The sequence below is a fragment of the Phaeobacter piscinae genome, from assembly GCF_002407245.1.
In the GTDB taxonomy this organism is placed as follows: Bacteria; Pseudomonadota; Alphaproteobacteria; order Rhodobacterales; family Rhodobacteraceae; genus Phaeobacter; species Phaeobacter piscinae.
In genome coordinates this window covers 1,026,189-1,082,308 of sequence record NZ_CP010681.1, presented here as the reverse complement: position 1 = coordinate 1,082,308, position 56,120 = coordinate 1,026,189, and the positions used below count along the sequence as shown (strand labels likewise).

Sequence of the window (56,120 nt, the reverse complement as noted above, 5' to 3'; positions counted from 1 at the left end):
GCTGGCGGGCCGTATTCTGGCCGAAGCCTCCGAGATTTCCTCGCATAAGATCCGCCAGGGCGACATGACCGAGGAAGAATTCCGTCGCTTTGTGCAGGCGGCCAAGGATCTTGAGAGCTGCCCGCTGTTCATCGATGACACCCCCGCCCTGCCGATCTCGCAGCTGGCGGCCCGCGCGCGCCGTCTGAAGCGGACCCATGGGCTGGATCTGCTGGTCATCGACTACCTGCAGCTCTGCCGCGGCATGGCCGAGAACCGGGTGAATGAAATCGCGGAGATTTCCATGGGGATGAAGGCCATCGCCAAGGAGTTGAACATCCCGGTGGTTGCCCTCTCCCAGCTGTCACGTCAGGTCGAAAGCCGCGAAGACAAACGTCCGCAGCTGTCGGATCTGCGGGAATCAGGCTCGATCGAGCAGGACGCCGACGTCGTGATGTTCGTGTTCCGCGAGGAATACTATAAGGAACGGGAAAAACCCGGCGATCACGAATTGGACAAGATGGAAGAGTGGAAGCAGGCGATGGAACGCCTGCACGCCAAGGCCGAGGTCATCGTCGGCAAACAGCGTCACGGTCCCATCGGCACGGTTGAGCTGGCCTTTGAGGCGCAGTTCACCCGCTTTGGCAACCTCGCCAAGGCGTGGCAGCAGGATCACGCGCCGGAGTATTGATCCGCGCCCCAGCACCAGGACCGCAGCGCGCCGCCGGGTCCACACGCCATTGATCCCGGCGGCTGGACCCGGCGGGGCGCCTTTAAACGCGCCCTGTCACCTTTCCTTAAATACTCAAAATTCCCGCGCTAGCCCCGCAGGCTGACGCGTGCAGGGGGCGCCCACGCCGCCCGCCGCAACCCCAGGCCTGGGCGCGAAATCCGCCAACCGCCCCCTCGCCGGGGCCGGAATGCGGTTTCCCCCTTGACCCCTGTGCCCCCCGTGTCATGAACAGCGCATGACGACTGCTAGACTGACACTCAATCTGGATGCGCTGGTGACCAACTGGCGCAACCTCGATGCGCTGACCAATTGCGAAACCGCCGCGGTGGTCAAGGCCAACGGCTATGGGCTGGACGCAGGCCGCGTCGGCAAGGCGCTGGCCAATGCCGGCGCGCGCAACTTCTTCGTGGCGATGGCAGAGGAAGGCGTGGCCCTGCGCCGCGCCATCGGCCCCGGCCCCGGCATTTCAGTGTTTGCCGGCCATATGGAGGGCGACGCAAAGCTGCTGCGCGATTTCCAGCTGACGCCGATGCTGAATTCGCTCGACCAGATGCTGCGCCATTTCGAGAGCCTGCCGGGCCATCCCTTTGGCGTGCAGCTTGATACCGGGATGAACCGTCTCGGCATGGAGGCCGCCGAATGGGCCGCTGTCCGCGACATTGCCCTGAGCCAGGGACCGGTTCTGTTGATGTCGCATCTGGCCTGCGCCGATGAGGCCTCGCACCCGATGAATGACCATCAGCTGCAGACATTTGTACAGATGACAGAAGGTCTGGATCTGCCCCGTTCTCTTGCCGCCACTGGCGGGCTGCTGCTGGGGCGCAACTACCACTTTGACCTGTGTCGTCCGGGCATCGGGCTTTATGGCGGGCAGCCTTATGGCGATGCGCTGCCCGTGGCGCAGCTGGACCTGCCGGTGATCCAGATCCGCAGCCTCGATCCGGGCGAAACCGTGGGCTATGGCAACAGCTGGACAGCGCAGCGCCCCAGCCGCATCGCCACGGTCGCAGCCGGGTATGCCGATGGTCTGCACCGCGCACTGGGCAGCGGCCAGATCCAGGTCTACGCAGGCGACACGCCCTGCCCGGTGGTCGGCCGCGTTTCCATGGATCTGATCACTGTCGATGTCAGCGACCTTGGCGACGATCCCAGCCACCTCAGCATCCTCAACGAGCGCCAGACCGTGGATACGCTGGCACAGGCTGCGGGCACCATCGGCTATGAAATCCTCACCTCTCTCGGCAGCCGCTACGCACGGAGCTATACTGGATGAGCACATCTTCGCGTCTCTCTCCCCTCAGCCTGATTGCGCGGCTGGGACAATTGGTCCTGGCCGGTCTGGGCGCTGTGGGGCGGGTGACGCTCTTTGGTCTGTCCACGTTTAGCCATATGCTGCGGCCGCCCTACTACCCGCGTGAGCTGCTGAATGCGCTGTTGCAGGTGGGCTGGCTGTCGCTGCCGGTGGTGGGCCTCACGGCGATTTTCACCGGGGCGGCGCTGGCCTTGCAGATCTATGCGGGCGGCGCGCGTTTCAACGCCGAGGCAGTCGTACCGCAGATCGTCGCCATCGGGATGGTGCGCGAACTTGGACCGGTGCTGGTTGGTCTGATGATTGCCGCGCGCGTCACCTCCTCCATCGCGGCTGAAATCGCCACGATGAAGGTGACAGAGCAGATTGACGCGCTGGTCACACTGTCCACGCATCCGATGAAATACCTGGTGGCGCCCCGCGTTCTGGCCGCGCTGATCACGGTGCCGGTGCTGGTGGGCGTTGGCGATATTATCGGCATCATGGGCGGCTATGTGGTCGCGACGCAAAACCTGGGCTTCAATCCGGCGGCTTATCTGAAGAACACCGTCGATTTCCTTGAACTGCGCGATATCGTCTCCTCGCTGGTCAAGGGGGCGGCCTTTGGCACCATCGCTGCCACCATGGGCTGCTACTATGGCATGCAATCAGGCCGCGGGGCGCAGGGCGTGGGCCGCGCCACCAAAGGGTCGGTCGAGGCCGCAGCCGTCCTGATCCTTGCTGCCAATTTTGTCCTCACAGGGATTTTCTTCTCGCTATGATCCAGATGAATGACGTCCATAAGGCCTTTGGCGACAACCGGGTCCTGCAAGGCATGACGCTTGAGATCCCCAAGGGCAGCTCCATGGTGATCATTGGTGGCTCCGGCACCGGGAAATCGGTCGCACTCAAGAGCATTCTGGGGCTGATCAAGCCGGACAGCGGTGAGATCCTGGTTGACGGCAAGCCCGCCGACAGTGGTGACCGCGATAAGTTTCTTGCGCGGTTTGGCATGTTGTTTCAGGGAGCTGCACTGTTTGACTCCCTGCCCGTCTGGCAGAACGTCGCCTTCCGCCTGCTGCGCGGCTCACTAAAGCGCCCTGTGGATGAGGCGCGCGCCATCGCCATTGAAAAACTGCGCCGGGTGGGGCTGAAGGCCGATGTGGCGGACCGCCTGCCCGCAGAACTGTCGGGCGGCATGCAGAAACGTGTCGGGCTTGCCCGCGCCATTGCCGCCGAGCCGGAGATCATCTTTTTCGATGAACCGACAACCGGCCTCGACCCGATCATGTCCGGCGTGATCAACGACCTGATCCGCGAGATCGTGGTCGAGATGGGCGCGACGGCCATGACCATCACCCACGATATGACCTCGGTGCGCGCCATTGCCGACAATGTGGCGATGCTGCATGGCGGGGTGATCCAATGGACTGGTCCGGTGGCAGATATGGACCAATCGGGCGATCCCTATATGGAGCAATTCATCCACGGCCGCGCAGAGGGGCCGATTGAAGCGGTGCGGTGACAGGCCCGATGGAAGGCTTGCTAGCGCTCCTGTTATTAGCTTCTCCCTTTGTGGCTGCAGCGGTTACAATGTGGCTAGGGATGAAGCTGCAACGAGAGACAGTGCATCAAAAAGTAGGAGTTAGGTTGGTAATTCTGCCACCGATGACGCTGCTTTGGTTGGCTGTTCTATTCTTCATACTAGCAAGCGGTTCCGATCTAAGGCGACATTTGTCGTGGCAGGTTCATTTCGTGACACTTGCCGCATTCCTAGCTGTCGAGTTTTCACTCATCCGCACGATAATAGTCGGCCCATTTCGCCTGCATGCAGCAGGTGCGGCGGCGCTATGCGGTCTAGCTGGGTTTGCCATTTTTACAGCGATCTTTCTCTAAGCTCTCGGTCATCTGGAGGTTAAACAGCGCATACTTCCTTTTTTGTCCAAGCCCCCCGCTAACCGCATTCAACACGAAGCCAGTGCCTGTTCGCGGTCGTATGCGCAGCGCCCTCCGTTTTACCGCGGCCAAATCTGTGACTTGACGGTGGCGGACGGGCGCTGGCCGGGCCGCAAGCGACCTTGCTGAAAGAAACCTATTGCTTCCCCCTTTCCAATTTAGCCTGAAACGCACAAGTGTTGACCACCGCAAGACAAAGAGCCGCCATGACCCTCCGCCTCCTCACCCTGTCGCTCCTGATCCTCTACCCCGTCGCGTGGTTCGCGCCGTTGATGCGGGCGGGGTTGTTGCCGATCTTTGGCCTCAGCGAGATTTCGGTGATCACCGGGTTGCAGAGCCTATGGGGCAGTGACGTCATTTTGGCGCTGACCGTCACGGCTTTTGCGATCTTTGCGCCGTACCTCAAAACCATCGGGCTGGCGCTGGTGCAATGGGGCCTGCTGGACATGCGGGTACAGCCAGTTCTGCATGTCTTGGGCAAGCTGGCGATGGCGGATGTGTTTCTCATCGCGCTTTATATCACGTTGGCCAAGGGGATTGGCTACGCGACGATTGAGACCGCCTGGGGGCTTTATTTGTTTACGGGCTGTATTCTGGCGTCAATTGTCCTGTCTCTTCTGACTGCGCGCCATCTGCGCCAACACGGCAACTAGAAACCGGGCGCTGCCCCCGGCTTTCGGCCTGCCCCAGGATATTTATCGCCAGAAGATGTTCTGTGCGCCCTCATCTTCTGGCCCGAAATATCCCGGAGCGCGAGGCAGACCCTCGCATGCCCGGTCTGAGGCGCCGCAGCGCTTGAACAAACCGGAAACATCTGCCACAGCTAACGCATGGCTAAAACATCCTACTCCTGCTCTGCCTGCGGAGCCTCCTTTTCAAAATGGTCCGGGCGCTGCGATGGCTGCGGCGAGTGGAATTCCATCACCGAAGACAAAGGCCTGTCCAAGGGCGGCCCTGCGTCGAAATCCCTCGGCATGCGGCGGGGCAAAACGATCCCGCTGAGCGATCTGGCAACAGAGGAAACACCGCCGCCGCGCACCTGTTGTGGTGTGGGCGAGCTGGACCGGGTTCTGGGTGGTGGGCTGGTGCCTGCCTCTGCCATTCTGGTCGGCGGGGATCCGGGGATCGGGAAATCGACGCTGTTGTTGCAGGCGGCAGCGCAGTTTGCCCGCTCGGGCCTGAAGACGATCTATGTCAGCGGCGAGGAAGCCAGCGCTCAGGTGCGGATGCGCGCGCAGCGGCTGGGGTTGGCGGAGGCACCGGTCAAGCTGGCAGCGGAAACCAACCTGCGCGATATTCTGACCACGCTGGAGGCGGAGCGGCCGCAGCTGGCCATCATCGATTCCATCCAGACCATGTGGGCCGATCATGTCGACAGCGCGCCGGGGTCCGTGAGCCAGGTGCGTGCTGCGGCGCATGAGCTGACCACATTCGCCAAAACCAACGGCATCTCCATCATCATGGTCGGCCATGTCACCAAGGAGGGGCAGATTGCTGGTCCTCGCGTGGTCGAACATATGGTCGATACTGTGCTGTATTTTGAGGGCGAACGCGGGCATCAGTTCCGCATCCTGCGCGCCGTCAAGAACCGCTTTGGCCCCGCAGATGAGATCGGCGTCTTTGAGATGACTGGCGGCGGGTTGAGCGAGGTTCGCAATCCCTCCGCACTCTTCCTGTCAGAGCGCGGCACCCCCTCGCCCGGGTCGGTGGTGTTTTCCGGTATCGAAGGCACCCGCCCGGTTCTGGTGGAGATGCAGGCGCTTGTTGCACCCTCGCCGCATTCGCAGCCGCGTCGGGCCGTGGTGGGCTGGGACTCCTCGCGCCTGGCGATGATCCTGGCCGTTCTGGAGGCCCGCTGCGGCATCCCGTTTGCGGGGCTTGATGTCTATCTTAATGTTGCCGGTGGGATGAAAATCTCGGAACCGGCGGCGGATCTTGCGGTGGCAGCGGCGCTGCTGAGCGCGCGCGAAGACACCGCGCTGCCGGCAGATACGGTGGTATTCGGAGAAATATCGCTCTCTGGTGCCCTGCGACCGGCCCCTCAGACCGAAAACCGGTTGAAAGAAGCGCAAAAACTTGGTTTCACCGCAGCCATAGCTCCAAGTGGTGGCAAATCCGTCGCGGTCCCCGGACTTGCGGTGCGACAGGCCTCTGATCTCGCCGGTTTTGTTGGCGAGTATTTTGGGGCTGGCTAAAGTCGCAAGAATTCTAATCGCAGGTTAACGGGCGAGGGACATGGAAGGTTTCACCATTATCGACGGGGTCGTGGCCCTTGTCATTGTTGTATCAGCGTTGCTGGCCTATTCGCGCGGATTCGTGCGTGAGGCGATGGCCATCGCTGGTTGGATTGCCGCCGCCATCTTGGCCTTTCTGTTTGCGCCGCAGGTCGAGCCGCTGATGGCCGAGATCCCGGTGATCGGGGAGTTCATCGCGGACAGCTGCGAATTGTCGATCATCGCCGCCTTTGCTGCGGTGTTTGCATTGGCGCTGATTGTGGTGTCGTTCTTCACACCGCTGTTTTCTTCGCTGGTGCAGCGCTCTGCGCTTGGCGGGCTGGATCAAGGCATCGGGTTCTTCTTTGGGGTGCTGCGCGGCATCCTGTTGGTGGCGATTGCCTTCTTCCTCTACAATGTCGTGATGACCGGTCAGAGCTTTACCATCGTGGATGAGAGCCGCTCTGCCGTGGTGTTTGAGCGGATGATCGGCAAGATCGAGGACCGCAACCCCGAGCAGGCGCTTGGCTGGGTCACCACGCAGTATGAGAGCCTGATTGGCGCCTGCGAGAAGTAAGCGCTTACTGCCTGATCGCGCATCTGCGACAGTGGTACATATGATCATGATTGGAACGGGGCGCCTCTGGCGCCCTTTTTCGTGGCCGGATGGGAAGGGTTGAGGTTTGGCAGGGTTGCAAGCCCCAGCATTGACCACCGGCGCCATCGCCATGTGACCGCTCGCGGCGAGGGCTAAGGCGAGGGCGGAGGTTTTGCACGGACCACTTGTCCAATGACGACATTCCCAGAGGCAGGCACGTTTACCTTTCCTAACATCAAAAACACTCATTAACACTCTGTTAACCAATTAGAATCGCTATTTTGGGGCATTGAAACGCGTGCTGACCCTCGGGTGACACCGGAACGCAGACCGACAAAAGTTAACAAATCCTGCGATCCGAGGTGTTTTCGGGCAACAATTCGGTGAATGAGGCAGGATTGACGGCCAAAAACCCCTGAGTTGTCCCAATCGGCCCGATCCTTGCCCCATTTCCGTCCAATTTCGCAGCGCACATTGGTGTCAACATGACGCCGGACAGAATGTCAGGCATATCGCTCAGAAGGACGACACCATGCTGCTGGACCACTCGACATCGTTTGCTGACTGTCAGCCCGTTGGTCTTCTGCTGGATTTCCCGGCAGCTGTCTCCCCCGCCGCTCCCAGCCGTGCCCGGCCCCGGCCGCGCACTGGTGGTCTGCTGCCGCATGTGATGGTGGAAACGGATCGCGGGTTTGTTCAGGCCCGTGATGTGAAGCCTGGTGACAAGATCTACACACTGGATGGCGGCGCGCAGGAAGTTGCCGGCGTTAAACATGCGGTGCCGCGCCTGACCTCCTTGGTGCATGTCCCCGCCGGTGCGCTGGGAAATGATAATGACCTCACCTTGCCTGCGGATCAGAAGGTTGGTCTGGAACTGGCCGCAGTGGAGCGCCTGTTCGACATCCCCACTGCGATGACCAAAGTGGTCTCGCTGATCGGCTACAACGGTATCTCTGCCGCCATGCCGGAGAAGATGGCGCGCATCTATCTCACCTTTGCCGAGGAAGAAATGATCTGGGCCGAATGTGGCATGCTTGTGCATGTGGCAGGTGAGACCGGCGCAGACGACGACGGCGCGTTTCGCATGCTGACACTGACCGAGACGCGTCAGATCCTGGCCAGCGAAGACGGCCGCGCGCTTACCGATGCTGGTAAAGGCGACGCGGATGAGCGCAATGAGGAAAGCGATGACGTGCTTTCCGCCTTTGATATGCTGCGCGGTCTGCTGGCGGCCTGAGGGCGGCCTGAGGGCGCGATCACGATCTGCTTCAGCCATGCTGAGGCCCTGCGTTTTCTAGCCCCGACCATGGCAAGACACCCGACCTGCGACCGCTCGCAGGTCTTTGTCGTTAGAGAGAGCACCAGCAGCCGGGCGGGGTTTTTCATCCCAACTGTCGTGAAACCGTGATCCTTTGGTGACATGGGCGGGCGGACCCTCTATGTGGGGGGCATCCTGACAACCGGATTCGGAGCCACACCGCCTTGCCGATGCCGCAGATGCCCCCCGCCCACCCGTTTGACGATGACAAGCTGCGCGAAGAATGCGGCATCTTTGGCGTCGTCGGCGTCCAAGACGCCTCAAATTTCGTTGCTCTTGGCCTGCACGCCCTGCAACACCGAGGACAGGAGGCCGGCGGCATTGTCACACATGATCCTGTCGAAGGGTTCCAGAGTGCCCGCCGGTTTGGCTATGTCCGCGACAACTTCACCTCGCAGGATGTGATGTCCACCCTGCCCGGTCCGATTGGGATTGGCCATGTGCGCTACTCCACCGCCGGGTCCAAAGGACAGACCGCGATCCGGGACGTGCAGCCGTTTTTTGGCGAGTTTGCCATGGGCGGTGCAGCTATTGCCCACAATGGCAACATCACCAATGCCGATGCCCTGCGCAAAGAGCTGATCGAACGTGGTTCGATCTTTCAGAGCTCATCCGATAGCGAATGTATCATCCACCTGATGGCGCGCTCCCTGCAGCGCAATATCCCGGAGCGGATGGAAGATGCGCTGCGTCGGGTCGAAGGGGCGTTTTCCGTCGTGGCGATGACCCGCACCAAACTGATCGGCGTGCGGGATCCACTGGGCGTGCGCCCGCTGGTCCTCGGCAAGATCGGCGATGGGTATGCGCTCAGCTCGGAGACCTGCGCCCTAGACATCATCGGCGCCGAGTTCATGCGCGAGATTGAACCGGGCGAAATGGTGGTGATCACCGACAAGGGCGTCGAGAGCCATTTCCCGTTCCGCCGCCAAGCGTCCAAATTCTGCATCTTTGAACATGTCTATTTCTCCCGCCCTGATTCGATCCTTGGCGGGCGTTCTGTTTATGAGACCCGCGAAGCAATTGGCCGCGAGCTGGCCAAAGAAAACCCGGTCGAGGCGGATCTGGTCTGCCCCGTTCCCGACAGCGGCACCCCGGCGGCGATTGGCTATTCGCTGCAATCGGGGATCCCCTATGCGATGGGGATCATCCGCAATCAGTACATGGGCCGGACCTTCATTGAGCCGACCGAACAGATCCGCAACATGGGTGTGCGGCTGAAGCTGAACGTGAACCGCGCTCTGATCGAAGGCAAACGCGTGATCCTGGTGGACGATTCTGTTGTGCGCGGCACAACATCGCGCAAAATCAAGGAGATGATCCTGGATGCCGGGGCCAGCGAGGTGCATTTCCGCATCGCCTCTCCGCCAACCGCCTGGCCCTGTTTCTACGGCGTGGACACCCCCGACCGTGACAAGTTGCTGGCGGCAAACATGTCCGAAGATGAGATGGCCAAGCACCTCGCCGTGGACAGTCTGAAGTTCATCTCACTGGACGGGCTTTACCGCGCCGTGGGTCAGGATCAGGGGCGTAACAGCGCCTGCCCGCAATATTGCGATGCCTGTTTCTCTGGCGAATACCCGGTTGTTCCCACCGATATGGTGGAACGGGGGTTTGAAATGAAAGCCGCAGCAGAGTAAGAGCGCAGCCGATATCAGTTCGACTCATGAGGCGCTGATCACCAGATCGGCGCCTCTTGCCGTTTTGCGACCACCACCGCCCGCCACCGAAAGGCCGACCCTTTGGATCCACATCTCGCCCGCATGCTTGGCTCGCAGCGCCAGTGCCGCTGTTGCGGGGCGACCTTTGCCCAGCTCTTAAGCCTCAGCTGTGACCGGCCCGATGTCTGCCCGGAAGATATGTTCGTGCATGACAACACCGCCATCTCTGCTCAGGCCGGTGATGTGCTGACCGAAGATTTTTGCCGCCTTGGCAAACTGCGCTTTGTGCGGGCAGTGCTGGCGGTGCCACTGGCGGATACCCGTGGCGAGGAGTTCATACTGGGCACCTGGGCGCGGCTGAGCCAAGAGGATTTCGAGGCCTATCTCGACCGGTTCGAGATGCAGGAGACCGAGGATCTGGGCAGCAAACGCGCCTGGCTGGCCAATGCCATCCCACCAGACGGCAGCGAGTCGATTGAAGCGATGCTGCATATGCGGCCTGAGGGGCAATATCCTGAGCTGCAGATCTCTGAGCCGGATCACCCGCTTTACAACTTGCAGATGGTCGGTGCGCAGCTGGAGGAGCTGCTGGGCCTGCTTTATGCCTATGGCCACGATCTGCCGTCGCTGATCTACGACGCCTGACCCCACTGAAGTTCCCCCCGCTTCCTAGCCTGCTTCCCCCCGCAAACGTTCAAGGGCCTGCGCGCAATTGCGCAGCGTCAGAACAGGCCATGCGCAAGGGCTTGCGCACCGATGGGCGGCCCACCGGCAGTCGCTTGCCACCATGCGCCGCCCCCTCTGTTCGGCGGAAAGCGAAGCTGATAGCCGACCGGCATCCGCCCTGAGCGCACTAGAGAAAGAACCAAGTTACCAGAATGGCAAATCGTGATAGCGGCAAGACCCCGGCGAATGTTGCAGGTCATGCCACCCAGAAAGACGCCTTGCGCCGCAACCGCCTCAGCCTGTTGGGACTGTTTGGCGCCAGCAACAACCTCAGCGCCATGGTGCGCATGCCCAGTGGGCGCACGCAGGTGGTGACCCGTGGCAGCCGGCTGTCCGGCGGTGAGGTCATTGCGATTGATGCCGACGGTCTGATCCTGCAGAAAAACGGCAAAGCTGCACGGATCGAGATGCCCGGCAGCTGACCCGCTTTGGCGGCTGACGGAGGGCTGACGGGGAGCTGGGACGGAGGGCTGGGATAGAGGCTGCGCCGCTTTGGCCCCTTGACCCGCGTCACGCCGCACCGCACAAGGCGCCCATGACACAGAAACTTGCTCTCATCACCGGGGCCTCTCGGGGTCTGGGCGCCGCCCTCGCAGAGGCACTGGCGCCGACGCATCACATCGTTGCCGTGGCCCGCACCACCGGCGCGCTGGAAGAGCTGGACGACCGGATCAAATCCGTCGGCGGTTCTGCCACATTGGCCCCGATGGACATCACTGTCCCCGAGGCTATGGCGACGCTCTGCCGCGGCATCCACGACCGTTGGGGGCAGCTGGATCTCTGGCTGCACACCGCGATCCACGCTGCGCCTCTAAGCCCGGCCAATTTCGTCGCTGCGAAGGATTGGCAGAAATCCATGGCGATCAATGCCACAGCGACCTCCGTACTGATCCCCTATGTGGCCCCGCTGCTGGGGCAAACCGGTCAGGCCGTGTTCTTTGAGGATCCCCGCGCGGGCGAGAAGTTCTTTGGCGCCTATGGTGCCACCAAGGCGGCCCAGATGTCGCTGGCCAACAGCTGGCAGATTGAGACCGCAAAGACCGGCCCAAAGGTACAGGTGCTGACGCCGCAGCCCATGGCTACCGCTGTCCGTGCCCGGTTTTTCCCCGGCGAGGATCGCGACGCGCTGGCCAGCCCGCAGCAGGAAGCCGCCCGGTTGTTGCCCCAGATCCTGACCGCCGCCGACTGACCAAACGCTGCCCATCGGCTGCATGACGCCCAACGGCAATGCAGACGCGCGACATTCCGCCGACCGGTGCCCAAAAGGGGCGCCGGTCGCCTTGGTTTCAGGGCCGGACAACAAACCTGTGGCCTCTGTGCCGCAGGGGCCGTCACCGGGCAGCTTGCGCGCGGTCACAGTGGGGAAACTCTTGCCCCCTTTTGCCCCACATCTTATTCAGGTCGGACATGCGGATCGGCGTGACCGCACCCAAGATACAGCCCGCCAGAGCCAGACGAGAGGCCCAGTTCATGCGAATTCTGATCACCAACGACGATGGCATCAGCGCCCCCGGTCTGGCGGTTCTGGAGCAGATCGCCCGCGACGTGGCAGGGCCCGACGGCGAGGTCTGGACCGTCGCGCCCGCGTTTGAACAGTCAGGCGTCGGCCATTGCATCAGCTACACCCGCCCCTTCATGCTCAGCCAGCTGGGCGAGCGCCGCTTTGCCGCCGAAGGATCGCCTGCGGACTGCGTGCTGGCAGGATTGCATGTGGTGATGAAGGACAAGCTGCCGGATCTGGTGTTGTCGGGCGTAAACCGGGGCAACAATTCGGCTGAGAACGCGCTCTATTCCGGCACCTTGGGTGGCGCAATGGAGGCAGCATTGCAGGGCATCCCCGCGATGGGACTTTCGCAGTACTTCGGGCCAGAAAACAACCAGCTGGACAACCCGTTTGAAGCCGCCGCCCAGCACGGCGCCGATCTCATCCGCTCAATCCTTGACACACAACCCAAGGAAGACGCGGATTACCGGTTGTTTTACAACATAAATTTCCCGCCCGTTCCTGCGGAGGATGTCAAAGGGCGACGGATCACACCGCAGGGATTTCGGCGTGGCAGCCATTTCTCCGCTGAGGAGCAGACCTCTCCCAACGGGCGGCGCTACCTGTGGATCCGGGGCGGCAATCAGCATATCGCCACCGCCGAGGGCACGGATGCAGCACAAAATCTGGCGGGCTATATCTCGGTCACACCGATGCGGGCTGATCTGACGGCGACGGACGCGCTGGAGCGCCTGAAGGGCATTGAATGAGCGAGCCGACTGCCGAAACCAAGATGCAGTTTCTGTTTGCCCTGCGCTCACGCGGGGTGACGGATGCGCAGGTGCTGGACGCGATGGAACAGATTGATCGCGGCCCCTTTGTGCGGGGGCTGTTTTCGGCGCGTGCCTATGAGGATATGCCGCTGCCGATTGCCTGCGGGCAGACCATTTCGCAGCCTTCAGTCGTAGGGCTGATGACGCAGGCTTTGCAGATTTCGCCCCGCGACACGGTTCTGGAGGTCGGCACCGGGTCCGGCTATCAGGCGGCGATCCTGAGCAAGCTGGCGCGGCGTGTCTATACCGTGGACCGTCATGCCCGGCTGGTGCGGGAGGCGCGGCAGATTTTTGACCAGCTGCATCTGTCCAATATCACCTCGCTGGTGGGGGATGGCAGCCACGGGCTGCCGGAGCAGGCGCCCTTTGATCGAATCATCGTGACCGCCGCTGCCGAGGATCCGCCCGGCCCGCTCTTGGCGCAGCTGAAGACCGGCGGTATCATGGTGGTGCCCGTGGGGCAGTCGGACACCGTACAGACCCTGATCCGTGTTCAAAAAACCGCCAGCGGTCTAGAATACGACGAATTGCGCCCGGTGCGTTTTGTTCCCCTGCTTGAGGGGATCGGCAAAGACACGTAAGGGAGAGGCAAGACCTGCCCTCGCCCAAAGTTCGGGAAGATCCCGAGCCGGATCACGTGGCTGGCCGACGGACTATTGGCAAGCCCCAGGGATAATGGGGGCCCGCAAGACGGGAACGGCGTTCTGAGGAGAGCGAAATGACAGTGACTGACCCCACCCGCCGCGATCGCGCGACAGGCCGTAAGGTGCTGATGGCGTTGCCTCTGGTGGCCGTGCTGGCCGCTTGCGAGGCGCCGCTTGACTATGATCTGCGCGGCCAGATCGGTGCATTCAACACCACCAAGGCGGCACAAACTGCCACCACCAGCCGTCCGAAACCGGATTCCAGTGGGCTGATCACCTATCCGTCCTACCAGGTGGCCGTGGCCCGGCGCGGCGATACGCTGAATGACGTGGCTGGCCGCATTGGTCTGCCCGCCAGCGAATTGGCCCGTTTCAACGGCATGAAGACGGACGATCCGCTGCGCCAGGGCGAAATCATCGCCCTGCCCCGCCGGGCACCTGGCACCGCTTCAAACAGCACAGGCGGTGTAGATATCGCCTCGCTGGCGGGGGATGCTATCGACAGTGCCCCCTCTACCACGCCAAATGCAGCAAGCACCGTCAACACCACACCGCTGGCGCCGCAGCCTCCGGCGAGCAAGCCGCAGGTGCAGAGCGGGCCGGAGCCGGTGCGCCACAAGGTGAAACGCGGCGAGACAGCCTATACCGTGTCGCGGCTGTATCAGGTGCCAGTAAAGGCACTGGCGGAATGGAACGGTCTGGGCAGCGATTTTGCCATTCGTGAAGGCCAGTTCCTGCTGATCCCGCTGAAGGACCGTCCGGCACCGCGCAAGGAGGCCTCCGCAGCAGCAGCCGTGCCTGCGGTCGCAACCGTCACGGCCCCCGGTGAGGGCACCAGCACGCCCACTCCACCCAGCGCGACCAAGCCGCTGCCGCAGGAAACCGTTGCCCCCGCCGCCGAAGCTCCCAAGGATCTGCCAAAGGTAGAAGTGCCCGCCCCCACTCGCAGCGCCAGCAGCGCGATGAGTTACCCGGTCAAGGGCAAGATCACCCGCACCTATGCCAAGGGCAAGAACGACGGCATTGATATCGCCGGGGCTGCGGGCGCGCCGGTACAGGCCGCCGATGGCGGCACCGTCGCGGCGATCACCAAGGATTCCAACAATATCCCGATCATCGTGATCCGCCATGACGCCAAGCTGCTGACGGTCTATGCCAATGTCGACAAAATCGCAGTGAACAAAGGCGACACGGTATCACGCGGCCAGACGATTGCTGCGCTGCGTGACGGGCCGTCGGCCTATGTGCATTTTGAGGTTCGCAACGGCTTCGAAAGCGTTGATCCCCTGCCCTATCTGCAGTGACGTCGCCCCCGTACACCGGACCATAAGAAACGGCGCCCGGGAGACCCCTGAGCGCCGTTTTTCCATTTGATGTCCGGTGGGGTCGTTCCAAAGCCGCGCGCGGCCTTCTCAGGTGACTTTCACACCGTGCCGACCGGCGAGATCGGTGAAGAACTGCCAGGCCACCCGCCCCGAACGTGCGCCACGTGTGGCTTGCCATTCAATTGCCTCTGCGCGCAGCTCCTGCTCCGCAACCTCTACACCGTAGGCTGCGCAATAGCCTGAAATCATGGCGAGATATTCGTCTTGATCGCAAGGGTGGAAACCGAGCCACAGCCCGAACCGATCCGAGAGCGAGACCTTTTCCTCAACCGCTTCGGAGGGGTTGATGGCGCTGGAACGCTCGTTTTCGATCATATCGCGCGGCATCAGGTGGCGACGGTTGGAGGTGGCGTAGAACAGCACATTATCCGGGCGCCCTTCGATGCCGCCATCCAGCACCGCTTTCAGGCTTTTGTAGTGCTGATCATCATGGCCAAAGGAGAGGTCATCACAGAACAGGATGAAGCGCTCAGGCGCGGCGCGCAGATGGTTCAGAAGCCGTGCCACCGAGGGCAGATCCTCGCGTTGCAATTCCACCAGTTTGAGCGCCGGAAACTCCGGTGATAACTGGCCGTGAATCGCCTTCACCAGGCTGGATTTCCCCATGCCACGGGCGCCCCATAGAAGCGCGTTGTTGGCCCCGAACCCGGCGGCAAAGCGACGGGTGTTGTCCAGCAGAGTGTCCCGTGCGCGATCAATTCCCAGGAGCAGGTCCAGATCAACTCGGTTGACGCTTCTCACAGGCTCCAGCCGGTCCGGCGCGACATGCCAGACAAAGGCCGACGCCGCAGCAAAATCCGGTGCCTTCAACGGTGCGGGCGCCATCCGCTCCAGCGCATCCGCGATGCGGGTCAGGCTTGTCTCATCCATAATCTGGGCCTCCGGTTATCTGGCTTGGGGGCGCGAACCTCTGTGGGATCAGCTGTCCTGCGGCTCAATCATATCCACGCGGGTGGCGTGGCGACCGCCTTCGAACTCAGCATTAAGGAAGGCATCAACAATCTCAATCGCCAGGCTGTCACCAACCACACGCGCCCCGATGGAGAGCATATTGGCGTTGTTGTGCTGGCGGATCATCTTGGCGGAGAAGGTTTCGGAGCAGACGCCGCAACGGATGCCCTTCACCTTGTTTGCGGCCATCATGATGCCCTGACCGGTGCCGCAAAGAATGATCCCGAGATCGCAATCGCCCGAGGCCACACGCTCCGCCGCGGCTGCGCCATGCTTGGGGTAGTGGGTGCTCTCCGGGGTCGTGGGGCCAATATCGACGACCTCCCAGCCGTTGGCGGCAATGTGGTCCGCGATGGCCTGGCGCAGCTCAATCGCGGCGTGGTCGCTGGAAAGCACAACGCGGGTCGGTTTTTTCTGGTCCATGGGAGTCTCCGTCGGTGGGTTACCGGGGTCAAAGCATGTTCAGGCTGCGCGGGCAAGAGGGCAGCCGCCAAAGCAAAAAGGCGCGCCGTTTCCAGCGCGCCTTTTGTCATCCGTTCCAGTAGGGATTACTTGGCCTTACCGTCGTCCTGATCATCATCTTCAAACTCGGCCATCAGAGGATCATCTTCGGGATGCATATCCATTTCCTCGCCGAAATCATCGTCGTCGTCATAGTAGCCTTCAGCCCGCAACTTCGCCTCGCGGGTCTTCTCAACCCGGCGCACCAGAAGGATCGACACCTCATAAAGACCATAGACCACCGAAAACAGGATCCCTTGCGTGATCACATCCGGCGGGGTCACAAGGGCTGCCAACACAAGGATGGCGACAACCGCATATTTGCGCACGCTCCCCAGCCCGTCAGCGCTGACCAGACCGGCCTTCCCCATCAGGGTCAGAAGCACCGGCAGCTGAAAGCACAGGCCAAACGCCATGATGAATTTCAGCGTGATATCCAGCGACTCGTTCACCTTGCCAAAGAAGGTGATCCGCACCCCGTCGGTGGTTTCCGGCACCACCGCGGCGTCGGCAGGCAGGCTGCTGACCGCACCAGACAGAAGGTTGGCAAAGATCGACGACACATCGGCAAAGCCAAGGAAGAAAGCCATCGCCAGCGGTGTCACCACGAAATGCGCAAAGCTCGCCCCCAAGAGGAACATCACCGGCGAGGCGATGAGGAAGGGCAAAAACGCGTTCTTCTCAGTCTTGTAGAGACCCGGCGCCACAAAGCGCCAGAGCTGAAAGCCAATGACCGGGAACGACAGTGCAAAGCCAAACACCATAGAGATGCGGAACAGCGTGAACAGGTATTCCTGTGGGCTGGTGTATTGCAGTGTCGGTGCGGGATCGCCCAGATTGCGCAGGGTTTCCTCAATCGGGCCCAGCAGGAATTGCAGGATCGGTTCTGCAACAGTGAAGGCCAGCACGATCCCCACGATGAACGCGCCCACCGCCCGGATCAGGCGGGTGCGCAATTCAGCCAGATGCTCAATCAGCGGCGCTGTGCTGTCGTCGATGTCTTCAGACGCGCTCATGTCTTGGTCTCACTTTCCGGCGTTGTCGGCGTGTCCGAAGCTGCCAAAGCCGCCTCCGCCTCAGCCGCTTTGGCCTGCGCTTCAGCGGCCTCGCGCGCCTTGCGGTCTGCCGCGGCACGGGCGGTGGCAGCCTGGATTTTCTTGGCATCTTCTGCCCGTTCAGCCGCCAGTTTCCCGGTTTCGCTGTCGGGGTCGAATTTGGTCGGGTCGATTGACTTTGCCATATCCTGTGCCGCCTGTTTGACGCCATCCATTGCGGTATTGACAGGGTTGGCCGCCGCCTTCAGCCCCTTGGCCATGTCATTGACGCCCGCCTCATCGGCAGCGTCATTCATGGCCCGGCTGAATTCGCGCGCCATGCCCTTGGCCTTACCCACGAACCGCCCGACATTGCGGAACAAAACCGGCAGGTCCTTGGGCCCGACAACAATCAGCGCTACAACGCCGATGACCATGAGTTCGGTCCACCCAAGATCAAACATCGCCGCTTAGACCTTGTCTTTTTCGGTCTCGGGGGTCACGTCGCGCGCGGCCTCTGCGGAGTTGTCTTCTTCCAGTTCCTTGGTGCTGTCGTTGACGCCTTTCTTAAAGGCGGTGATGCCTTTGCCCACTTCGCCCATCAGCGAAGAAATCTTGCCGCGACCAAACAGGACCAGCACGACAACAGCGATGAGCAGCAGGCCCGGAAGGCCGATATTGTTAAGCATGAGAGGGTCTCCTTCTGCGTGCGGACCAGGGGATGGCCCGCAGATGTCATTTGATGACGGTTTTACGCCCCCACCCCGGCGCGGCAAAGATCTGAGCCGCACGGGCGGCATCGGAAACTGACAAAAAAGCAGTTTTATACGAGGTGACGCAATCCAACTGACAGGTTTATGTCAGTTGAGGGGCGCTATTGCCAGTGTATCACACCGAAAAGGAGACAAGTGATGGACAAACATGTGGCAGAGATCGTGACCTTTCATCTGGCTGAGGGCGTCAAGACAGCGGATTTTGTGGCGCTGATGCAGCGCACCGAGGGATTTGTGCGCGCGCAATCCGGCTTTCTGCATCGTCAGCTGACCCAGGGCGCAGATGGCAGTTGGACCGACTATGTGGTCTGGCAGGATATGGCGACAGCACAGGAGGTGGCACAAAGCTTCATGACGCAGGAGTTCTCGGCAGAGGTAATGGCGGCAATCGCGCCCGATACGGCCAAGATGCGTCATGAGGAGGTCCGTTGGTCCATGGCCAGCTAGGGTCAGGCTCCTTTCAGGCTCAAGTGGCGGAGGGTGGTCTTGACCTCCTCCCCGCCCCGTATAAAGGCTAGGACATGCGCCGCACCGACCGCCTGTTCGACATTATCCAGATCCTGCGCGATGGAAAACTGCACCGCGCGCAGGACATCGCCGCACGGCTGGAGGTCTCGACCCGCACAATCTACCGCGACATGGACACGCTGGTTGCCAGCGGTGTGCCGGTCGAGGGTGCGCGCGGTGTGGGCTATATGGTGCGCGAGGCGATCACCCTGCCGCCCCTCACACTCACCAGCGAGGAGCTGGAGGCGCTGAACCTTGGCATGGCGATTGTCGCTGAGGCTGCCGATCCCGATCTGAAGGCCGCTGCCGAAAGTCTGGCCGCCAAAGTGGATGCGGTGCTGCCCGAGGGCACCATTGCCGAAGCCGATGCGTGGAAATTTGCAGTCTACCCCTTCGCCGACGCAGCGCGAGGGTTTACCCAGATGCCGACGCTGCGCGCAGCAATCAAGGCACGCCAAAAGCTGCATCTCACCTACAGACGTATTGATGACACGCTGACCGAGCGGGTCATCCGCCCGTTGCATATGGAATACTGGGGCCGGGTCTGGACCCTCACCGCTTGGTGCGAGGCACGTGAGGATTTCAGGGTGTTTCGGGTTGACCTCATCGAGGCCGCCGAGCCCCTGCCGGAGTTGTTCGTGGATGAACCGGGCAAGCGCCTGATGGATTATCAGCCCTATGCCGACACGCCCGCGCCGGACTGATCCGCCGCGTCAGCAGCCGGTGGGGAAGACGAAACAACGGTTGCGGCGCACCGTCAGCCACATCACCCGCCCGGCATCCGGCAGGAAGACATTTGGCACCGTCGCCTTCAATATGCTGCCGTCAAAATCCATACGGAACTCAACCAGGCTCTCATGTCCGAGGAAGCGGGCTCGCTTGACCACCCCGCGCGCGGCAACCCCGTCGCTGGGCGTCGGATGCGGGCCGCGCCCGTTGCGGTCAAAATCGATCCGCAGATGCTGCGGGCGGAACACGATGTCGACCTTGGTGCCATCCGGCACACCCGGCGCCAGAAACTGGCCAAAGGGGGTTTCGGCAAGCGCGCCGTTAACCTCGGAGTGCAGGACATTGGTATCGCTGAAGAACCCCACAGCCGCACGATCAACTGGCCGGGTATAGACATTGTAGGGCGCACCCTGCTGCACGATTTTTCCGGATCGCATTAGAGCGATCTCATCAGCCATCCGCATCGCCTCTTCCGGTTCATGGGTGACCAGAAGGACGGCGGCGTCCTCTTCTTTCAGCAGTGTCAGGGTCTCGTCGCGGATGCCGTCACGCAGGCGATTATCAAGCCCGGAAAACGGCTCATCCATCAGCATGATCCGTGGGCGTGGGGCCAGCGCACGGGCCAGAGCCACGCGCTGCTGTTCACCGCCGGACAGATGATGCGGGAATTCATCAATGTACTGTGAAAGAGAGACCTTTTGCAGCAGCTCTTTCACGCGGGCGCGTTTTTCATCCTTGCTGCCCTTCAGTCCGAAGGCAACATTGTCGGCGACGCTCAGATGCGGAAACAGGGCAAAGTCCTGAAACATCAAGCCAATTTCACGGCGCTCTGGCGGCACCCGAAACACGGTATCGCAGATCAGTTTGCCATCGACGTAGATTTCGCCGCTGTCCTGCATTTCCACCCCGGCGATCATCCGCAACGTCGTGGATTTGCCACATCCCGACGGGCCAAGCAGACAGGTTACCTGCCCGGCCTGGATCTGCATCGACACATCATCCACCACCGCGCGCCCATCAAAGAACCGCCGCAGATTGCGGATTTCGAGACGTGGCGCAGATATAGACGCACTGTCGGTACCAAGCATCGGGTCAGGGGGGGCAGATGTCATGCGACCTCGTTATTCGTGTCCGACCTAAATGATCGGGATTGGCCTGCAGATATCAACGCCAATGTCTCCATGCAAGGGAGCGCACCAAAGCGCGACATCAAGGGTCGTCAGTGGCAGCATGTTCACTGCGGTGGCAACAAATCAAAACTCAACTCAGCGCGCACGCGCCCGTTGACCAGCAGTTCAAGCCGATGGGGTCCCGGCACCAGAGTAAAGGTGCTCGCCCCGGCTTTCAGCGGATGGCGTTTGCTGAGACGCGTGCTACCGCCGGTCAGGACCGATTGTTTCAGCTTAAAGACCTTGGCCGACACCTTGCCACCCGGGCGTTGAAAATGCAGGCGATAGTCCACCAGCACGGGGGTGTCCGGTGCACCGTCCAGCTGGCAGTCAAATTGTAGAGCACCGCCAATATGCACAGGATCATCGCGCAGCGTGACCGTCGCGGCGAAAGGCATGTCCGGGTCATACCCCAGCATCTCCATCGCGCCGCTGTGCCCCGCCTTCACCAACCCACGCAGCGCATGGGCGGTCATCCAGGCCAGCTCCTTTGGGCGCTGCTGATCTGCCGCCTGCCAGCTGCGCAGCCGATCCAGAACCAGCTCCGGATCCTTTTTTGAGATATCATTGAGGTGATTGGCCACTGAACGTGTCACATAGCGGGTCGGGTCAGCGTGGAGCTGGTCCAGCAGGGGCAAGGGCTGCGCCAATGTGAGCGGAACCGACTGGCCCCAGGGCAGCCTTGGCCGGGTGCCTTCGCTGACCAGCCGCCGAACGTGATAGCTGTCGCTTTTCGCCCAACCCTGCATCACGGCCAATGTCTGATCGGTCCAATGGGTGAGAAACGGACGGATAGCCCATTCCATGGAAAACCGCTGGGTGATTTCGGACAGCAGCTGCAGCGACAGATCCGGGGCCGCCTCCAACCCGCGCAGCACCACAAACTCTCCCAGCGGCGCAAAGATGAAGTCGCCGAAGTCATCATCCGACAGGCTGGGATCCAGAGGCGGCGGCAGCGCCCGTCGCAGAACGGGTGCGGCGGCCTCCAGATTCGCAGGCAGATGGCGGGCCAGCACCTCTGCGATCAGGGTAATGCGCTCCTTCAGCTCCAGATCCGGCAGCCGAGCCATCACCTCAGCCTCAAACGCCGCGGCGTCAAATCCGGAATCCGCCGCCGCGAAAAGGCCCGCTAGGTAGCGGGTCTTCTCCTGATTAAACAGTTGATCCTTCAGCGAGAAACCGGATGCCATCTGCCCGCCCCGTTAAATGGTCATATTGGTGGCGCCACCGTCCAGCAGGATATTCTGGCCGATGATGAAGCCCGCGTGCTGCGAACAGAGGAAGGCGCAGGTGGCGCCGAACTCTTGCCGCGTGCCATAGCGACCGGCGGGAATGCTGGCGGCGCGCTGCTCGGCGGCCTGCTCAAGGGAGATCCCCTGCTGTTGGGCCACGCCGGTATCCAGCGAGACCGCCCGATCCGTGGCGTGGATGCCGGGCAGCAGGTTGTTGATGGTCACGCCCTTCGCGGCAACCTGACGGGAGGTGCCCGCCACATAGCCAGTCAGCCCGGTGCGCGCCGCATTCGAAAGGCCCAGAACCGGGATTGGCGCCTTCACCGATTGTGACGTGATGTTGACCACCCGGCCCCAGCCCCGTTCCATCATACCCGGCACCAGCGCCTTGATCAGCGCGATCGGGGTCAGCATGTTGGCATCCAGCGCCCTGATAAAATCCTCACGCTCCCAGTCGGACCACAGCCCCGGCGGCGGGCCGCCTGCATTGGTCACCAGAATATCGACCCCCTCGGCTGCGGCGATGACCTTGGCCTGCCCCGCCTCGGTGGTGACATCCGCGGCAATGGTCTCCACGTTGACGCCATGGGCATCCCGGATGGATTGGGCTGAGGCCAGAAGCGCCTCCGCTCCCCGCGCGTTCATCACCAGATCCACCCCGGCCTCTGCCAGGGCCTCCGCGCAGCCGAGGCCAAGCCCCTTGCTGCTGGCGCAGACCAATGCCCGCTTTCCCGCCAATCCCAAGTCCATGACATACCTCCCTGTTGCGTCGCGATATTTTGTTCCGGCCAGGCCGTTTGCAAGCCGGGATCCGACGCTGTTTCTGTCGCGGCGGAGCTTGCACCCTTGTCCCGGTATTGACCAGCCCAAACACAAACAGCAGCTGCCGATGCTGCCCGAAGACGACCCGGGCCTGCGCATGGGCGCCTTCCGGTCCTGCTGGCTTCGCAAAACCACCCCCGTCTGGTCCGCATCTCGCCACATTTCCCGCCACAATGAGAGTTCACACGCGCAGGACGCGCGCCGCTATTGGTTAGGTTATCCATGCTGACACAGCTGCATCAGACCCCCATCGCCGCCCAAACGCTACCGGTGTTCGCGGCGGCCGATTTCCGTGTCGAAATGGGGGCCAATCTGGGTGACAGCCTTGGGGTCTACGATGATCTACATTTGGACGATGTCTATCAGCTGGCCCGAAACGCTCCGCTTCGGCAAATTCGCTTGACCGCGCGCATGGACGGGCGCCTTACGCTGGATCACGCGACTGCGATCGGGACCCCAGGTGCGCGCCTGCATCTTGATTGCCTTTTGACGTTAATGCCCGATATCGGCGCCAACGTTGAGGTTCTGGTCATGGTCGAGGTGGACGACGGCGGTTTGATTGCAGCGATCTATTTGCTGCCGCTAGCACCACTGCGCCCGCAGACAGGCTATACACTGGTGCGCAAAACACGCGAGGGTACGCACCAGCAGCTTGCGCAGTTGGCCTGCGTCTCCTTCACGCGCGGCACTCATATTACCCTCGACACCGGTGCACAGCGGCCAATTGAGGATCTTGTGGCTGGCGACCGGGTACTGACGCGCGATGACGGTGCCCAAGAAGTGCGCTGGATCGGACAATGCACAAGCCGCGCGGTTGGTGAAATGGCCCCGATCCTGATCCGGGCCGGTGCGCTCAACAATGAAAATGACCTCCTGGTCAGCCCGGACCACCGTTTGTTGGTACATCCACGACGCGACATCCGACGCAGGGGTCGCCCTGAACATCTGGTCCGGGCGCGGGAACTGGTGAATGGGATTGATATCATCGTACAAAGCGGCGGATTCGTGGATTATTTCCAGCTGTTGTTTGATCGCCATCAAATCATTTTCGCTGAAGGGATCGCGGCTGAAAGCCTCCTGCTTGACCCGTTGACGCGCGCCGCGCTGCCTCAGGAGAACCTGAACCGAACACCCGGTCTCTTGCTGGGCCACCAGCGGGTGGCCTCTGGGTTGGATGTTCGACCGGCGCTGATGGACCGTGGTCAGTCGGTCTCCGGGTTGAAACGCCGCGCCATGTGACTGCTTGCGTCCGATCACGGGAGGCCGTCGGCGAAACGCCGGATCGACACAGGCAGCGCAAATTCTGAAAAAATTCGATACACCGGGGCGAGGATTACGATCTCTGATGGAAATCTCCATAATCATTTCGGCACATAGGTCCTGCACTCCGACGTGGAATTTATGGAGCTTTGCCTGACCATGACCAAGCGAGACCTTGTACAGCGCTGGTTTTCCGAAGTTTGGGAAAATCGCGACATGTCCACATTTGCCCAGATGCTGGCCCCCACACTGGAGGGTACTGAGCTGCTGGATGGGCTGACCAACCCGCGCAAGGACTATCCGGTCCTGATTGAGGTTGTTCACAAGCTTGCGGGTGAGCTGCGGGTGCAGATGCTGCACTACATGGAAGACGGCGATTGGACCTCAACGCGCTACCTGCTGACGGCGGACGGCCCGGACGGGGTCACGCCTGTTCATGCTGAGGGGATCATGATGATTCGTTTTGAAGGCGACAAGATTGCTGAACTGACGTCCCGATTTGACGCCTTCGCCTTCTTTGAACAGCTGGGGCAGCTGCCCGCAGATGCAATGCCTGCCTGTCTTGCCGGACAGGCCCTGATCTGGGATTGAAACGCCGGCCCCGATTGTCGGTAATGCGCAGGGGGCCTGCCCCCTGTTTTTCTTGCCTCGGCGCGCCATCCTGATATACGCGCGCTCATGCTCGATACCGTCCCAAACCGCCCCGACCTGCCGGCAGAAATCGCCCGGCGCCGCACCTTTGCGATCATTTCGCATCCGGATGCCGGCAAAACCACGCTGACTGAGAAGTTCCTGCTTTATGGTGGTGCTATTCAGATGGCAGGTCAGGTGCGCGCCAAGGGTGAGGCCCGAAGGACGCGCTCAGACTTCATGCAGATGGAGAAGGATCGCGGTATTTCTGTTTCGGCCTCCGCGATGTCGTTTGACTATGCCAACTACCGCTTCAACCTGGTGGACACGCCCGGTCACTCCGACTTTTCGGAAGATACCTATCGCACGCTGACCGCCGTTGATGCCGCGGTCATGGTGATTGATGGCGCAAAGGGTGTGGAAAGCCAGACCCAGAAACTGTTTGAGGTCTGCCGCCTGCGGGACCTGCCAATCCTGACCTTCTGTAACAAGATGGACCGCGAAAGCCGCGACACATTTGAGATCATTGACGAGATCCAGCAGAACCTCGCGATTGACGTGACACCGGCCAGCTGGCCGATCGGCGTCGGACGCGATTTCATCGGCTGTTACGACATGTTGCGCGACCGTCTGGAGCTGATGGACCGGGCCGACCGCAACAAGATCGCCGAGAGCATTGAGATCAACGGTCTGGACGACCCGAAACTGGCGGAGCATGTGCCAGAGCACCTGCTGGAGAAGCTGCTGGAAGAGGTCGAAATGGCGCGCGAGCTGCTGCCGACACTTGATCCGCAGTCGGTTCTGGAAGGTCACATGACCCCGATCTGGTTCGGCTCTGCGATCAACTCCTTCGGGGTGAAGGAGTTGATGGACGGCATCAGCACCTATGGGCCGGAACCGCAGCCGCAGACCGCCCAACCGCGCCAGATTGCGCCGGATGAAAAGAAAGTCGCCGGTTTTGTATTTAAGGTGCAGGCCAATATGGATCCCAAGCACCGCGACCGCGTAGCCTTCGTGCGGCTGGCGTCGGGCCATTTCAAACGCGGCATGAAGCTGACACATGTGCGGTCAAAGAAACCGATGGCGATCTCCAACCCGGTGCTGTTTCTGGCGTCGGACCGCGAATTGGCAGAGGAAGCCTGGGCCGGCGATATCATCGGTATTCCGAACCACGGCCAGCTGCGCATCGGCGATACGCTGACCGAGGGTGAAGCGCTCCGCGTGAGTGGTATTCCGTCCTTTGCACCGGAACTCTTGCAAGGCGTGCGCGCGGGCGATCCGATGAAGGCCAAGCATCTGGAAAAGGCGTTGATGCAATTCGCCGAAGAAGGTGCCGCCAAAGTGTTCAAACCCTCCATCGGATCCGGGTTCATTGTCGGCGTGGTGGGGCAGTTGCAATTTGAAGTGCTCGCCAGCCGTATCGAGATGGAATACGGCCTGCCCGTCCGGTTTGAGGCGTCGCAATTCACCTCTGCCCGCTGGGTCAGCGGCGACAAGACCGCGCTCGACAAGTTCATCAACACCAACAAGCAGCACATTGCCCATGATCATGATGGCGATGTGGTCTATCTGACGCGCCTTCAGTGGGACATTGACCGGGTTGAGCGCGACTATCCGGACTTGAAACTGACCGCGACCAAGGAGATGATGGTTTAAGACCAGCCTCCCAGATCATCGGTGACACCAGCCCGCCATGGATATCGACAACGAAAACTATCCTGGCGGGTTCTATAAACTGCTGCGGCAGCTCGAAAAGAAAGAGGTGCCGTTTGTCGAGCCGCTGTCGGCCTTGCCGGCGGCGGATGCCGATTTGGCCACTCTCTTTGGTCCGCTGACAGATCCCGGCCCTAAGCCCGCGACGCAGAAGGATCTGCCGATCCATCATATCGCGCATAAATGGCAGTCCCTGCGGGAAGAGTTTGCAGGTGATCCTGAAATCTGGGCGGTCCATGCGCTCTGTATTGCGATCTTGCGCCGCCGGGATGCGCCAGCGGATGCGCGGGCGTTGTTCCTGCGGATCTGGGCGGAGCATGGGGGCGCATTGGCGGCGGGTTTGCCGACGCGCTGGCTGATCTCAGCGGCAACCACCTTTGCGGATCATGGGGACACGATTGATCAGCGGCTTGGCGGGCAAGGGCTGCAGTTGCTGTTCCATATGATCAAACTGCACGACAGTGAACGAAGATTGTCAGGGCGACCGACCGACAGCGGCCTTCCCCGTGTAAAGGGCAAGGATCTGGATGACATCGGCCTTGGCATGACACCTTACCACCTGCCCCATGGCGATCTGGATCGACAGATGCTGGCGCGGCTGTGGCGGTATGGCGAACGGGACTTGGTGCTGCGGCCACTCGCCATCAGGATGCTGCGCATGGTGATGGAAGATCCCCGCAGCATTTTCGGACGCATTCAGCGCTACAAGACACATCGCAGGTCATGACCACGCCGAGCAAACCGAAATGGGGTCTTGTCAGCACCATCAAGGCCGACGCCAAATCTATCCTGGATTTTGCCGCCTACCACCTGGATCTGGGTGCCCACCGGTTACATCTGTATCTTGATGCAGAAAATCCCGACGTCTACCCACATCTAAAGGCGCATCCGAAAATTCGGGTGATCACCTGCGACGACCGCTATTGGAAGCAGCACAAGGCGCCGCGTCCAAAGATGCACCAGCCCCGCCAGACGATGAACGCGACCCACGCCTACGAGCGGATCCAGACCGACTGGGTCGCCCATATCGATGTGGATGAGTTTCTCTGGCCTCATGTTGCAGCCCATGACCAAAGCCGGGCGATCACGGAAACGCTCGCCGCGCTGCCTGCTGAGACGGATGTGCTGCGGATGCGCCCGCTGGAGGCGCTGGCCGGGCATGCGGATCACTACAAGGCCATGGTCCCCTCTGGTGCTGAACGCGAGCATGAGGTCAGAGCGATCTATCCCGAATTCGGCGTTTTTCTCAAAGGCGGCTTTCTCAGCCACACGGCAGGTAAGCTGTTTGCCCGCACCGGCCTCCCCGATATTCAGTACCGAATCCATAACTTGTTCCAGCATGGTGAGAAAAACACCCGCGAGACCGAGCAGGAGGAATTGCAGATCTGTCATCGCCACGCCGCCAGCTGGGATGACTGGCAAGGCAGCTACCGATTCCGACTGGCGCGCGGCTCCTACCGGCCGGGTCTGGGTGCAGGATTTCCGGCGCGTTTCGGCGGATTAAACAAGCATGAGCTGCTGACCATGATTGAACAGGACTACGGTATAGACGGATTGCGACGCTTCTTCGGCGAAATCAATGCGGAGCTGCCTGAGGTCTATGATGCGCTACGCCTGCGGGGTATGATCCATCATTGCCCGCTGGATTTGGCGACCAAGCGACGTCAACATTTCCCGCAATTTGACTAAACTGTTTCGGGTTTACCCGTTACAGGATCAATAACCTTCGAAAACCCGGCTTCGTTTGACGATTGCAGCGGATTTTGCTATGCCCCGCCGCAAGCCGATCAAGACAGGACGCAAGACCATGCGGAATCGGCCCTGACATACACGCGCGGGCCAGGTCAGTGTCCGCAAAAACGGACGCATATGACAAAATTTTCAGATCTGAACCTGAACCCCAAAGTTCTCAAAGCGATTGAGGAAGCGGGTTACGAATCCCCCACTCCCATTCAGGCAGGGGCAATTCCGCCTGCTTTGGAGGGGCGTGATGTATTGGGAATCGCACAGACCGGCACCGGCAAGACGGCATCGTTCACCCTGCCGATGATCACCCTGCTGGCGCGCGGTCGCGCCCGGGCGCGCATGCCGCGCAGCCTGGTGCTCTGCCCCACGCGCGAGCTGGCAGCCCAGGTGGCGGAGAATTTCGACACCTACACCAAACACCTGAAACTGACGAAGGCGCTGCTGATTGGCGGTGTTTCGTTCAAGGAGCAGGACACGCTGATCGACAAAGGGGTGGACGTGCTGATCGCCACGCCTGGTCGTCTTCTCGACCATTTCGAGCGTGGCAAACTGATCCTCTCTGACGTTAAGGTTATGGTGGTGGACGAAGCCGACCGGATGCTCGACATGGGGTTCATTCCCGATATCGAACGCATCTTCGGCCTGACGCCTTTTACCCGTCAGACACTGTTCTTCTCCGCCACTATGGCGCCTGAGATTGAGCGGATCACCAATACGTTCCTCTCCGCGCCTGAGCGTGTGGAAGTGGCCCGTCAGGCAACGACGTCTGAGAACATCACCCAAGGCGTGGTGCTGTTCAAAGCCTCCCGCCGGGACCGTGAGGGCAGCGAGAAACGCAAGTTGCTGCGTCACCTGATTGATCAGGAAGGCGAGAAATGCACCAATGCGATCATCTTCTGCAATCGTAAAACGGATGTGGATATCGTCGCCAAATCGCTAAAGAAATACGGCTATGACGCGGCCCCGATCCACGGTGACCTGGATCAGAGCCAGCGCACCAAAACGCTGGAAGGATTCCGCGAAGGCTCGTTGCGGTTCCTCGTCGCATCCGATGTGGCCGCACGCGGCCTTGATGTGCCCAGCGTCAGCCATGTGTTCAACTTCGACGTGCCGAGCCATGCAGAGGACTATGTCCATCGCATCGGTCGGACTGGTCGTGCGGGACGCGACGGCACCGCGATGATGATCTGCGTGCCCAAGGACGAGAAGAACCTCGAAGACATCGAACGTCTGGTCCAGAACGAGATCCCGCGCATCGAGAACCCGCTGAAGAAAGCCAAGGCCGAGCCAAAGGCGAAAGACAGCAAGGACGATGCAAGCGGCGAGGTGCCTGAGCGCAAGACCCGCAGTCGTCGCTCCTCTTCCCGCAGCTCTGCTGCCAAGGATGTGAACGAGGCGGCAGACGCCCAGCAGGCAAACGACGCTGCGACCGCTGAGGTCGATGCAACAGCACAGGAGCAGAAGGCCCCTGAGCAGGAAAAGCGCGCGTCTGGCCGTGGCAAATCTGCCGAGACCAAATCTTCCGGGCAGAAATCCGGGCAGAAGGGCAACCAGAAATCCGGTCGTGGCCGTGGCGGCAACGACCGTGGCAATGATCGCAATGTGGTTGGCATGGGCGACCACATGCCCAGCTTTATCGCCCTCAGCTTTGCCGAGCGCCGCGCCGGGTAATATTCTCGGCGATTGCTAAAATCATCAGGGCTGCCTCTTGGGGCGGCCCTTTTTCATTGCGCCGGGTCACCGGACCAACAAGAGCTATGCGCCAGTTGCCGGCCAAACGCCTCTGAGCTTTGCACTTGCAGCATGGCGGGATTGCCCATTTTTGCGGATGTCGCCCGACCCCGAAAAGCCTATCTGAGGGTCAACAAGACATAAGACACCCAAGAGGCCTGCCATGAACAATCTGGAGTTTCCAACCGTGACCGCCGACGAAATCCGCGCCATCGAAGCCCGCGCGCATGAGCTGCGTGCCGAGGCAATGGCCGCTTTCCTGCGCAGCCTTGGCCGGGGCATTGCCAGCCTGCCGAGGAAGTTGGCCGCGCTGATTTCGCACCCCCGTCACGCCTGATCCGACGCCTGCGCGCAGGCAGCTGAGAGCAAACGGTAAGGTCAATCCCCTACCACAGATGAAAGCCCCGGCACGCTGCCGGGGCTTTTTCGTTACAGCCCATCAACTATGGGCATACGACCGAAACAGCGGATCAAAAAAGGCCCGCCACATCAGGTGCAGCGGGCCCTTAATTCAGGTCAAAACGGTCTGGCTCAGCGCATCCGGCTGACCACCACGGTCACCTCGGGTTTCTTGCCAATCTCGTTCTGGGCGGTCTGGCGGGCGACACGGCGAAGGTTCTCTTCCAGCTTGTCATCGTCGCGCAGGGTCTTCGCACCGGCACGCATGATAAACTGGTTCAGATCCTCTTCCATTACCTCAACCAGCGCGGCATTGGATCGACCGGTTTCCGCCAGCCCCTTGATATCGCACCAGGGTTCGCCGAGTGGTTCATCTTCTTCATCCAGAATAACGGTGACGACCACATGACCGTTGAGCGCCATGCGGATCCGATCGCGGACAACACCATCCAGCGCGCCATATTTGACAGACCCATCCAGATAGGTGCGCCCGGTGTCGACGTAATCCACCACCTTCGGCGCGTCACCTGTCAGATCAATCATCATGCCGTTCACGGCCACGGCGCTGGCGATGCCCTTCGCCTCGCCCAGACGGGCGTGCTGGCGCAGATGGCGGTGTTCGCCATGCATCGGGATCAGCATCTGCGGCTTGATGATGTCATGCATCCGCTCCAGATCGGGGCGGTTGGCATGGCCGGACACATGATAAAGACCGGAGCTGTCATCCACCACATCCACGCCTTTTTCGGAGAACTGGTTGATGATGCGAATGACGCCGCGTTCGTTGCCAGGGATCGTCTTGGAGGAGAACAGGAACAGATCGCCCTCTTTCACCTCAACGCCGCGATATTTGCCGCGTGCCAATTGGGCAGACGCCGCGCGGCGTTCCCCCTGGCTGCCGGTCACCACCAACATCAGGTTTTCGCGCGGCAGCTCCTGCGCCGCCTCAACGCTGACCACCTTTGGGAAGTTCTTCAGAACGCCTGTTTCGGTCGCAGCCTCGACCATGCGCTGCATCGCCCGGCCAAGGAGGACAACGGAACGGCCCGCGGCATGGCCTGCCTCCGCCAGGGTTTTTACCCGCGCCACGTTAGAGGCAAATGTGGTTGCAACAACCATGCCCTCAGCCTCGCCCACCAGACGGGTGATCTCCGGGCCAACTTCGACCTCGGACCGGCCCGGGTTCAGCGAAAAAACATTCGTGGAATCGCAGACCAGCGCCTTGACGCCATCCTTGGCGATCTCCGCCCACATTTCCGGGTCGAACGCCTCACCCACGATGGGAGTCGGGTCAGTTTTGAAATCGCCGGTGTGGACGATACGGCCCGCAGGTGTATCGATCACCAGACCGCCACTTTCCGGGATGGAATGCGAGATCGGAGCGACGCCGACGGTGAAGGGACCAAGTTTTGTCACCTCGGGCCACGCGGAAACGGTTTTCACCTCTTCACTGTCGAGACCAGCCTCATCCATCTTGCGGCGTGCCAGATTGGCGGTGAAGGCACGGGCATAGATCGGCACGTTCAGATCGCGGTAAAGATGCGCAACCGCGCCGATGTGGTCCTCATGCGCGTGGGTGATGAACACCCCTTCCAGCTGGTCGGCCCGCTCTTTCAGCCAGCGGATGTCCGGCATGATCAGATCCACGCCGGGGCTGCTGTCCATATCCGGGAAAGTGACGCCCAGATCCACCAGGATCAGGCGTTCCTTACCCGGTTTGCCGTAGCCGTAGATATAGGCGTTCATGCCAATTTCGCCCGCCCCACCCAGGGGCAGGTAGATTAAACGTTCAGTGCTCATCCTTGAGACCGTTATCCTTGTTGTATTTGTGTATGATCTGTAGCCCGTGCATCGTGAGATCATCCTCAAATGCGTCAAACAGATCGGCTGTCTGCTGGAACAAAGGCGCCAGCCCGCCTGTCGAGATTACTTTCATCGGCACGTCACGCTCCGCCTTGATGCGGGCGCAGATTTCACGCACCAGTCCTACGTACCCCCAGAACACACCTGACTGCATACATGCAACCGTATTGGTGCCGATGACGGACTGGGGTTTGGAGATATCCACATGGGGCAAAGCGGCGGCGGCCTGATGCAGCGCCTCAAGGCTGAGATTCACGCCCGGCGCAATGACACCGCCGATATAGGCGCCATCCTCGGCCACCACATCGAAGGTTGTTGCTGTGCCAAAATCGACCACGATCAGATTGCCACCATATTGATCAAACCCGGAAACCGTATTGACCAAACGATCGGGGCCCACATTCGTTCCCTGATCCACCCGCACCGAAACCGGCAGAAGGCAATCCGGCTTGCCAACCACAAGGGGGCGCGTGTTGTAGTAGCGATCCGCCAGAACCCGCAGGTTGAATACCACACGTGGCACCGTGGAGGAGATGATCATATCGGTGATATCTGCCTCGATCCCCTGCAGCCGAATCAGCGTGTTGAGCCAGACATAATACTGATCTGCCGTGCGCCGCCAATCGGTGGCAGTCCGCCAGGTACCGATGAAATTCGCCCCGTCCCAGATTGAAAACACCGTGTTGGTATTGCCGCAATCAACTGCCAGAAGCATGACCTGCCCTGCTCCTCTTCCTAGAAAAAGATATCCGCCGCAGGGATGCTGACGCGGCCCTTGGCGGTCTTGAGGACAAGGTTACCGCTGCCGTCCACCGTCTCAAACGTGCCCTCGGTTTCGGAATTGGAGGTTCGCGCGATGATCACCTCACCCAGACGGGCTGCACGGGCCAGCCAGGCGGTGCGGATCGGTTCGAAGCCAAAGGTGACAAACTGCTGTTCGCAGCGGGCATAGGCGGCCGCCAGCTCGGTCAGGAAAACCTCAGGCGTGATGTGGATACCCGTCTCCGACAGCAGTGACACGGGCCAGACTGCGCCCGGCTCCAACCATTCCTGCATCGGCGTCTCAATCAGATTGACCCCGATCCCAATCGACAGATGAGTGACGCCGCCCGCGGCCCCTGCGCTCTCCAGAAGGATGCCCGCCAGCTTACCACCATTCAAAAGCACATCATTGGGCCACTTCAACGCCAGTCCCGCGGTCTCCCCGCAAAGTGCGACGCAAGCCTCATGCAGGGCAAGGGCCGCCACGAAGCTGCGCAGCGCCACCTGCTCTGGCGCACCATCTGGCCGCATCACCAGAGTTGCTGCAAAATTGCCCTTCGGTTCCTTCCAGGCCCGCCCTCTGCGGCCGCGCCCCTTGGTCTGGCGCTTGGCCATGATCCATTCCGGGCCGGTCAGCGTCGGCGCGCGGCGCGCGGCCTCATCCAGTGTGCTGTCCACTTCCTCTAGCAGGCTGCGCCCGTATCCCTCTGGCCACTCACTCATGATCCTGTCCCTTCAAGGCAAAAAGGCCCGGTCCGCAGACCAGGCCTTTGTGTGTTCTGTGTCAGAGCGGTCAGTTGACCAACGTGGCAGCCGCTGATGCCGCTGCACCCTCGATGCCGAACATGTTGATAATACCCAGAAGCATCACCGCAGCCGACGCCATCAGGAACCCCCAGAGGATTGGCGAACGATTGGTTTCCAGCTCCTCGCCCTCTTCACCGAAGTACATGTAGTAGACGATGCGCAGGTAATAGAAGGCCCCGATGACAGAGGCAATCACACCAGCAACCGCCAGCCACGCCAAGCCGGCCTGATAGGCCGCGTTCAGCACGTATAGCTTGCCGAAGAACCCCAGCATCGGCGGCACGCCTGCCAGCGAGAACAACAGGATCAGCATTGCCAGCGCCTTGCCCGGCTCACGACGTGAATAGAGGTTCAGCGCGCGGATATCGGTGATTGGCTTGCCGTCTTTCTCCATCATCAGGATGAAGGCAAAGGTGCCGATGTTCATGGAGACGTAAATCGCCATGTAGACCAGCAACGCCTGCACACCATAGGCCGTACCTGCTGCAAGCCCCATCAACGCGTAGCCCATGTGGGCAATGGAGGAATAGGCCATCAGACGCTTGATATCGCGCTGACCAATCGCGGCGACAGCGCCGACAAACATGGAGAGCAGCGACAGCAGCGCGATGACCTGGCTCCAGTCCTGCACCGCATGTCCAAAGGCATCATGCAGCACGCGCGCAAACAGACCCATGGCCGCGACCTTCGGTGCCGAGGCAAAGAAGGCTGTGACCGGTGTCGGCGCACCTTCGTAGACGTCCGGGGTCCACATGTGGAACGGAACTGCCGAGACTTTGAACGCCATGCCGGAGATCAGAAAGACCAGACCAAACAGCAGGCCGACAGACACGTCGCCGTGCTTGGCAACGGCGTAGATGCCCGCAAAATCGGTCGTACCGGCAAAGCCATAGACCAACGATGCGCCATACAGAAGCAAACCGGAGGACAGCGCGCCAAGCACGAAATACTTCAGGCCGGCTTCGGTCGATTTCACGCTGTCACGACGCAGCGATGCCACGACATAAAGCGCCAGCGACTGCAGTTCGAGGCCCATGTAAAGCGACATCAGGTTGCCGGCGGAGACCATCACCATCATGCCCACCGCGCTGAGCGCGACAAGGATGGGATACTCAAACCGCAGCATGCCCCGGCGCGACATGTAGTCCTGGCCCATGACCAGAACCGCCGAAGCCGATAGCAGAATGGCAACCTTGGCAAAGCGGGCGAACCCGTCATCGACAAACATGCCGTTGAACGCCTCGCGGCTGCCCGACGCGCCTGTCCCTATCCAGATCGCCAGCGCCGACATCAGCCCGGCCATCAGCCAGATCAGAGCCGGGGCCAGTTTGTCCTTGCCCGTGTAGACACCCACGAGGAGCGCCGCCATTGCGCTGAGCGCCAGAACAATCTCTGGCAGGATAACGGTGAGATCAGCTGGGATCATCGCCCACGCCCCCTTAGTGCGAAGCCATCTGGGTCGCCGGGGACAGATCCGCAGCGGCCAGAGATTGGTTGAAGTTAGCAATCAGCGCCTCGGTCGACGGGCTGATGATGTCGGTGACAACTGCCGGATAGACGCCCAGCAGGATGGTCATCACAACAAGCGGTGCAAAGATAAACCGTTCACGCGCAGTCATATCCTTGATGGTCTTGAGGCTGCCTTTGATGAGGTCGCCAAACACCACGCGGCGGTACAGCCACAGCGCATATCCCGCCGAGAAGATGACGCCGGTTGCAGCAACGGCTGCCACCCAGGTGTTTTTCTGGAAGGTCCCCATCAGGGTCAGGAATTCACCGATAAAGCCAGACGTGCCCGGCAGGCCGACATTGCCCATAGTGAAGAACATAAAGACCAGCGCATAAGCAGGCATACGGATGACAAGGCCGCCGTAGGCGTCGATGTCACGGGTGTGCATCCGGTCATAGATCACACCCACGCAGAGAAACAGCGCCGCCGAGATGAAGCCATGGCTCAGCATCTGGAAAATCGCGCCGTCAATACCCTGCTGGTTCGCGGCAAAGATCCCCATCGTCACAAAGCCCATATGCGCTACGGAGGAATAAGCGATCAGCTTTTTCATGTCCGACTGCACCAGCGCCACAAGCGAGGTGTAGACCACCGCGATGGCAGACATCCACAGGATCACGTCGGTCATTACATCGGCACCAACCGGGAACATCGGCAGACTGAAGCGCAGGAAGCCATAGCCGCCCATCTTCAACAGGATCGCTGCCAGCACCACAGATCCCGCAGTTGGTGCCTGAACGTGCGCATCCGGCAGCCAGGTGTGAACCGGCCACATCGGCATCTTCACCGCGAACGACGCAAAGAAGGCCAGGAACAGCAAGGTCTGCATGCCGCCAACTACGTGGATGCCCAGGAGATCAAAGCTGCCCGCAGAGAAGCTATGCGTCAGCAGTTGCGCAATATCCGTGGTGCCTGCATCCGCATACATCGCGACCATCGCCACCAGCATCAGCACCGAGCCGAAGAAGGTATAGAGGAAGAATTTGAACGAGGCGTAGATCCGCTCCTTGCCACCCCAGATTCCGATAATCAGGAACATCGGGATCAGGCCTGCCTCAAAGAACAGGTAGAACAGCACCAGATCCAGCGCCATGAAGACGCCAAGCATCAGCGTCTCCAGCATCAGGAAGGCGATCATATATTCCTTCACACGGGTGCTGACGCCCCAGCTGGCCAGAATGGTCAGTGGCATCACAAATGTGGTGAGCATCACGAAGAGCACCGAAATGCCATCCACGCCCATCTTGTATTTCAGGCCAAAAATCCACTCCGCCTCTTCGACGAACTGAAAGCCCGTGTCAGAGGGGTCGAACTGAAAATAGATGCCAAGGCTGACCAGGAAGGTGATCGTGGTGGCAAAAAGCGCAACAGATTTGGCGTTGCGCTGCGCCGCCTCATCCTCGCCGCGCAGGAACAGGGCCAGAATGGCTGCCGCAAGCGCCGGGATAAAGGTGACGATAGAAAGGAGATTGTCCATCAGTGCGTTCCTCCGCCGATCGACATCCAGGTAACCAGAGCAGCAATGCCCAGCACCATCCAGAAAGCATAAGTGAAGATGTAACCCGACTGTGCGCGACCGGCGAGGCGGGTGAAGAAGGGAATGATGCCCATGGCGATACCGTTCAGGGCACCGTCAATGGTTTTGCCGTCACCGCGCTTCCAGAAGAAGCGGCCAATCATCAGCGTTGGTTTGACAAAAATCGCATCATAAAGCTCATCGAAGTACCACTTGTTCTTGAGAAACAGATACAAAGGCTGCTGCTGCTTGGCGAGACGGCCAGGCAGGCTTGGGTTCACGATGTAGAACAGGATCGCAAGGACCAGACCAAGCAGCATCGCGATGAACGGCGACACCTTGACCCATTTCGGGGCAGCGTGAGCGTCGTCCAATACGGTGTTCTCGGAACCAAAGTAAAGCGCCCCCTCACCCGGCTTGCCGGTGAACACATAGTGATGCTCGCCCTTTGCTGCGTTGCCGTGATCGTCGGTTGCCACGCTCTCGGTGACGTCGCCATGCGCATCGTCCCCATGGGCATCACCATGGCCCTCAGCCGAAGCTTCCGCATAGGGGATGCCATAGAATTTGCCGACCTTATCGGTGTGACCAAAGAAGCTGTTGTACCAGATCATGCCGGAGAAGACGGCTCCAAGCGCTAGAACCCCCAGCGGCACCAGCATGGTCCAAGGACTTTCATGCGCGTGATCATGCGTGTGCTTGTCCCCGCGCGGTTTGCCGTAGAAGGTCAGGAAAATCAGACGCCAGCTGTAGAAAGAGGTCATCGCGGCAGCCGCCACCAGCAGCCAGAACCCGTAGGAGGATCCGCCGGCATAGGCGCTTTCAATGATGGCGTCCTTCGACAGGAACCCGGCAAAACCAATATGGGTCAGCGGAATACCAACACCGGTGATGGCCAGCGTGCCGATCATCATCGCCCAGAAGGTATAGGGAATTTTCTTACGCAGGCCGCCATAGTTCATCATGTCCTGCTCGTGGTGCATCGCGTGGATCACGGAGCCCGCGCCGAGGAACAGCATCGCCTTGAAGAAGGCGTGTGTGAACAGGTGGAACATTGCAGCCGAATACATGCCAACACCTGCAGCCACGAACATATAGCCCAGCTGAGAACAGGTCGAATAAGCAATCACGCGCTTGATATCGGTCTGAACCAGACCAACCGTTGCCGCGAAGAACGCCGTGGTCGCACCCAGCACCGTGATGAACGTCGTCGCCTGAGGCGCCACTTCCATCAGCGGCGACATCCGGCAGACCAGGAAAACGCCCGCGGTCACCATGGTTGCGGCGTGGATCAAAGCCGACACCGGGGTCGGGCCTTCCATCGCGTCCGGCAGCCATGTGTGCAGGATCAGCTGTGCCGATTTACCCATCGCCCCGATGAACAGCAGAATGGCGATCAGGTTGGCCGCATTCCATTCGCCCCACAGAAAGCTCAGCTGGGTTTCTGCCAGCTGTGGCACAGCTGTGAAGATATCATCGAAGTTGATGCTGTCGGTCAGGAAGAACAGCGCAAAGATCCCCAGCGCAAACCCAAAGTCACCTACACGGTTGACAATAAACGCTTTCATCGCCGCCGCGTTGGCTGAGGGCTTGCGGTAGTAGAAGCCAATCAGCAGGTAGGAGGCAACGCCCACGCCTTCCCAGCCGAAGAACATCTGGACCAGATTGTCCGAGGTCACCAGCATCAGCATCGCAAAAGTAAAGAACGACAGATACGCAAAGAAGCGCGGTTTGTAGCTCTCGCCGTCTTTCCACTGCGGATCATGGGCCATGTAGCCGAATGAATAAAGGTGAACCAGCGAGGACACTGTGGTGATCACGATCAGCATGATCGCAGTCAGCCGGTCCAGCCGGATCGCCCAGGAGGTAGACAACGACCCGCTTTCGATCCAGCGCAGGATCTCAATCGACTGGGTCACCCCGTCAAAGCTGAGGAAGACGATCCACGACAGGAGCGCCGACAGGAACAAAAGCCCGGTTGCGGTCCACGTCGCTGCGGTCTCGCCGATGAACTTCCAGCCAAAGCCACAGATGATGGCCCCGACCAGAGGGGCAAAGAGAAGGATGGTTTCCATGACGCTTTAGCCCTTCATCACGTTGATGTCTTCCACGGCGATAGTGCCGCGGTTGCGGAAGAAGCAAACCAGGATCGCAAGGCCAATGGCAGCCTCAGCGGCGGCCACGGTCAGCACAAACAGCGTGAACACCTGCCCGACCAGATCGCCGAGGAACGACGAGAATGCCACGAGATTGATATTCACCGCCAAGAGCATCAGTTCGATGCTCATCAGGAGGATGATGACGTTCTTGCGGTTCAGGAAGAGCCCGAAGATGCCGATGACGAACAGCGTCGCCGCGACGGTTAGATAATGCTCAAGTGTGATCATTGTCTCAAAGCCCCTGCCCCGGTTTCACATCCTTGAGTTCCATCGCTGTCGCCGGGTCGCGCATCATCTGCGCGACGACGTCCTGACGTTTCACGTCCTGACGATGGCGCAGCGTCAGCACAATCGCGCCGATCATCGCTACCAGCAGGATCAGGCCGGAGAGTTGGAACAGAAGGAAGTATTGATCATAGATGATGAGGCCAAGCGCCTCGGTGTTATGTTGGTCGGCGGGGATCGGCTGAGCCAGCTGCGTGGCGGCCGCCGGTGCGGTCTCCCAAACGCCAAAGGCCATCACGAACTGCATCAGGATGACCAGACCGATGAGCAGCGCCAGCGGCATGTAGCGCGCCATCTCGGCCTTCAGCTCGGCAAAGTCCACATCCAGCATCATCACCACAAAGAGGAACAGCACCGCAACTGCGCCCACGTAGACGATGATCAGCAGCATGGCGACAAATTCAGCTCCCAGCAGGACGAACAGCCCGGCCGAGGAAATGAAGGCCAGGATCAGCCACAGCACCGAATGCACCGGCTGACGGCTGATCACCGTGAACAGCCCGCCGGTGATGGCGCTGATGGCAAAGAGGTAAAAGGCAAAAACGCTCATGTTTCATCGTCCCCTTTGGCGTCCATGACGTCTTGCGCCAGCTCCAGCGCGCGGGTCATGGCCGGGATGCCGGCAAACACCGACATCTGTCCGATCGTTTCAACGATCTCTTGTTTCTTCGCGCCCGCCTCTAGGGCATGGCGCACGGTCTGGCGCACGGCTGAATCTGCCTGTGCGCCCTGCATTGTCAGCCCGGCCAGCGTCAGCAGCAGACGGGTTTTGGCATCCAGACCGCCCTTGTTGACGGTATTGCCGAACATCATTTCCATGACATCCTTTGGCATCGTCGGCCACAGCGCCTCAAACTCCTTGAACGCACCGGTGGGAGAAAAGCTCTCTAACGCGGGGTTCAGGGCTTTGGCCATGTCCTGAGCCTGGGCCATCATGGCCTCAAATGGGTTCTTGGCGTCGCTCATCGGTAGGGCGCATCCAGTTCGAGGTTGCGTGCAATCTCAGCTTCCCAGCGTTCGCCGTTCGAAAGCAGCTTGTCTTTGTCGTAGAACAGCTCTTCGCGGGTCTCGGTGGCGAACTCGAAATTCGGACCTTCGACAATGGCATCCACCGGGCAGGCTTCCTGACAGAAACCGCAGTAGATGCATTTGGTCATATCGATGTCATAGCGCGTGGTGCGGCGGCTGCCGTCCTCGCGCGGTTCCGCGTCGATGGTGATCGCCTGCGCCGGGCAGACCGCTTCGCACAGCTTGCAGGCAATGCAGCGCTCCTCGCCGTTGGGGTAGCGGCGCAGCGCGTGCTCACCGCGGAAGCGTGGCGACAGCGGGCCCTTCTCATGCGGGTAGTTCAGGGTTGCCTTGGGGGCAAAGAAATACTTCAGCCCCAGTTTGAAGCCGACCCAGAAATCCTGCAGCAGGAAGTATTTGGCGGCGCGGGTGTAGTCGATGTTCGCCATCAGTTAGCCTCCCACGGTCCAACGGGCGAAGATGCCCCAGAACCAGTCAAATTTTGCAGCAAAGGACACGAAGACCACCCAAGCCAGCGAGAACGGCAGGAACACTTTCCAGCCCAGGCGCATCAGCTGATCGTAGCGATAGCGGGGCGTGATCGCCTTTACCATTGCGAAGAGGAAGAAGAAGAATGCCATTTTGGCAACCATCCAAAGGACGCCATCGGGCAGGCCCGGGATCGGGGACAGCCAGCCGCCAAAGAACAGCAGGGTTGTCAGCGCGCACATCAGGAAGATGGCGATATATTCTCCGGCCATGAACAGAAGGAAGGGCGTCGCCGAGTATTCCACCTGATAGCCCGCAACCAGTTCAGATTCCGCTTCCGGCAGGTCGAACGGCGGGCGGTTGGTTTCTGCCAGCGCCGAGATGAAGAACAGGAACACCATCGGGAAGTGCGGGATCCAATACCAATTCAAGAGACCCAGATCACCATCCTGAGCACGCACGATATCGCCGAAGTTCATGGAACCGGTGGAGATGATCACGCCGATAATGATCAGACCGATGGAGACCTCATAGGAGATCATCTGCGCCGCAGACCGCAACGAACCCAGGAACGGGTACTTCGAGTTCGAGGCCCAGCCGCCCATGATCACGCCATAAACCTCAAGCGAGGACACCGCGAACACGTAGAGGATGGCGACGTTGATATCCGAGAGCACCCAGCCGTCGTTGAAAGGGATCACCGCCCAGGCGATCATCGCCAGAACAAAACTGGTCAGTGGGGCCAGAATGAAGACTGCCCGGTCGGAACCGGCCGGGATCACGACTTCCTTGACCACATATTTGAGCGCGTCCGCCACCGATTGCAGCAGGCCGTAGACGCCCACCACATTGGGGCCCCTGCGCATCTGGACAGCCGCCCAGATCTTGCGGTCCCCGTAAACGAGGAACAGAAGCGAAATCATGACAAAGGCAACAACTGCAAGCACTTGCGCCAGGATCAGTACAGCAATGCCGCCTGGGGTGTTAAAGAATTCAGCCATAGGTCCTCACACCGTGGGTATTCCGTTAGCCTCGCAATCCGCGACCACGACTTCAGCGTCGATGGTGCGCAGTCCGCGCGGGAGGGAAGGCGAGATGGTGTAGACAGCATCTGCCGTCTGAACGCCACCCTCTTGTTTCATTTTTGTGCGCACGTGACGTGCAAATCCATAACCGCGGATCAGCGCATATTGCGCCGCTGCGCATTCAGCATAATTATCCAGATCGGCGCTGGTTCTTGCACCGGTCATGGCAACGTGGAACTGCACCAGATCGCCGTCCAACAGCCGCGTTTCCACCCCTTGATAATCGGGGGTGAACGGCGCCTGCGATGCTTGTGGGACCTGCACGCAGGCCGCCAGCAGCAAGGGCGATATGATGCCCGCCCGGATCACTCCGCAGCGATCTTCTCAGCGCCGCGCGCCTTTGCACCCGCCGACAGTTCCGCCATCAGCTGCGACGACCGCGCAATCGGGTTGGTCAGATAGAAATCCTTGACCGCCGGCAGGAACGCCGCCTTGCCCATCGCCTCAACCTCAAGCGCCGGACCCTCGTTGTCCGCCACGTCGTCGATGCGGGCCAGATGCGGCACCTCTGCGACCAGCGCGGTGCGCAGTTGCGCCAGTGAGTCATAGGGAAGCTTGGCGTCCAATTCTGCGCTCAGTGCCCGCAGGATCGCCCAGTTTTCCTTCGCCTCACCGGGCGCAAAGCTCGCGCGCAGGGCCAGTTGCGGACGGCCTTCGGTGTTCACAAAGAGGCCGTTTTCTTCGGTATATGCGGCACCCGGCAGGATCACATCTGCGCGGTGTGCACCACGGTCGCCGTGGCTGCCCTGATAGATGACAAAGGCACCTGCGTCGATTTCGACCTCATCGGCACCAAGGTTGTAAATCACCTCAGCCCCGTCAATGGCTGCTTCGACGCCGCCCTCGGTGACGGCATTTACGTCCATTGCACCAACACGGGCCGCAGCGGTGTGCAGCACCATCAGCTTGCTTTCGGTCAGCGCCGCATATTTCTGCGCGTGCGCCAGAACCGCCAGACCGTCGGCCTCACGCAGGGCACCCTGCCCCACAATAACCAGCGTCTCCTTGCCAAGCGCACCTGCGGTCTCGCCATTGAGCAGCGCCTCAAGCGCTGCACGGTCGGTGCCGAGATGCGCATAGTCATAGGTGAGATCGACCGGCTGACCAATCAGGCCGATGTTGGCGCCATTGATCCAGGCTTTGCGCAGGCGCGCGTTCAGTACCGGTGCCTCGTTGCGCGGGTCGGTACCGATCAGCATGATCGCCTTGGCGCTGTCGATATCTTCGATGGTTGCAGTGCCAACATAGGCCGCGCGGTTGCCGATGGGCAAACGGGCCTTGTCCGTCCGACATTCCACTTTGCCGCCCTGCCCTTCGACCAGCTGCTTCAGAGCAAACGCCGCCTCAACCGGGACCAGATCCCCGATCAGACCGGCGATTTTCTTGCCCTTCATCGCGGTGGCAGCCGCCTCCAGCGCTTCCGGCCAGGTGGCGGGCTTCAACTTGCCATCAACACGCACGTACGGGCGGTCCAGACGCTGGCGGCGCAGCCCGTCCCAGACAAAGCGGGTCTTGTCGCTGATCCATTCTTCGTTCACGCCATCATGGTTGCGCGGCAGGATCCGCATCACTTCGCGGCCCTTGGTGTCCACGCGGATGTTGGAGCCAAGCGCGTCCATCACGTCGATGGTCTCGGTCTTGGTCAGTTCCCACGGACGCGCGGTGAAGGCGTAGGGTTTCGACGTCAGCGCCCCAACCGGGCAAAGATCAATGATATTGCCCTGAAGGTTCGAATCCAGCGTCTCATTCAGATACGATGTAATCTCGCTGTCCTCACCCCGGCCGGTCTGGCCCATCTGGGTGATGCCTGCCACCTCGGTGGTGAAGCGGACGCAGCGGGTGCAGGAAATGCAGCGGGTCATTGCGGTGCCGACCAGCGGCCCCAGATCCAGATCATCGACCGCGCGCTTGGCTTCGCGGAAGCGCGAGAAGTCCACGCCATAGGCCATCGCCTGATCCTGCAGATCGCATTCGCCGCCCTGATCGCAGATCGGGCAATCCAGCGGGTGGTTGATCAGCAGGAACTCCATCACGCCTTCGCGCGCCTTTTTCACCATGGGCGAATTGGTCTTCACCTGCGGTGCCTGCCCCTCAGGGCCGGGGCGCAGATCGCGGACCTGCATGGCGCAGGACGCGGCGGGTTTCGGCGGGCCGCCAACAACCTCAACCAGGCACATGCGGCAATTGCCGGCGATGGACAGGCGTTCGTGATAGCAGAACCGGGGAATTTCCACCCCGGCCTCTTCACAGGCCTGGATCAGGGTCATTGCCCCATCCACCTCAATCTCGGTTCCGTCAATGTTGATCTTGCGGAGGTCAGACATGGTCTATTTCGCCCTCAATAAAACGCCGATCGCGCTGTTTTTCTTGATTTCCGCACGACCAAACGCACAGAATGTTTCCGTTTTCTCGTAAGAGACCCCGTTTTGAGCCAGGAAGCGTTCTCCCTTGGCCCGCATCCGGGCTTTTTCCGTGTCCGAGCCGATATAGGCGCGGATTTCACTATCCGTATAGCCGAGGGCATTGGCGCGCGCGCGCAGGCGACGCAGCTCTGTCAGCCCCTTGAAATAACGCGCGGATATGCTGTCGCAGTGGTCCGACACTTCCTTCGCCAGCGCGACCGCAAACAGCGGGTCTTCAATCTCTTGCACGTCGCGCAGAGATGGCTTCGCTGCCGCCATAGAAGGCAATAACATCAGGCAGGTGGCACAGGTTGCAATCAGGGTTCGCATGGTTGAACGCTCCTTAGTGGGAAAGCGTTCAGCACGCGCGCAGACAGCGGCGTTATGCAATAACACCGCCGCTGGCGCATCATGCGCAGCCACAGGATATGCAGGCGTCATGCTCACGGGGTGCAGGTTCCACCATAGACCGCCGTGTCGCCATCCAATGGGACCGCGACATCCGTATCAAGCGGGTTCACCTGCCACGCGATACGCGAGGATCCGAAATTCTCGATGCAGTAGCGGGTGCCTTCGTGATGCGCAGCCAGCCGCGCGCCTTCAAGCGAACGCGGCGCCTTGGATACCGCAGTGGTAAACACCGCCAGCGTCTCTTTCTTGTTCACCGGCTTTGACTTCGCCTTGAACGGAACGCCTGCATAGGTTGGACGGTCGTTGACGATCCCGTCACACCCCGCCAGTACCCCACTGCAGAGGGCCAGCACAGCCATGGTTTTGCTCACACCCGTGATCATCAACTGCTCCCCTGGACCTTATTCAGCCGCCATGGCGCCCATGCGCCCGGACTTCTGTGCTTTGATACGGTCCTCAATTTCCTCGCGGAAGTTGCGGATCAGACCCTGGATTGGCCAAGCTGCCGCATCACCCAGCGCACAGATGGTGTGACCTTCGACCTGCTTGGTCACGTCCCACAGCATGTCAATCTCTTCCAGCTCGGCCTCGCCCTTCACCAGACGATCCATCACGCGCATCATCCAGCCGGTGCCTTCACGGCAGGGCGTACACTGACCGCAGCTCTCGTGTTTGTAGAACTTGGACAGACGCCAGATCGCTTTGATGATGTCGGTCTGTTTGTCCATCACGATGACCGCTGCGGTGCCAAGGCCGGAGCCCAGTTCGCCGCGCAGATAGTCAAAGTCCATGATGGCGTCTTTCATCTTCTCGCCGCGCACGCAGGGAACAGAAGAGCCCCCGGGGATCACTGCCAGCAAGTTGTCCCAACCGCCGCGAATGCCGCCGCAATGCTTCTCGATCAGCTCCTCAAAGGAGATGCTCATGGCCTCCTCGACAACACAGGGGTTGTTGACGTGGCCAGAGATCGCAAAGAGCTTGGTGCCCGCGTTGTTCTGACGGCCAAAGCCTGCAAACCAATCCGGGCCACGGCGCAGAATGGTCGGCACAACGGCAATGGATTCCACATTGTTCACCGTGGTCGGGCAGCCATAAAGACCGGCACCCGCCGGGAAGGGCGGCTTCATACGCGGCATGCCCTTCTTGCCCTCGAGGCTTTCGATCAGAGCGGTTTCTTCGCCACAGATGTAAGCGCCCGCGCCATGGTGCAGAAAGACGTCGAAATCCCAGCCGGATCCGGCGGCATTGCGCCCCAGCAGGCCCTGATCATAACATTCGTCAATCGCGGCCTGCAGCGCCTCGCGCTCACGGATGTATTCGCCGCGCAGGTAGATGTAGCAGGTATGCGCATTCATCGCGAAGGAGGCGATCAGCGCGCCCTCGATCAGCGTATGCGGATCATGACGCATGATCTCGCGGTCTTTACAGGTGCCCGGCTCGGATTCATCGGCGTTGATGACCAGATAGGAGGGGCGACCGTCGCTCTCCTTCGGCATGAAAGACCATTTCAGGCCGGTCGGGAAGCCCGCACCACCGCGTCCGCGCAGGCCGGAATCCTTCATGTTCTGGATGATCCAGTCCCGCCCTTTTTCGATGATGCCCGCAGTGCCATCCCAATGGCCCCGCTGTTTTGCGCCCGCCAATGTGCGCTCATGCATCCCGTAAAGGTTGGTAAAGATCCGGTCCTGGTCCTTCAGCATGTCTGCCTACCTTTGGCTGTCCTGGCGCATGCGCCAGAGTTGAAAAATGTTGACCGCTGCATAGATGAAGCCTGCAAGGGCTGCGAAATCAAACAGCAGAGCGTAGCGTCCGGCGAGCCCCAGTGCGGGGCCGATGAACAGTGACATCGCCAGCCAACCAAGCATGGTTGCAGCAATCACCAACGCGATGTGCCGCCCCTTTGCTGCCAGTGCTTTGTCGTGTTCTGCGCTCATATGGTCCTGAATTTTGGCCCCTGCCCCGATGGGCAGCGGCGGTTATCTTGTTTCAGTCGTCTTTGTAACGATCGTCGGCCTTGGCCTTTTTGGCGAAGTCTGTTTCCTCACCTTCCGCAAGCTGCCGGGACTGTTCGATCCAGCCATCGCGGACAATGCGTCCCTTGAACTTCAACCGGCTGTCGACCCAGGCGACCTGCTCGTCGGTCCAGGCTGCGATCTGGTCGAAATGGAAGAAGCCAAGATCATTCAGGGTCTGCTCCAGCTTGGGACCGACACCTTTCAACATCTTCAGATCATCTGCACCGCCATCGCGGGCTGCAGTCAGCGTCTCTGGCTTTTCCTCGACACCCGCAGCCGCCTCAGTTGCGGCCCCCTCAGGAGAGGCCGGTTCACCAACACCCGCTGTTTTCGGTGCGGCCTTCTTTGGCGCGGCGGGTTTCGCCTTAGCAACCTCTGCCTGCTTCACTGCGGGAAGCGGTGTTTTCGGCGCAGGCGGCGGGGTATCGGCGCTGTCGCGTCCGGCAACCTTACCATCCTTACCAATCCAAGGCGTCAGGATCGGAACCTCGGTCCCGTCGATACGCTTAACTGTATCGCCAATATCAGCCGCCAGCTGGACGGAGGCATTATACTGCGTCTTCCCGCTCTCATATTCGGTGAGAGAGGTGAGGCCAGACTTCGGCTCTGCCGCATAGCGTCCGTTCTGCGGACCCGGCAGCGGCACCTGACCAGCGGCCAGATCATCGAGCAGTTTCGCAAAGCCTTCGGCGGTCAGGTCTTCGTAGTAATCCTTGCCGATCTGAGCCATGGGCGCGTTGGTGCAAGCGCCAAGGCACTCAACCTCTTCCCAAGTGAACTTGCCATCTGCGGACAGGGTGAAGGGTTTATTGGCAATCTTCTCCTGACAGACCGCAATCAGATCCTCCGCTCCGCAAATCATGCAGGAGGTGGTGCCACAAATCTGAACATGTGCAATCGAACCAGTCGGTTGCAGCTGAAACATGAAGTAGAAAGACGCCACTTCAAGGGCGCGGATATAGGCCATGCCCAGCATGTCCGCGACATATTCGATTGCTGGCTTGCTCAGCCAGCCTTCTTGCTCCTGGGCACGCCACAGCAGCGGAATGATCGCGCTGGCCTGACGGCCATCGGGAAATTTGGTGATCTGCGCCTCGGCCCATGTCTGGTTTTCAGACGTGAAGGCAAAGCTATCGGGTTGTTCGGAATGCAGACGACGAAGCATTAGCGGTCAATCTCTCCAAATACGACGTCCATGGTGCCGATGATGGCAGCGACGTCGGCGAGTTGGTGGCCCTTGGCCACATAATCCATAGCCTGCAGATGCAGGAAGCCGGGCGCGCGCAGCTTGGCGCGGTAGGGTTTGTTGGTGCCATCTGCAACCAGATAGACCCCGAATTCCCCCTTGGGCGCCTCAACAGCGGCATAGACCTCACCAGCCGGGACGTGGAAGCCCTCGGTGTAGAGCTTGAAGTGGTGGATCAGGCTCTCCATGGAGGTTTTCATGTCGCCGCGTTTCGGCGGGGTCAGTTTGCCGCGGGCCAGAATGTCACCGGGTGTCTCGCGCAGCTTGCCGATACACTGACGGATGATCGACAGCGACTGGCGCATCTCTTCCATACGGACAAGATAGCGATCATAGCAATCACCGTTCTTGCCGACCGGGATCTGGAAATCGAATTCATCATAGCATTCATAGGGCTGCGAACGACGCAGATCCCATGCCAGACCAGAACCACGCACCATGACGCCAGAGAAGCCGTAGTTGAGGATATCTTCCTCAGTCACGACACCGATATCCGCGTTACGCTGCTTGAAAATCCGGTTTTCGGTCAACAACCCGTCGATATCGTCCATCACCGCCGGGAAGGTATGCGTCCACGCCTCAATATCGTCGATCAGCGCATCTGGCAGATCCTGATGAACACCACCGGGGCGGAAATAGGCCGCGTGCAAGCGCGCGCCACAGGCCCGTTCGTAGAAGACCATCAGCTTTTCGCGCTCTTCAAAGCCCCAGAGCGGCGGGGTCAGCGCGCCAACGTCCATCGCCTGCGTCGTTACGTTCAGCAGGTGGTTGAGGATACGGCCAATCTCAGAATAAAGCACACGGATCAACGATGCGCGACGCGGCACTTCCACGCCAGTCAGTTTTTCGATGGCCAGACACCAGGCATGTTCCTGGTTCATCGGCGCCACATAATCGAGGCGGTCGAAATACGGCAGGTTCTGCAGGTAGGTCCGGCTTTCCATCAGCTTCTCGGTGCCACGATGCAGCAGGCCGATATGCGGATCACAGCGCTCAACGATCTCGCCGTCCAGCTCCAGAACCAAGCGCAGAACACCATGTGCAGCGGGGTGTTGCGGGCCGAAGTTGATGTTGAAGTTACGGATCTTCTGTTCGCCGGTCAGGGCGTCATCCATTTTGGAGCCGTCCATCATTTCGCCCCCTCTTTCTCGTCGCCGGGCAGGATGTATTCGGCACCCTCCCATGGGCTCATGAAGTCAAACTGGCGATATTCCTGCACCAGGCTCACCGGTTCGTAGACCACGCGTTTCTGCGCCTCGTCATAGCGCACTTCGGTGTAGCCAGTGGTCGGGAAATCCTTGCGCAGCGGATAGCCACGGAAGCCATAGTCGGTCAGGATGCGGCGCAGATCCGGGTGACCGGTGAACAGGATGCCGAACATGTCGAACACCTCCCGCTCAAACCAATTGGCCGAGGGGTGAATGCCAACGATCGACGGCAGCATCTCATCCTCGCGGATCGACACGCGCAGGCGGATCCGCTGGTTTTGATACATCGACAGGAAATGGTAGACGACGTCAAACCGCTTGGGGCGGTCCGGGTAGTCTACAGCGGTGATATCGACCAGCGACGAGAACTTGCAGGTCGCGTCCGCTTTCAAAAATTCAACAAATCCCGCCAGATTCGACGGCGCCACATCCACGTTCAGCTCATCAAAGCTGACATCCCAGCCGATAACGCAATCCGGGCGCTTGGCCGCGATCTGGGTGCCGAGTTCGTTCAGGGCTTCAGTCATTTTTGTCTCTCCAACCAAAGCCACTTAGCGCACAAGGGTGCCGGTGCGGCGGATTTTGCGCTGCAATTGCATCAGACCATAGAGCAGCGCCTCTGCCGTGGGCGGGCAGCCAGGCACATAGACATCCACGGGCACAACCCGGTCACAGCCACGCACCACAGAATAGCTGTAGTGGTAGTACCCACCACCGTTGGCGCAGGACCCCATAGAGATCACATAGCGCGGCTCGGGCATCTGGTCATAGACCTTGCGCAGAGCGGGGGCCATCTTGTTGGTCAGCGTGCCTGCCACGATCATCACATCCGACTGACGCGGGGAGGCGCGTGGCGCAATACCGAAACGTTCCGCATCATAGCGCGGCATCGAGGTGTGCATCATCTCAACCGCGCAGCACGCCAGACCAAAGGTCATCCAGTGCAGCGAACCGGTGCGCGCCCAGTTGATGATGTCTTCGGCGGACGTCAGCAGAAACCCTTTGTCCTGCAGCTCCGCATTCAGGGCCTGGGTGACAACTTCCTTGTCGACGCCAGCCGTGTTGGCTCCGGTCATCACTCCCATTCCAGGGCCCCTTTCTTCCACTCATAGGCAAAACCAATGGTCAGCACAGCGAGGAACACCATCATCGACCAGAAGCCCGCATCGCTCATATCCTTGAAGCCGACGGCCCAGGGGAACAGGAATGCAATTTCCAGATCAAAAATAATGAACAGAATCGACACCAGGTAAAACCGGACATCAAACTTCATCCGTGCGTCGTCGAATGCGTTGAACCCGCATTCGTAAGCGCTGACCTTTTCGGGGTCCGGATTGCGGACGGCCAGCACAACTGCCGCCAAAATAAGAACAATTCCAAGCCCGACCGCTACGGCCAGAAACACCAGAATCGGGAGGTATTCCCGCAACATCTCTTCCACGAGTGGCTCCTTTCCGTGCGCGCGGATTTCTGCGCGCCGTCAATTGGCGTGTTGACTTGGGGCTGTGTCTACTCCCCTGCCCCCTCACCGTCAACCAACGCATCGTTAATGGATAAACCTTCTGTAACCGACGCGGCAGATCAACATCACGGCAGGTAAACCCTATTGTTTTCATAGGATAAGGCGCGCCTCGCAAAAGGCACGCCTTGGTGAATGAAATCCGACATTTTTGACGGAATTACTGCTGCCAGCTGGGCTTTTCCTTGGCAAAAAACGCGGCGATCCCCTCAGGTGCCTCGCTGCCTTCCCAGCGGTCCACCAATGCGGCGATGGTGTGGTCAATCACCGCATCGTCGATTTTCGGCCCCAAATCACGGACCAACGCTTTAGCCGCACCCACCGCTTCGGGCGCACAGCTGAGATATGGGATCACTTCCGCCTCGATCGCGGCGTCCAAATCTGCTGCGGGAACCGCCCGAGCGAGAATCCCCAGCTCCACCGCTTCCGCAGCGTCAAACAGCCGCGCCGACATAAAGACACGCCGCGCCCGCGCTTCGCCCATGCGGGCCACCACATAGGGGCCGATGGTGGCCGGGATCAGGCCAAGCCGGGTCTCAGTAAGGGCCATCTTGATATGATCCGCGCCGATCGCGACATCACAGACCGAGGCCATACCGACGCCGCCGCCAAAGGCATTGCCCTGGATCGCGCCAATCACCGGCTGCGGCAGGGTGTTGATGGCCATCAGCATCTCCGCCAGCACCCGCGCCTCGCGCCCGCGGGTTTCGGCATCTGCCTCCATCTGGGCCTGCATCCAGCCCAGATCCCCACCGGCACAGAAACTCTTGCCCGCCCCCGTGAGGACGACAACACGAACGGTGCGATCCTTGGCCAGCGCGGCTGCGGCGGCTTTCAGCTCCTGCAACATCTCACCGGACATCGCATTGTGTTTTTGCGGTCGGTTCAGCGTCAGCGTGGCAACGCCGCGCTCATCCGTCGTGAGCGTGATGGTCTGATACATATCGGGTCTTTCTGCCTGTCGAAGTTGCAGCCCGAAGGCCACGGGCTGCCTATGGTGTGATGATGAAGATGCCCGCCGCGGCTCAGCTGCCGTCGCTGCGCATCGCCCGCGCCATAGCTGCGGCATCGGTCAGCACATCCCCATCAAGGCCAGTTTCATAGCCCAGACGCGTCAGGTGCTCATGCACCGCCTCGGTCGCCACATTGCCCGCAGCGCCCGGTGCATAGGGACAGCCCCCCAGCCCGCCAACAGCGGCATCAAAGACCCGAACACCCAATGACAAAGACGCATCAATATTGTCAATCGCCCGCCCGGCCGTGTCGTGGTAATGGCCCGCCAGACGGGTGACCGGCACACGCTCCCGCACCGCCAGCAACATACGCGCAATGGAATCCGGTGTCGCCTGACCGATGGTATCGCCCAGCGAGATCTCATAGCAGCCCATGGAGAACAGGCGATCCGCCAGCGCCGCAACGGCGTCCGGGTCGGTCGGCCCGTCAAAGGGACACTCAGTCACGCAGGAAATATAGCCCCGGACCGGCATATCGATATGGCGCGCCGCCTCGATGATTGGCGTAAAACGCTCAATCGATTCTGCCACGCTCGCGTTGATATTGGCCTTGGAGAAACCTTCGGAAGCGGAGGCAAAAATCGCAATCTCATCCGCCTTTGCGGTCAGGGCATCCTCGTAGCCCCGCATGTTGGGCGTCAGCGCGGCATAGCGCACATCGGACCTGCGACGGATCCCCGCGAGCACCTCTCCCGACCCCGCCATCTGCGGCACCCATTTCGGGGAGACAAAGCTCGCCACCTCGATCCGACGGAACCCGGCATCGGTCAGCCGGTCAATGAGGGCAATCTTTTCAGCGACGGGAATGTCGCGCTTTTCATTCTGTAGCCCGTCGCGCGGACCTACTTCGAAAATTTCAACGCTTTCGCTCATGATACACTTCTCCCCAAGGCAATCTCAGACATCGCTCAATCCACAGATGTTGCTGCGGTAGCAGATGGGGCAGCACCTGTGGCACCGCCCGATCTGATCGCTGTTCAGCTGTCCGCCTCTTCCAGACGGACCAGCGCGGCACCGGCCTCGACCTGATCACCGGCAGAGGCCAAAACCTCGGCCACCACGCCATCGCGCGCCGCCAAGAGAGAGTGTTCCATTTTCATCGCCTCAAGGATAGCCAGTCTGTCACCTTCTTTGACCTCGGCACCCGCCTCCGCAAACACGGCCTTGACCAAACCGGGCATCGGCGCCTCGATAACATTGGTGTCACCACCGGCAGTCCCGGCCCGATCCAGCGGATCGATGCAATCAAAGATGCTGCTGATCCGGCCAAACACTGTCAGTCGGCCATCCGCTTCAGCCACATTTGGCAGGGGGTCTCCGCTGTGCCGCCAGACCGCGCCATCAAAGGTCACCTCATGACTGCTGTCGTCCAACTGCCAGCGCTGCGCCTGCGGCCCGAGAACCTCAACCGAGATATCGAGACACGCCTCACCATGGGTGAGTTGTACCGCCCGATGGAGCGGCGCCCAGAGGGTAAACCCGCTATCCTCACCTGGCTGATGCACCCTCAGCGCCCGTTGGGCGGCAGCAATCCAATGCGCCACAGGAACCTCACCAACCGCCGTCAACGCCTCAAGATCGCGGGCGATCAGGCCGGTGTCGACCTCGCCTCGGCCAAACCCCTCATGAGCAGCAAGTGCGCCCAGAAAGGCAAGGTTGGTGACTGTCCCTGCAACCTCTGTCCGTTCCAGCGCCCGGCGCAACTTCGAGAGAGCCACCTCACGGGTGGCGCCATGCACGATCACCTTGGAGATCATCGGGTCATACCACGGGCTGATGGTATCGCCTGCCCGCACACCGCTGTCGGCGCGACACTCTGCCGGGAAGGACAGATGCGTCAGCGTGCCGGTTGCTGGCAGGAAGCCTTTCGGCACGTCCTCGGCATAGAGGCGCGCCTCAAACGCGTGGCCAGTGATCGTGAGGTCGTCCTGCTGGGAAGGCAGGCTCTCGCCGGAGGCAACGCGCAGCTGCCATTCCACCAGATCGACACCGGTGATGAGTTCGGTGACGGGGTGTTCGACCTGCAGGCGGGTGTTCATTTCCATGAACCAGAACCCGTCGGTGCGCAGCCCATCAGAGCCGTCGACGATGAACTCCACCGTGCCTGCGCCCTTATAGCCGATGGCCTCAGCCGCACGCACCCCCGCCTGCCCCATGGCGGCGCGCATCTCGGCGGTCATGCCGGGTGCGGGCGCCTCTTCGATCACCTTCTGATGGCGACGCTGCAGAGAACAGTCGCGTTCGAACAGATGCACCGCGCGGGTCCCGTCGCCAAAGACCTGCACCTCGATATGGCGGGGTTGCTGGATGTATTTTTCAATCAGCACATCCGGGTTGCCGAAGGCCGTGGTCGCCTCGCCCTGCGCGCTTTTCAGGGCATCGGCAAATTCGGATGGCTGTTCAACCAGTCGCATCCCCTTGCCGCCGCCGCCGGCAACCGCCTTGATCAGCACCGGATAGCCGATCTTCTCCGCTTCACCTGCCAGGAACTCCGCATCCTGATTGGCACCGTGATAGCCCGGCACCACCGGCACGCCGGCCTCTTCCATCAGCGCCTTGGCGGCATCCTTGAGACCCATTTTGCGGATCGCATCCGCAGACGGCCCGATAAATGTGAGGCCTGCGGCCTCGACCGCGTCCACAAACCCTGGGTTTTCCGACAAGAAGCCATAGCCGGGGTGGATCGCCTGCGCGCCATTTTCTTGCGCGACACGGATGATCACATCCCCCTTGAGATAGCTGTCCGCCGGGGCCGGACCGCCGATATGCACGGCCTCATCCGCCATCTGCACATGTTTTGCTGCCGCATCGGCGTCGGAATAAACGGCCACGGTCCGCACCCCCATAGCACGGGCGGTTTCCATCACGCGGCAGGCGATTTCGCCGCGATTTGCAATCAGGATTTTATCAAACATGGGGGATCCTCACATCCGGAAGACGCCGAAGCGCGTGTCTTCAATCGGGGCATTCAGGGCAGCGCTGAGCGACAGCGCCAGCACGTCGCGGGATTTGCGCGGGTCAATGATGCCATCATCCCAAAGCCGCGCAGAGGCATAAAGCGGGTGGCTCTGCTCCTCGAACATATCGATGGTTGGCTGCTTGAAGGAGGCTTCCTCCTCCGTGCTCCAGCTGCCGCCCTTACGTTCGATGGCATCGCGTTTCACCGTCGCCAGCACGCCCGCCGCCTGCTCACCGCCCATCACCGAAATGCGGGAATTCGGCCAGGTCCAGAGGAAGCGCGGGGAATAGGCGCGGCCCGACATGCCGTAGTTGCCCGCCCCAAAAGAGCCGCCGACCAGCATGGTCACTTTCGGCACATTGGTCGTCGCCACCGCCGTCACCATCTTGGCGCCGTGACGGGCGATGCCTTCGTTTTCGTATTTGCGCCCGACCATGAAGCCGGTGATGTTCTGCAGGAACACCAGCGGGATCTTGCGCTGGCTGCACAGTTCGACGAAATGCGCGCCTTTCTGGGCAGCTTCGGAGAATAGCACGCCGTTGTTGGCGATGATTCCGATCGGGCAGCCCTTGAGGTGCGCAAAGCCGGTCACCAGCGTCTCGCCAAAGCGCGGCTTGAACTCGTCAAAGCGGGATCCGTCGACCAGCCGCGCTATCACCTCGCGGATGTCATAGGGCGTGCGCAGATCACCCGGCACCACGCCAAGGATTTCCTCGGGGTCATAGGCAGGCTCTTCGGGACTGGCCCAGTTCACCGTCAGCGGCTTGGTGATGTTCAGCGACTGCACCGCGCGCCGCGCCAGTGCCAGGGCATGGGCGTCATCCTCGGCGAGGTAATCGGCCACGCCGGACAGGCGCGTGTGCACATCACCGCCGCCCAGCTCCTCGGCGCTGACAACCTCGCCGGTGGCGGCCTTCACCAGCGGGGGACCTGCGAGGAAGATGGTGCCCTGCTCCTTCACGATGATCGTCACATCGGACATGGCGGGCACATAGGCGCCGCCTGCGGTGCAGGAACCCATGACAACCGCGATCTGCGGGATGCCTTTCGCCGACATCCGGGCCTGATTGTAGAAGATGCGCCCGAAATGATCCCGGTCGGGAAAGACCTCATCCTGGTTGGGCAGGTTGGCACCGCCTGAGTCGACCAGATAGATGCAGGGAAGATGGTTCTCCTCGGCAATCTCCTGTGCGCGCAGGTGTTTCTTCACCGTCATCGGGTAGTAGGTACCACCTTTCACGGTGGCGTCGTTGCAGACTACCATGACCTCTTGGCCGTGCACCCGCCCGATACCCGCGATCACGCCTGCCGCCGGGGCTGCACCGTCATACATCGCGTGGGCCGCAGTCGCGCCGATCTCCAGAAACGGAGAGCCGGGATCCAACAGGTTTGCCACCCGGCGGCGCGGTAGCATCTTGCCCCGGCTTTCGTGCCGGGCGCGAGATTTCTCGCCGCCGCCCATGCGCGCGGCCTCTGCCGCCTCGCTGATCTGCGCCAGCGCATCCAGATGCGCCGCGCGGTTCTGTTTGAAGCCTTCGGAGGAAGGCATCGCCTTGGATGTGAGTTTCATGTCCACTCTCCCGTTGTAGGGTTGAGATCTGTCATTTCATAAATTGAGGCCTGCGCCGGCCGTGCATTGGCCCGGATCATGCGGAATCCTCCCCCGCCGCCCGCGCCTTCAATTCCTTACGGATGACCTTGCCGGTCACGGTCATCGGGAGGGCGTCCAAGAACTCCACTTCTCGAGGGTAAGAATACTTTGCCAGACGAGATTTGACGTAGTCTTGCAGATCTTTCTCCGCCGGAGAATGGCCCGGTTTCAGCACCACATAGGCTTTCACGATCTCGGTGC

59 protein-coding genes (2 of these 59 cut by a window edge) are annotated in these 56,120 nt (G+C 60.6%); 24 read left to right on the top strand and 35 right to left on the bottom strand.

The genetic code is table 11. From position 1 onward, the window contains the following. The 15 genes from phaeop14_RS05010 to phaeop14_RS04935 form a co-directional block, all read left to right on the top strand. Positions 1 to 670 carry the final stretch of a replicative DNA helicase gene (locus phaeop14_RS05010; protein ID WP_040172918.1) on the top strand. The gene continues 851 nt to the left of window position 1, outside the view, so the window shows 670 of its 1,521 coding nt (coding positions 852-1,521); its start codon lies beyond the left edge, outside the window; the stop codon is at positions 668 to 670. A gap of 277 nt (positions 671 to 947) precedes the next feature. Further along, on the top strand, positions 948 to 1,985 hold the full coding sequence (gene alr, locus phaeop14_RS05005) for an alanine racemase (RefSeq protein ID WP_096788930.1): 1,038 nt from the start codon (positions 948 to 950) through the stop codon (positions 1,983 to 1,985). Further along, positions 1,982 to 2,782, top strand: coding sequence for an MlaE family ABC transporter permease (locus phaeop14_RS05000; RefSeq protein ID WP_027247608.1), 801 nt, complete (start codon positions 1,982 to 1,984; stop codon positions 2,780 to 2,782). Before alr ends, phaeop14_RS05000 begins: the two co-directional genes overlap by 4 nt. Next, positions 2,779 to 3,525 carry an ABC transporter ATP-binding protein gene (locus phaeop14_RS04995; protein ID WP_040177957.1) on the top strand — a complete coding sequence of 249 codons (747 nt, stop codon included), beginning with the start codon at positions 2,779 to 2,781 and terminating at the stop codon, positions 3,523 to 3,525. Before phaeop14_RS05000 ends, phaeop14_RS04995 begins: the two co-directional genes overlap by 4 nt. 637 nt (positions 3,526 to 4,162) lie before the next feature. Beyond that, positions 4,163 to 4,609 (top strand): paraquat-inducible protein A, encoded by a 447-nt coding sequence (locus tag phaeop14_RS04985; protein WP_096788928.1) that lies wholly within the window; start codon positions 4,163 to 4,165, stop codon positions 4,607 to 4,609. Between the two features lie 177 nt (positions 4,610 to 4,786). Beyond that, complete coding sequence (gene radA / locus phaeop14_RS04980) at positions 4,787 to 6,151, top strand: DNA repair protein RadA (protein WP_024097800.1); 1,365 nt, start codon at positions 4,787 to 4,789, stop codon at positions 6,149 to 6,151. Positions 6,152 to 6,191: 40 nt separating this feature from the next. Continuing rightward, positions 6,192 to 6,746, top strand: a complete 555-nt coding sequence (locus phaeop14_RS04975; protein ID WP_040172899.1) for a CvpA family protein — start codon at positions 6,192 to 6,194, stop codon at positions 6,744 to 6,746. 553 nt (positions 6,747 to 7,299) lie between these two features. Then, positions 7,300 to 8,004: a Hint domain-containing protein gene (locus phaeop14_RS04970; protein WP_096788927.1), complete on the top strand. Its 705-nt coding sequence runs from the start codon at positions 7,300 to 7,302 to the stop codon at positions 8,002 to 8,004. Positions 8,005 to 8,264: 260 nt separating this feature from the next. After that, the gene (gene purF, locus phaeop14_RS04965) at positions 8,265 to 9,722 is read left to right on the top strand and encodes an amidophosphoribosyltransferase (RefSeq protein WP_167385672.1); all 1,458 of its coding nucleotides are present in this window, start codon (positions 8,265 to 8,267) and stop codon (positions 9,720 to 9,722) included. A gap of 123 nt (positions 9,723 to 9,845) precedes the next feature. After that, on the top strand, positions 9,846 to 10,388 hold the full coding sequence (locus tag phaeop14_RS04960) for a DUF2199 domain-containing protein (protein ID WP_061048900.1): 543 nt from the start codon (positions 9,846 to 9,848) through the stop codon (positions 10,386 to 10,388). Between the two features lie 233 nt (positions 10,389 to 10,621). Beyond that, complete coding sequence (locus tag phaeop14_RS04955; protein WP_014874194.1) at positions 10,622 to 10,891, top strand: hypothetical protein; 270 nt, start codon at positions 10,622 to 10,624, stop codon at positions 10,889 to 10,891. Between the two features lie 113 nt (positions 10,892 to 11,004). Next, positions 11,005 to 11,658 (top strand): SDR family NAD(P)-dependent oxidoreductase, encoded by a 654-nt coding sequence (locus tag phaeop14_RS04950; RefSeq protein WP_040172891.1) that lies wholly within the window; start codon positions 11,005 to 11,007, stop codon positions 11,656 to 11,658. 281 nt (positions 11,659 to 11,939) lie between these two features. Continuing rightward, a complete protein-coding gene (gene surE, locus phaeop14_RS04945; protein ID WP_096788925.1) occupies positions 11,940 to 12,722 on the top strand; it encodes a 5'/3'-nucleotidase SurE in 783 nt (260 codons plus the stop codon). Beyond that, on the top strand, positions 12,719 to 13,366 hold the full coding sequence (locus phaeop14_RS04940) for a protein-L-isoaspartate(D-aspartate) O-methyltransferase (RefSeq protein WP_014874191.1): 648 nt from the start codon (positions 12,719 to 12,721) through the stop codon (positions 13,364 to 13,366). The genes surE and phaeop14_RS04940 overlap by 4 nt, the downstream gene beginning before the upstream one ends. Positions 13,367 to 13,503: 137 nt before the next feature. After that, the gene (locus tag phaeop14_RS04935; protein WP_040172887.1) at positions 13,504 to 14,733 is read left to right on the top strand and encodes a peptidoglycan DD-metalloendopeptidase family protein; all 1,230 of its coding nucleotides are present in this window, start codon (positions 13,504 to 13,506) and stop codon (positions 14,731 to 14,733) included. 108 nt (positions 14,734 to 14,841) lie between these two features. On the opposite strand, the gene phaeop14_RS04930 is transcribed toward phaeop14_RS04935, so the two are convergent. The 5 genes from phaeop14_RS04930 to tatA form a co-directional block, all read right to left on the bottom strand. Further along, positions 14,842 to 15,684, bottom strand: a complete 843-nt coding sequence (locus phaeop14_RS04930) for an ATP-binding protein (RefSeq protein ID WP_096788924.1) — start codon at positions 15,682 to 15,684, stop codon at positions 14,842 to 14,844. 48 nt (positions 15,685 to 15,732) lie between these two features. Further along, positions 15,733 to 16,188 carry a ribose 5-phosphate isomerase B gene (gene rpiB, locus phaeop14_RS04925; RefSeq protein WP_096788923.1) on the bottom strand — a complete coding sequence of 152 codons (456 nt, stop codon included), beginning with the start codon at positions 16,186 to 16,188 and terminating at the stop codon, positions 15,733 to 15,735. A gap of 125 nt (positions 16,189 to 16,313) precedes the next feature. Next, entirely contained in the window at positions 16,314 to 17,282 is a 969-nt protein-coding gene (gene tatC, locus phaeop14_RS04920) for a twin-arginine translocase subunit TatC (protein WP_040172883.1), read from the bottom strand. Next, positions 17,279 to 17,764 (bottom strand): Sec-independent protein translocase protein TatB, encoded by a 486-nt coding sequence (gene tatB / locus phaeop14_RS04915; protein WP_040172881.1) that lies wholly within the window; start codon positions 17,762 to 17,764, stop codon positions 17,279 to 17,281. The genes tatC and tatB overlap by 4 nt, the downstream gene beginning before the upstream one ends. A gap of 6 nt (positions 17,765 to 17,770) precedes the next feature. Further along, entirely contained in the window at positions 17,771 to 17,989 is a 219-nt protein-coding gene (gene tatA / locus phaeop14_RS04910) for a twin-arginine translocase TatA/TatE family subunit (RefSeq protein ID WP_040172879.1), read from the bottom strand. Between the two features lie 222 nt (positions 17,990 to 18,211). On the opposite strand from tatA, the gene phaeop14_RS04905 reads away from it, so the two are divergent. Beyond that, the gene (locus tag phaeop14_RS04905) at positions 18,212 to 18,520 is read left to right on the top strand and encodes a hypothetical protein (RefSeq protein ID WP_096788922.1); all 309 of its coding nucleotides are present in this window, start codon (positions 18,212 to 18,214) and stop codon (positions 18,518 to 18,520) included. Between the two features lie 74 nt (positions 18,521 to 18,594). Next, a complete protein-coding gene (locus phaeop14_RS04900; RefSeq protein WP_096788921.1) occupies positions 18,595 to 19,284 on the top strand; it encodes a helix-turn-helix transcriptional regulator in 690 nt (229 codons plus the stop codon). A gap of 9 nt (positions 19,285 to 19,293) precedes the next feature. On the opposite strand, the gene phaeop14_RS04895 is transcribed toward phaeop14_RS04900, so the two are convergent. From phaeop14_RS04895 to phaeop14_RS04885, 3 genes are all read right to left on the bottom strand, one after another. Further along, positions 19,294 to 20,421 (bottom strand): ABC transporter ATP-binding protein, encoded by a 1,128-nt coding sequence (locus phaeop14_RS04895; protein ID WP_040177944.1) that lies wholly within the window; start codon positions 20,419 to 20,421, stop codon positions 19,294 to 19,296. A gap of 122 nt (positions 20,422 to 20,543) precedes the next feature. Next, complete coding sequence (locus phaeop14_RS04890) at positions 20,544 to 21,668, bottom strand: hypothetical protein (RefSeq protein WP_096788919.1); 1,125 nt, start codon at positions 21,666 to 21,668, stop codon at positions 20,544 to 20,546. Positions 21,669 to 21,680: 12 nt separating this feature from the next. Then, positions 21,681 to 22,460, bottom strand: a complete 780-nt coding sequence (locus tag phaeop14_RS04885; RefSeq protein ID WP_040177942.1) for an SDR family oxidoreductase — start codon at positions 22,458 to 22,460, stop codon at positions 21,681 to 21,683. 294 nt (positions 22,461 to 22,754) lie between these two features. Here phaeop14_RS04885 and phaeop14_RS04880 point away from each other — a divergent pair, with 294 nt between their 5' ends. The 7 genes from phaeop14_RS04880 (at position 22,755) to phaeop14_RS19720 (ending at position 29,949) form a co-directional block, all read left to right on the top strand. Then, the gene (locus phaeop14_RS04880; protein ID WP_040172860.1) at positions 22,755 to 23,771 is read left to right on the top strand and encodes a Hint domain-containing protein; all 1,017 of its coding nucleotides are present in this window, start codon (positions 22,755 to 22,757) and stop codon (positions 23,769 to 23,771) included. A gap of 180 nt (positions 23,772 to 23,951) precedes the next feature. Further along, a complete protein-coding gene (locus phaeop14_RS04875; RefSeq protein ID WP_119180200.1) occupies positions 23,952 to 24,383 on the top strand; it encodes a nuclear transport factor 2 family protein in 432 nt (143 codons plus the stop codon). Between the two features lie 87 nt (positions 24,384 to 24,470). After that, the gene (locus phaeop14_RS04870) at positions 24,471 to 26,078 is read left to right on the top strand and encodes a peptide chain release factor 3 (RefSeq protein ID WP_040172857.1); all 1,608 of its coding nucleotides are present in this window, start codon (positions 24,471 to 24,473) and stop codon (positions 26,076 to 26,078) included. A gap of 37 nt (positions 26,079 to 26,115) precedes the next feature. Further along, positions 26,116 to 26,862, top strand: coding sequence for a hypothetical protein (locus tag phaeop14_RS04865; RefSeq protein WP_096788918.1), 747 nt, complete (start codon positions 26,116 to 26,118; stop codon positions 26,860 to 26,862). Further along, the gene (locus phaeop14_RS04860) at positions 26,859 to 27,824 is read left to right on the top strand and encodes a glycosyltransferase family 2 protein (protein WP_096788917.1); all 966 of its coding nucleotides are present in this window, start codon (positions 26,859 to 26,861) and stop codon (positions 27,822 to 27,824) included. The genes phaeop14_RS04865 and phaeop14_RS04860 overlap by 4 nt, the downstream gene beginning before the upstream one ends. 180 nt (positions 27,825 to 28,004) lie before the next feature. After that, positions 28,005 to 29,552 (top strand): DEAD/DEAH box helicase, encoded by a 1,548-nt coding sequence (locus tag phaeop14_RS04855; protein ID WP_096788916.1) that lies wholly within the window; start codon positions 28,005 to 28,007, stop codon positions 29,550 to 29,552. A 223-nt stretch (positions 29,553 to 29,775) separates the two neighbouring features. After that, on the top strand, positions 29,776 to 29,949 hold the full coding sequence (locus phaeop14_RS19720) for an RSP_7527 family protein (protein WP_167385671.1): 174 nt from the start codon (positions 29,776 to 29,778) through the stop codon (positions 29,947 to 29,949). Between the two features lie 194 nt (positions 29,950 to 30,143). On the opposite strand, the gene phaeop14_RS04850 is transcribed toward phaeop14_RS19720, so the two are convergent. The 27 genes from phaeop14_RS04850 to phaeop14_RS04720 form a co-directional block, all read right to left on the bottom strand. Further along, positions 30,144 to 31,811: a ribonuclease J gene (locus phaeop14_RS04850; protein ID WP_096788915.1), complete on the bottom strand. Its 1,668-nt coding sequence runs from the start codon at positions 31,809 to 31,811 to the stop codon at positions 30,144 to 30,146. Continuing rightward, positions 31,801 to 32,589 (bottom strand): type III pantothenate kinase, encoded by a 789-nt coding sequence (locus phaeop14_RS04845; protein WP_096788914.1) that lies wholly within the window; start codon positions 32,587 to 32,589, stop codon positions 31,801 to 31,803. The genes phaeop14_RS04850 and phaeop14_RS04845 overlap by 11 nt, the downstream gene beginning before the upstream one ends. Before the next feature lie 20 nt (positions 32,590 to 32,609). Further along, positions 32,610 to 33,359, bottom strand: coding sequence for a biotin--[acetyl-CoA-carboxylase] ligase (locus tag phaeop14_RS04840; RefSeq protein ID WP_040172839.1), 750 nt, complete (start codon positions 33,357 to 33,359; stop codon positions 32,610 to 32,612). Positions 33,360 to 33,429: 70 nt separating this feature from the next. Further along, positions 33,430 to 34,869: an NADH-quinone oxidoreductase subunit NuoN gene (nuoN, locus tag phaeop14_RS04835; protein WP_096788913.1), complete on the bottom strand. Its 1,440-nt coding sequence runs from the start codon at positions 34,867 to 34,869 to the stop codon at positions 33,430 to 33,432. Between the two features lie 13 nt (positions 34,870 to 34,882). Next, a complete protein-coding gene (locus phaeop14_RS04830) occupies positions 34,883 to 36,430 on the bottom strand; it encodes an NADH-quinone oxidoreductase subunit M (protein WP_096788912.1) in 1,548 nt (515 codons plus the stop codon). Beyond that, positions 36,430 to 38,544 carry an NADH-quinone oxidoreductase subunit L gene (gene nuoL / locus phaeop14_RS04825; protein ID WP_096788911.1) on the bottom strand — a complete coding sequence of 705 codons (2,115 nt, stop codon included), beginning with the start codon at positions 38,542 to 38,544 and terminating at the stop codon, positions 36,430 to 36,432. The genes phaeop14_RS04830 and nuoL overlap by 1 nt, the downstream gene beginning before the upstream one ends. Before the next feature lie 6 nt (positions 38,545 to 38,550). Next, positions 38,551 to 38,856 carry an NADH-quinone oxidoreductase subunit NuoK gene (gene nuoK, locus phaeop14_RS04820; RefSeq protein ID WP_014874166.1) on the bottom strand — a complete coding sequence of 102 codons (306 nt, stop codon included), beginning with the start codon at positions 38,854 to 38,856 and terminating at the stop codon, positions 38,551 to 38,553. 4 nt (positions 38,857 to 38,860) lie between these two features. Then, positions 38,861 to 39,463 (bottom strand): NADH-quinone oxidoreductase subunit J, encoded by a 603-nt coding sequence (locus phaeop14_RS04815; protein WP_040172828.1) that lies wholly within the window; start codon positions 39,461 to 39,463, stop codon positions 38,861 to 38,863. Next, positions 39,460 to 39,879, bottom strand: a complete 420-nt coding sequence (locus phaeop14_RS04810; protein WP_040172825.1) for a carboxymuconolactone decarboxylase family protein — start codon at positions 39,877 to 39,879, stop codon at positions 39,460 to 39,462. The genes phaeop14_RS04815 and phaeop14_RS04810 overlap by 4 nt, the downstream gene beginning before the upstream one ends. After that, positions 39,876 to 40,370: an NADH-quinone oxidoreductase subunit NuoI gene (gene nuoI, locus phaeop14_RS04805; protein ID WP_014879596.1), complete on the bottom strand. Its 495-nt coding sequence runs from the start codon at positions 40,368 to 40,370 to the stop codon at positions 39,876 to 39,878. Before nuoI ends, phaeop14_RS04810 begins: the two co-directional genes overlap by 4 nt. 3 nt (positions 40,371 to 40,373) lie before the next feature. Continuing rightward, the gene (gene nuoH / locus phaeop14_RS04800; protein ID WP_040172822.1) at positions 40,374 to 41,411 is read right to left on the bottom strand and encodes an NADH-quinone oxidoreductase subunit NuoH; all 1,038 of its coding nucleotides are present in this window, start codon (positions 41,409 to 41,411) and stop codon (positions 40,374 to 40,376) included. Positions 41,412 to 41,417: 6 nt separating this feature from the next. After that, positions 41,418 to 41,804, bottom strand: a complete 387-nt coding sequence (locus tag phaeop14_RS04795) for a hypothetical protein (protein WP_096788910.1) — start codon at positions 41,802 to 41,804, stop codon at positions 41,418 to 41,420. Further along, positions 41,801 to 43,819 carry an NADH-quinone oxidoreductase subunit NuoG gene (nuoG, locus tag phaeop14_RS04790; protein WP_096788909.1) on the bottom strand — a complete coding sequence of 673 codons (2,019 nt, stop codon included), beginning with the start codon at positions 43,817 to 43,819 and terminating at the stop codon, positions 41,801 to 41,803. Before nuoG ends, phaeop14_RS04795 begins: the two co-directional genes overlap by 4 nt. 3 nt (positions 43,820 to 43,822) lie before the next feature. After that, positions 43,823 to 44,227, bottom strand: coding sequence for a DUF5333 domain-containing protein (locus phaeop14_RS04785; RefSeq protein ID WP_040178022.1), 405 nt, complete (start codon positions 44,225 to 44,227; stop codon positions 43,823 to 43,825). Between the two features lie 113 nt (positions 44,228 to 44,340). Beyond that, entirely contained in the window at positions 44,341 to 44,691 is a 351-nt protein-coding gene (locus phaeop14_RS04780) for a hypothetical protein (RefSeq protein WP_096788908.1), read from the bottom strand. An 18-nt stretch (positions 44,692 to 44,709) separates the two neighbouring features. Further along, a complete protein-coding gene (nuoF, locus tag phaeop14_RS04775) occupies positions 44,710 to 46,008 on the bottom strand; it encodes an NADH-quinone oxidoreductase subunit NuoF (protein ID WP_040172812.1) in 1,299 nt (432 codons plus the stop codon). Positions 46,009 to 46,014: 6 nt separating this feature from the next. Next, complete coding sequence (locus phaeop14_RS04770) at positions 46,015 to 46,242, bottom strand: DUF5337 domain-containing protein (protein ID WP_040172809.1); 228 nt, start codon at positions 46,240 to 46,242, stop codon at positions 46,015 to 46,017. 52 nt (positions 46,243 to 46,294) lie between these two features. Beyond that, the gene (locus phaeop14_RS04765; protein ID WP_096788907.1) at positions 46,295 to 47,488 is read right to left on the bottom strand and encodes an NADH-quinone oxidoreductase subunit E; all 1,194 of its coding nucleotides are present in this window, start codon (positions 47,486 to 47,488) and stop codon (positions 46,295 to 46,297) included. Then, positions 47,488 to 48,699 (bottom strand): NADH-quinone oxidoreductase subunit D, encoded by a 1,212-nt coding sequence (locus tag phaeop14_RS04760; protein WP_096788906.1) that lies wholly within the window; start codon positions 48,697 to 48,699, stop codon positions 47,488 to 47,490. The genes phaeop14_RS04765 and phaeop14_RS04760 overlap by 1 nt, the downstream gene beginning before the upstream one ends. Further along, on the bottom strand, positions 48,699 to 49,304 hold the full coding sequence (locus tag phaeop14_RS04755; RefSeq protein WP_014879588.1) for an NADH-quinone oxidoreductase subunit C: 606 nt from the start codon (positions 49,302 to 49,304) through the stop codon (positions 48,699 to 48,701). Before phaeop14_RS04755 ends, phaeop14_RS04760 begins: the two co-directional genes overlap by 1 nt. A 24-nt stretch (positions 49,305 to 49,328) precedes the next feature. Further along, entirely contained in the window at positions 49,329 to 49,862 is a 534-nt protein-coding gene (locus phaeop14_RS04750; protein ID WP_014874152.1) for a NuoB/complex I 20 kDa subunit family protein, read from the bottom strand. After that, positions 49,853 to 50,218 (bottom strand): NADH-quinone oxidoreductase subunit A, encoded by a 366-nt coding sequence (locus tag phaeop14_RS04745; protein WP_014874151.1) that lies wholly within the window; start codon positions 50,216 to 50,218, stop codon positions 49,853 to 49,855. Before phaeop14_RS04745 ends, phaeop14_RS04750 begins: the two co-directional genes overlap by 10 nt. A gap of 238 nt (positions 50,219 to 50,456) precedes the next feature. Further along, positions 50,457 to 51,239, bottom strand: coding sequence for a crotonase/enoyl-CoA hydratase family protein (locus tag phaeop14_RS04740; protein ID WP_096788905.1), 783 nt, complete (start codon positions 51,237 to 51,239; stop codon positions 50,457 to 50,459). Positions 51,240 to 51,321: 82 nt separating this feature from the next. After that, positions 51,322 to 52,182 carry a hydroxymethylglutaryl-CoA lyase gene (locus phaeop14_RS04735; RefSeq protein ID WP_096788904.1) on the bottom strand — a complete coding sequence of 287 codons (861 nt, stop codon included), beginning with the start codon at positions 52,180 to 52,182 and terminating at the stop codon, positions 51,322 to 51,324. A gap of 104 nt (positions 52,183 to 52,286) precedes the next feature. Then, a complete protein-coding gene (locus phaeop14_RS04730) occupies positions 52,287 to 54,224 on the bottom strand; it encodes an acetyl-CoA carboxylase biotin carboxylase subunit (RefSeq protein ID WP_096788903.1) in 1,938 nt (645 codons plus the stop codon). 9 nt (positions 54,225 to 54,233) lie between these two features. Then, entirely contained in the window at positions 54,234 to 55,838 is a 1,605-nt protein-coding gene (locus tag phaeop14_RS04725; protein WP_096788902.1) for a carboxyl transferase domain-containing protein, read from the bottom strand. A gap of 76 nt (positions 55,839 to 55,914) precedes the next feature. Continuing rightward, a protein-coding gene (locus phaeop14_RS04720) for an AMP-binding protein (RefSeq protein WP_096788901.1) crosses the window boundary here: on the bottom strand, positions 55,915 to 56,120 show its final stretch. 1,348 nt of this gene lie beyond the right edge of the window; 206 of the gene's 1,554 nt are visible here — the last part of the coding sequence; its start codon lies off the right edge, out of view; it ends in the stop codon at positions 55,915 to 55,917.

Coding starts and splice junctions, on each gene's coding strand:
- alr (WP_096788930.1), top strand. CDS start 948: ATGACGACTGCTAGACTGACACTCAATCTGGATGCGCTGGTGACCAAC.
- phaeop14_RS05000 (WP_027247608.1), top strand. CDS start 1,982: ATGAGCACATCTTCGCGTCTCTCTCCCCTCAGCCTGATTGCGCGGCTG.
- phaeop14_RS04995 (WP_040177957.1), top strand. CDS start 2,779: ATGATCCAGATGAATGACGTCCATAAGGCCTTTGGCGACAACCGGGTC.
- phaeop14_RS04985 (WP_096788928.1), top strand. CDS start 4,163: ATGACCCTCCGCCTCCTCACCCTGTCGCTCCTGATCCTCTACCCCGTC.
- radA (WP_024097800.1), top strand. CDS start 4,787: ATGGCTAAAACATCCTACTCCTGCTCTGCCTGCGGAGCCTCCTTTTCA.
- phaeop14_RS04975 (WP_040172899.1), top strand. CDS start 6,192: ATGGAAGGTTTCACCATTATCGACGGGGTCGTGGCCCTTGTCATTGTT.
- phaeop14_RS04970 (WP_096788927.1), top strand. CDS start 7,300: ATGCTGCTGGACCACTCGACATCGTTTGCTGACTGTCAGCCCGTTGGT.
- purF (WP_167385672.1), top strand. CDS start 8,265: ATGCCCCCCGCCCACCCGTTTGACGATGACAAGCTGCGCGAAGAATGC.
- phaeop14_RS04960 (WP_061048900.1), top strand. CDS start 9,846: ATGCTTGGCTCGCAGCGCCAGTGCCGCTGTTGCGGGGCGACCTTTGCC.
- phaeop14_RS04955 (WP_014874194.1), top strand. CDS start 10,622: ATGGCAAATCGTGATAGCGGCAAGACCCCGGCGAATGTTGCAGGTCAT.
- phaeop14_RS04950 (WP_040172891.1), top strand. CDS start 11,005: ATGACACAGAAACTTGCTCTCATCACCGGGGCCTCTCGGGGTCTGGGC.
- surE (WP_096788925.1), top strand. CDS start 11,940: ATGCGAATTCTGATCACCAACGACGATGGCATCAGCGCCCCCGGTCTG.
- phaeop14_RS04940 (WP_014874191.1), top strand. CDS start 12,719: ATGAGCGAGCCGACTGCCGAAACCAAGATGCAGTTTCTGTTTGCCCTG.
- phaeop14_RS04935 (WP_040172887.1), top strand. CDS start 13,504: ATGACAGTGACTGACCCCACCCGCCGCGATCGCGCGACAGGCCGTAAG.
- phaeop14_RS04930 (WP_096788924.1), bottom strand. CDS start 15,684: ATGGATGAGACAAGCCTGACCCGCATCGCGGATGCGCTGGAGCGGATG.
- rpiB (WP_096788923.1), bottom strand. CDS start 16,188: ATGGACCAGAAAAAACCGACCCGCGTTGTGCTTTCCAGCGACCACGCC.
- tatC (WP_040172883.1), bottom strand. CDS start 17,282: ATGAGCGCGTCTGAAGACATCGACGACAGCACAGCGCCGCTGATTGAG.
- tatB (WP_040172881.1), bottom strand. CDS start 17,764: ATGTTTGATCTTGGGTGGACCGAACTCATGGTCATCGGCGTTGTAGCG.
- tatA (WP_040172879.1), bottom strand. CDS start 17,989: ATGCTTAACAATATCGGCCTTCCGGGCCTGCTGCTCATCGCTGTTGTC.
- phaeop14_RS04905 (WP_096788922.1), top strand. CDS start 18,212: ATGGACAAACATGTGGCAGAGATCGTGACCTTTCATCTGGCTGAGGGC.
- phaeop14_RS04900 (WP_096788921.1), top strand. CDS start 18,595: ATGCGCCGCACCGACCGCCTGTTCGACATTATCCAGATCCTGCGCGAT.
- phaeop14_RS04895 (WP_040177944.1), bottom strand. CDS start 20,421: ATGACATCTGCCCCCCCTGACCCGATGCTTGGTACCGACAGTGCGTCT.
- phaeop14_RS04890 (WP_096788919.1), bottom strand. CDS start 21,668: ATGGCATCCGGTTTCTCGCTGAAGGATCAACTGTTTAATCAGGAGAAG.
- phaeop14_RS04885 (WP_040177942.1), bottom strand. CDS start 22,460: ATGGACTTGGGATTGGCGGGAAAGCGGGCATTGGTCTGCGCCAGCAGC.
- phaeop14_RS04880 (WP_040172860.1), top strand. CDS start 22,755: ATGCTGACACAGCTGCATCAGACCCCCATCGCCGCCCAAACGCTACCG.
- phaeop14_RS04875 (WP_119180200.1), top strand. CDS start 23,952: ATGACCAAGCGAGACCTTGTACAGCGCTGGTTTTCCGAAGTTTGGGAA.
- phaeop14_RS04870 (WP_040172857.1), top strand. CDS start 24,471: ATGCTCGATACCGTCCCAAACCGCCCCGACCTGCCGGCAGAAATCGCC.
- phaeop14_RS04865 (WP_096788918.1), top strand. CDS start 26,116: ATGGATATCGACAACGAAAACTATCCTGGCGGGTTCTATAAACTGCTG.
- phaeop14_RS04860 (WP_096788917.1), top strand. CDS start 26,859: ATGACCACGCCGAGCAAACCGAAATGGGGTCTTGTCAGCACCATCAAG.
- phaeop14_RS04855 (WP_096788916.1), top strand. CDS start 28,005: ATGACAAAATTTTCAGATCTGAACCTGAACCCCAAAGTTCTCAAAGCG.
- phaeop14_RS19720 (WP_167385671.1), top strand. CDS start 29,776: ATGAACAATCTGGAGTTTCCAACCGTGACCGCCGACGAAATCCGCGCC.
- phaeop14_RS04850 (WP_096788915.1), bottom strand. CDS start 31,811: ATGAGCACTGAACGTTTAATCTACCTGCCCCTGGGTGGGGCGGGCGAA.
- phaeop14_RS04845 (WP_096788914.1), bottom strand. CDS start 32,589: ATGCTTCTGGCAGTTGATTGCGGCAATACCAACACGGTGTTTTCAATC.
- phaeop14_RS04840 (WP_040172839.1), bottom strand. CDS start 33,359: ATGAGTGAGTGGCCAGAGGGATACGGGCGCAGCCTGCTAGAGGAAGTG.
- nuoN (WP_096788913.1), bottom strand. CDS start 34,869: ATGATCCCAGCTGATCTCACCGTTATCCTGCCAGAGATTGTTCTGGCG.
- phaeop14_RS04830 (WP_096788912.1), bottom strand. CDS start 36,430: ATGGACAATCTCCTTTCTATCGTCACCTTTATCCCGGCGCTTGCGGCA.
- nuoL (WP_096788911.1), bottom strand. CDS start 38,544: ATGGAAACCATCCTTCTCTTTGCCCCTCTGGTCGGGGCCATCATCTGT.
- nuoK (WP_014874166.1), bottom strand. CDS start 38,856: ATGATCACACTTGAGCATTATCTAACCGTCGCGGCGACGCTGTTCGTC.
- phaeop14_RS04815 (WP_040172828.1), bottom strand. CDS start 39,463: ATGAGCGTTTTTGCCTTTTACCTCTTTGCCATCAGCGCCATCACCGGC.
- phaeop14_RS04810 (WP_040172825.1), bottom strand. CDS start 39,879: ATGAGCGACGCCAAGAACCCATTTGAGGCCATGATGGCCCAGGCTCAG.
- nuoI (WP_014879596.1), bottom strand. CDS start 40,370: ATGGCGAACATCGACTACACCCGCGCCGCCAAATACTTCCTGCTGCAG.
- nuoH (WP_040172822.1), bottom strand. CDS start 41,411: ATGGCTGAATTCTTTAACACCCCAGGCGGCATTGCTGTACTGATCCTG.
- nuoG (WP_096788909.1), bottom strand. CDS start 43,819: ATGTCTGACCTCCGCAAGATCAACATTGACGGAACCGAGATTGAGGTG.
- phaeop14_RS04785 (WP_040178022.1), bottom strand. CDS start 44,227: ATGCGAACCCTGATTGCAACCTGTGCCACCTGCCTGATGTTATTGCCT.
- phaeop14_RS04780 (WP_096788908.1), bottom strand. CDS start 44,691: ATGATCACGGGTGTGAGCAAAACCATGGCTGTGCTGGCCCTCTGCAGT.
- nuoF (WP_040172812.1), bottom strand. CDS start 46,008: ATGCTGAAGGACCAGGACCGGATCTTTACCAACCTTTACGGGATGCAT.
- phaeop14_RS04770 (WP_040172809.1), bottom strand. CDS start 46,242: ATGAGCGCAGAACACGACAAAGCACTGGCAGCAAAGGGGCGGCACATC.
- phaeop14_RS04765 (WP_096788907.1), bottom strand. CDS start 47,488: ATGCTTCGTCGTCTGCATTCCGAACAACCCGATAGCTTTGCCTTCACG.
- phaeop14_RS04760 (WP_096788906.1), bottom strand. CDS start 48,699: ATGGACGGCTCCAAAATGGATGACGCCCTGACCGGCGAACAGAAGATC.
- phaeop14_RS04755 (WP_014879588.1), bottom strand. CDS start 49,304: ATGACTGAAGCCCTGAACGAACTCGGCACCCAGATCGCGGCCAAGCGC.
- phaeop14_RS04750 (WP_014874152.1), bottom strand. CDS start 49,862: ATGGGAGTGATGACCGGAGCCAACACGGCTGGCGTCGACAAGGAAGTT.
- phaeop14_RS04740 (WP_096788905.1), bottom strand. CDS start 51,239: ATGTATCAGACCATCACGCTCACGACGGATGAGCGCGGCGTTGCCACG.
- phaeop14_RS04735 (WP_096788904.1), bottom strand. CDS start 52,182: ATGAGCGAAAGCGTTGAAATTTTCGAAGTAGGTCCGCGCGACGGGCTA.
- phaeop14_RS04730 (WP_096788903.1), bottom strand. CDS start 54,224: ATGTTTGATAAAATCCTGATTGCAAATCGCGGCGAAATCGCCTGCCGC.
- phaeop14_RS04725 (WP_096788902.1), bottom strand. CDS start 55,838: ATGAAACTCACATCCAAGGCGATGCCTTCCTCCGAAGGCTTCAAACAG.